This is a genomic window from Paenibacillus sp. OAE614 (assembly GCF_040546645.1).
GTDB classification, from domain to species: domain Bacteria; phylum Bacillota; class Bacilli; order Paenibacillales; family Paenibacillaceae; genus Paenibacillus_AQ; species Paenibacillus_AQ favisporus.
This window is the reverse complement of record NZ_JBEPOD010000001.1, coordinates 1-57,671: the sequence shown is the minus strand read 5'-3', so window position 1 is coordinate 57,671 and position 57,671 is coordinate 1. Positions and strand designations below refer to the sequence as shown.

General features: G+C 51.2%; 42 protein-coding genes, 11 tRNA genes and 2 rRNA genes (1 of these 55 running past the window's edge). 13 read left to right on the top strand and 42 right to left on the bottom strand.

What is annotated here, in order from left to right:
• Positions 1-602, bottom strand: the 5' portion of a protein-coding gene (locus ABIE48_RS00275; protein WP_192717499.1) for an SDR family NAD(P)-dependent oxidoreductase. The gene continues 139 nt to the left of window position 1, outside the view; 602 of the gene's 741 nt are visible here — the first part of the coding sequence; the start codon lies at positions 600-602; the stop codon falls past the left edge of the window.
• A gap of 67 nt (positions 603-669) precedes the next feature.
• Complete coding sequence (locus ABIE48_RS00270; RefSeq protein ID WP_145029788.1) at positions 670-1,053, bottom strand: tautomerase family protein; 384 nt, start codon at positions 1,051-1,053, stop codon at positions 670-672.
• A gap of 138 nt (positions 1,054-1,191) precedes the next feature.
• On the opposite strand from ABIE48_RS00270, the gene ABIE48_RS00265 reads away from it, so the two are divergent.
• Positions 1,192-2,115: a LysR family transcriptional regulator gene (locus ABIE48_RS00265; protein ID WP_192717498.1), complete on the top strand. Its 924-nt coding sequence runs from the start codon at positions 1,192-1,194 to the stop codon at positions 2,113-2,115.
• Positions 2,116-2,195: 80 nt separating this feature from the next.
• On the opposite strand, the gene ABIE48_RS00260 is transcribed toward ABIE48_RS00265, so the two are convergent.
• Both ABIE48_RS00260 and ABIE48_RS00255 read right to left on the bottom strand, forming a co-directional pair.
• Entirely contained in the window at positions 2,196-2,918 is a 723-nt protein-coding gene (locus tag ABIE48_RS00260) for an AAA family ATPase (RefSeq protein WP_145029784.1), read from the bottom strand.
• 28 nt (positions 2,919-2,946) lie between these two features.
• A complete protein-coding gene (locus ABIE48_RS00255; protein ID WP_192717497.1) occupies positions 2,947-4,287 on the bottom strand; it encodes an aminotransferase-like domain-containing protein in 1,341 nt (446 codons plus the stop codon).
• Positions 4,288-4,429: 142 nt separating this feature from the next.
• Here ABIE48_RS00255 and ABIE48_RS00250 point away from each other — a divergent pair, with 142 nt between their 5' ends.
• Positions 4,430-5,380, top strand: a complete 951-nt coding sequence (locus ABIE48_RS00250) for a DMT family transporter (protein ID WP_145029780.1) — start codon at positions 4,430-4,432, stop codon at positions 5,378-5,380.
• Positions 5,381-5,636: 256 nt separating this feature from the next.
• Here ABIE48_RS00250 and ABIE48_RS00245 read toward each other — a convergent pair whose 3' ends face one another.
• The 4 genes from ABIE48_RS00245 to ABIE48_RS00230 all read right to left on the bottom strand — a co-directional run bounded on the left by ABIE48_RS00245 (position 5,637) and on the right by ABIE48_RS00230 (position 12,308).
• Positions 5,637-8,882 carry a DEAD/DEAH box helicase gene (locus ABIE48_RS00245; protein WP_260869585.1) on the bottom strand — a complete coding sequence of 1,082 codons (3,246 nt, stop codon included), beginning with the start codon at positions 8,880-8,882 and terminating at the stop codon, positions 5,637-5,639.
• Positions 8,879-10,510 carry an SWIM zinc finger family protein gene (locus ABIE48_RS00240; RefSeq protein ID WP_192717496.1) on the bottom strand — a complete coding sequence of 544 codons (1,632 nt, stop codon included), beginning with the start codon at positions 10,508-10,510 and terminating at the stop codon, positions 8,879-8,881. Before ABIE48_RS00240 ends, ABIE48_RS00245 begins: the two co-directional genes overlap by 4 nt.
• Positions 10,511-10,572: 62 nt before the next feature.
• Positions 10,573-11,775 carry an MFS transporter gene (locus tag ABIE48_RS00235; RefSeq protein ID WP_192717528.1) on the bottom strand — a complete coding sequence of 401 codons (1,203 nt, stop codon included), beginning with the start codon at positions 11,773-11,775 and terminating at the stop codon, positions 10,573-10,575.
• A 104-nt stretch (positions 11,776-11,879) separates the two neighbouring features.
• A complete protein-coding gene (locus tag ABIE48_RS00230) occupies positions 11,880-12,308 on the bottom strand; it encodes a DnaJ family domain-containing protein (RefSeq protein WP_244879526.1) in 429 nt (142 codons plus the stop codon).
• 203 nt (positions 12,309-12,511) lie between these two features.
• Here ABIE48_RS00230 and ABIE48_RS00225 point away from each other — a divergent pair, with 203 nt between their 5' ends.
• Positions 12,512-13,369 carry a CPBP family intramembrane glutamic endopeptidase gene (locus ABIE48_RS00225; protein WP_192717495.1) on the top strand — a complete coding sequence of 286 codons (858 nt, stop codon included), beginning with the start codon at positions 12,512-12,514 and terminating at the stop codon, positions 13,367-13,369.
• A gap of 168 nt (positions 13,370-13,537) precedes the next feature.
• On the opposite strand, the gene ABIE48_RS00220 is transcribed toward ABIE48_RS00225, so the two are convergent.
• The gene (locus tag ABIE48_RS00220) at positions 13,538-14,998 is read right to left on the bottom strand and encodes an MFS transporter (RefSeq protein ID WP_192717494.1); all 1,461 of its coding nucleotides are present in this window, start codon (positions 14,996-14,998) and stop codon (positions 13,538-13,540) included.
• A gap of 174 nt (positions 14,999-15,172) precedes the next feature.
• Between ABIE48_RS00220 and ABIE48_RS00215 the strand changes: the two genes are divergently transcribed.
• Positions 15,173-15,601 (top strand): MarR family winged helix-turn-helix transcriptional regulator, encoded by a 429-nt coding sequence (locus ABIE48_RS00215; RefSeq protein WP_145029776.1) that lies wholly within the window; start codon positions 15,173-15,175, stop codon positions 15,599-15,601.
• Positions 15,602-15,723: 122 nt separating this feature from the next.
• Here the strand turns inward: ABIE48_RS00215 and ABIE48_RS00210 are convergent, their stop codons facing one another.
• The gene (locus tag ABIE48_RS00210) at positions 15,724-17,442 is read right to left on the bottom strand and encodes an ABC transporter ATP-binding protein (protein ID WP_192717493.1); all 1,719 of its coding nucleotides are present in this window, start codon (positions 17,440-17,442) and stop codon (positions 15,724-15,726) included.
• A 28-nt stretch (positions 17,443-17,470) separates the two neighbouring features.
• Positions 17,471-17,824 carry a VOC family protein gene (locus ABIE48_RS00205; RefSeq protein ID WP_145949884.1) on the bottom strand — a complete coding sequence of 118 codons (354 nt, stop codon included), beginning with the start codon at positions 17,822-17,824 and terminating at the stop codon, positions 17,471-17,473.
• Positions 17,825-18,098: 274 nt separating this feature from the next.
• Here ABIE48_RS00205 and ABIE48_RS00200 point away from each other — a divergent pair, with 274 nt between their 5' ends.
• From ABIE48_RS00200 to ABIE48_RS00190, 3 genes are all read left to right on the top strand, one after another.
• Positions 18,099-19,241 (top strand): tyrosine-protein phosphatase, encoded by a 1,143-nt coding sequence (locus tag ABIE48_RS00200; protein ID WP_354518082.1) that lies wholly within the window; start codon positions 18,099-18,101, stop codon positions 19,239-19,241.
• 226 nt (positions 19,242-19,467) lie between these two features.
• Positions 19,468-20,541, top strand: coding sequence for an SPFH domain-containing protein (locus ABIE48_RS00195; protein WP_192717491.1), 1,074 nt, complete (start codon positions 19,468-19,470; stop codon positions 20,539-20,541).
• Positions 20,542-20,553: 12 nt separating this feature from the next.
• On the top strand, positions 20,554-21,651 hold the full coding sequence (locus tag ABIE48_RS00190) for a TFIIB-type zinc ribbon-containing protein (RefSeq protein ID WP_192717490.1): 1,098 nt from the start codon (positions 20,554-20,556) through the stop codon (positions 21,649-21,651).
• Between the two features lie 106 nt (positions 21,652-21,757).
• On the opposite strand, the gene ABIE48_RS00185 is transcribed toward ABIE48_RS00190, so the two are convergent.
• A complete protein-coding gene (locus tag ABIE48_RS00185) occupies positions 21,758-22,111 on the bottom strand; it encodes a winged helix-turn-helix transcriptional regulator (protein WP_105445333.1) in 354 nt (117 codons plus the stop codon).
• Positions 22,112-22,307: 196 nt separating this feature from the next.
• Between ABIE48_RS00185 and ABIE48_RS00180 the strand changes: the two genes are divergently transcribed.
• A complete protein-coding gene (locus ABIE48_RS00180) occupies positions 22,308-23,723 on the top strand; it encodes an MFS transporter (RefSeq protein WP_192717489.1) in 1,416 nt (471 codons plus the stop codon).
• Positions 23,724-23,799: 76 nt separating this feature from the next.
• Here the strand turns inward: ABIE48_RS00180 and ABIE48_RS00175 are convergent, their stop codons facing one another.
• Positions 23,800-24,183, bottom strand: a complete 384-nt coding sequence (locus tag ABIE48_RS00175) for a cupredoxin domain-containing protein (protein WP_192717488.1) — start codon at positions 24,181-24,183, stop codon at positions 23,800-23,802.
• A gap of 260 nt (positions 24,184-24,443) precedes the next feature.
• Between ABIE48_RS00175 and katA the strand changes: the two genes are divergently transcribed.
• Positions 24,444-25,901: a catalase KatA gene (gene katA, locus ABIE48_RS00170; RefSeq protein ID WP_192717527.1), complete on the top strand. Its 1,458-nt coding sequence runs from the start codon at positions 24,444-24,446 to the stop codon at positions 25,899-25,901.
• Positions 25,902-25,957: 56 nt separating this feature from the next.
• On the opposite strand, the gene ABIE48_RS00165 is transcribed toward katA, so the two are convergent.
• Entirely contained in the window at positions 25,958-26,578 is a 621-nt protein-coding gene (locus ABIE48_RS00165) for an alpha/beta hydrolase (RefSeq protein WP_145029770.1), read from the bottom strand.
• Positions 26,575-27,525 (bottom strand): ring-cleaving dioxygenase, encoded by a 951-nt coding sequence (locus ABIE48_RS00160; RefSeq protein ID WP_186326190.1) that lies wholly within the window; start codon positions 27,523-27,525, stop codon positions 26,575-26,577. Before ABIE48_RS00160 ends, ABIE48_RS00165 begins: the two co-directional genes overlap by 4 nt.
• A 359-nt stretch (positions 27,526-27,884) precedes the next feature.
• Here ABIE48_RS00160 and ABIE48_RS00155 point away from each other — a divergent pair, with 359 nt between their 5' ends.
• Positions 27,885-28,313: a hypothetical protein gene (locus tag ABIE48_RS00155; RefSeq protein ID WP_192717487.1), complete on the top strand. Its 429-nt coding sequence runs from the start codon at positions 27,885-27,887 to the stop codon at positions 28,311-28,313.
• Positions 28,306-29,544 (top strand): MFS transporter, encoded by a 1,239-nt coding sequence (locus ABIE48_RS00150; protein WP_145029767.1) that lies wholly within the window; start codon positions 28,306-28,308, stop codon positions 29,542-29,544. Before ABIE48_RS00155 ends, ABIE48_RS00150 begins: the two co-directional genes overlap by 8 nt.
• A 127-nt stretch (positions 29,545-29,671) precedes the next feature.
• On the opposite strand, the gene ABIE48_RS00145 is transcribed toward ABIE48_RS00150, so the two are convergent.
• On the bottom strand, positions 29,672-31,504 hold the full coding sequence (locus ABIE48_RS00145; protein WP_163882947.1) for an amidohydrolase: 1,833 nt from the start codon (positions 31,502-31,504) through the stop codon (positions 29,672-29,674).
• A gap of 25 nt (positions 31,505-31,529) precedes the next feature.
• Positions 31,530-31,715, bottom strand: coding sequence for a XapX domain-containing protein (locus ABIE48_RS00140; protein WP_076176227.1), 186 nt, complete (start codon positions 31,713-31,715; stop codon positions 31,530-31,532).
• Positions 31,716-32,004: 289 nt separating this feature from the next.
• Between ABIE48_RS00140 and ABIE48_RS00135 the strand changes: the two genes are divergently transcribed.
• Together ABIE48_RS00135 and ABIE48_RS00130 are read left to right on the top strand one after the other, a co-directional pair.
• Positions 32,005-32,655 carry a hydrolase gene (locus ABIE48_RS00135; RefSeq protein ID WP_145029765.1) on the top strand — a complete coding sequence of 217 codons (651 nt, stop codon included), beginning with the start codon at positions 32,005-32,007 and terminating at the stop codon, positions 32,653-32,655.
• A 33-nt stretch (positions 32,656-32,688) separates the two neighbouring features.
• Positions 32,689-33,528: an alpha/beta fold hydrolase gene (locus ABIE48_RS00130; protein ID WP_089549811.1), complete on the top strand. Its 840-nt coding sequence runs from the start codon at positions 32,689-32,691 to the stop codon at positions 33,526-33,528.
• A gap of 90 nt (positions 33,529-33,618) precedes the next feature.
• Here the strand turns inward: ABIE48_RS00130 and ABIE48_RS00125 are convergent, their stop codons facing one another.
• The 25 genes from ABIE48_RS00125 to ABIE48_RS00005 form a co-directional block, all read right to left on the bottom strand.
• On the bottom strand, positions 33,619-35,178 hold the full coding sequence (locus ABIE48_RS00125) for a response regulator (RefSeq protein WP_192717486.1): 1,560 nt from the start codon (positions 35,176-35,178) through the stop codon (positions 33,619-33,621).
• Positions 35,179-35,185: 7 nt separating this feature from the next.
• Positions 35,186-37,072 carry a sensor histidine kinase gene (locus ABIE48_RS00120; protein WP_192717485.1) on the bottom strand — a complete coding sequence of 629 codons (1,887 nt, stop codon included), beginning with the start codon at positions 37,070-37,072 and terminating at the stop codon, positions 35,186-35,188.
• Between the two features lie 35 nt (positions 37,073-37,107).
• The gene (locus ABIE48_RS00115) at positions 37,108-38,805 is read right to left on the bottom strand and encodes a type 2 periplasmic-binding domain-containing protein (RefSeq protein ID WP_260869579.1); all 1,698 of its coding nucleotides are present in this window, start codon (positions 38,803-38,805) and stop codon (positions 37,108-37,110) included.
• Positions 38,806-39,060: 255 nt separating this feature from the next.
• Positions 39,061-39,924 carry a LysR family transcriptional regulator gene (locus ABIE48_RS00110; protein ID WP_192717484.1) on the bottom strand — a complete coding sequence of 288 codons (864 nt, stop codon included), beginning with the start codon at positions 39,922-39,924 and terminating at the stop codon, positions 39,061-39,063.
• Complete coding sequence (locus ABIE48_RS00105) at positions 39,909-40,808, bottom strand: LysR family transcriptional regulator (protein ID WP_145029755.1); 900 nt, start codon at positions 40,806-40,808, stop codon at positions 39,909-39,911. Before ABIE48_RS00105 ends, ABIE48_RS00110 begins: the two co-directional genes overlap by 16 nt.
• Positions 40,809-41,612: 804 nt before the next feature.
• Positions 41,613-43,445: a glutamine--fructose-6-phosphate transaminase (isomerizing) gene (gene glmS, locus ABIE48_RS00100; RefSeq protein ID WP_192717483.1), complete on the bottom strand. Its 1,833-nt coding sequence runs from the start codon at positions 43,443-43,445 to the stop codon at positions 41,613-41,615.
• Positions 43,446-44,047: 602 nt separating this feature from the next.
• Positions 44,048-45,388 (bottom strand): phosphoglucosamine mutase, encoded by a 1,341-nt coding sequence (gene glmM, locus ABIE48_RS00095; RefSeq protein ID WP_192717482.1) that lies wholly within the window; start codon positions 45,386-45,388, stop codon positions 44,048-44,050.
• Positions 45,389-45,440: 52 nt separating this feature from the next.
• On the bottom strand, positions 45,441-46,874 hold the full coding sequence (locus ABIE48_RS00090; protein ID WP_192717481.1) for a CdaR family protein: 1,434 nt from the start codon (positions 46,872-46,874) through the stop codon (positions 45,441-45,443).
• Positions 46,867-47,697: a diadenylate cyclase CdaA gene (cdaA, locus tag ABIE48_RS00085; RefSeq protein WP_076176252.1), complete on the bottom strand. Its 831-nt coding sequence runs from the start codon at positions 47,695-47,697 to the stop codon at positions 46,867-46,869. Before cdaA ends, ABIE48_RS00090 begins: the two co-directional genes overlap by 8 nt.
• 199 nt (positions 47,698-47,896) lie before the next feature.
• Positions 47,897-48,511 (bottom strand): zf-HC2 domain-containing protein, encoded by a 615-nt coding sequence (locus ABIE48_RS00080; protein WP_076176254.1) that lies wholly within the window; start codon positions 48,509-48,511, stop codon positions 47,897-47,899.
• A 119-nt stretch (positions 48,512-48,630) separates the two neighbouring features.
• Positions 48,631-49,197, bottom strand: coding sequence for an RNA polymerase sigma factor SigW (gene sigW, locus ABIE48_RS00075; protein WP_076176256.1), 567 nt, complete (start codon positions 49,195-49,197; stop codon positions 48,631-48,633).
• 188 nt (positions 49,198-49,385) lie between these two features.
• On the bottom strand, positions 49,386-52,181 hold the full coding sequence (ppc, locus tag ABIE48_RS00070; protein WP_192717480.1) for a phosphoenolpyruvate carboxylase: 2,796 nt from the start codon (positions 52,179-52,181) through the stop codon (positions 49,386-49,388).
• A gap of 1,008 nt (positions 52,182-53,189) precedes the next feature.
• Positions 53,190-53,263, bottom strand: a tRNA-Gly gene (locus ABIE48_RS00065).
• A gap of 56 nt (positions 53,264-53,319) precedes the next feature.
• A tRNA-Pro gene (locus ABIE48_RS00060) sits at positions 53,320-53,393 on the bottom strand.
• Positions 53,394-53,416: 23 nt separating this feature from the next.
• A tRNA-Arg gene (locus ABIE48_RS00055) sits at positions 53,417-53,493 on the bottom strand.
• A gap of 3 nt (positions 53,494-53,496) precedes the next feature.
• Positions 53,497-53,571, bottom strand: a tRNA-Gly gene (locus tag ABIE48_RS00050).
• Positions 53,572-53,582: 11 nt separating this feature from the next.
• Positions 53,583-53,666: transfer RNA gene (locus tag ABIE48_RS00045), tRNA-Leu, on the bottom strand.
• An 18-nt stretch (positions 53,667-53,684) separates the two neighbouring features.
• A tRNA-Lys gene (locus tag ABIE48_RS00040) sits at positions 53,685-53,760 on the bottom strand.
• A 4-nt stretch (positions 53,761-53,764) separates the two neighbouring features.
• A tRNA-Gln gene (locus ABIE48_RS00035) sits at positions 53,765-53,839 on the bottom strand.
• A 51-nt stretch (positions 53,840-53,890) separates the two neighbouring features.
• Positions 53,891-53,966, bottom strand: a tRNA-Val gene (locus ABIE48_RS00030).
• 139 nt (positions 53,967-54,105) lie between these two features.
• Positions 54,106-54,180 (bottom strand) — tRNA-Glu (locus tag ABIE48_RS00025).
• A gap of 7 nt (positions 54,181-54,187) precedes the next feature.
• Positions 54,188-54,263: transfer RNA gene (locus tag ABIE48_RS00020), tRNA-Thr, on the bottom strand.
• Between the two features lie 3 nt (positions 54,264-54,266).
• Positions 54,267-54,342 (bottom strand) — tRNA-Asn (locus tag ABIE48_RS00015).
• A gap of 7 nt (positions 54,343-54,349) precedes the next feature.
• Positions 54,350-54,466: ribosomal RNA gene (rrf, locus tag ABIE48_RS00010) — 5S ribosomal RNA — on the bottom strand.
• 98 nt (positions 54,467-54,564) lie between these two features.
• Positions 54,565-57,492, bottom strand: a 23S ribosomal RNA gene (locus ABIE48_RS00005).
• Positions 57,493-57,671: the final 179 nt, after the last annotated feature.

Sequence of the window (57,671 nt, the reverse complement as noted above, 5' to 3'; positions counted from 1 at the left end):
TGCTGCTCGCGCCCAGCCCACCATCGGGTGGCCACCGCACCCGGCGCGACGCTGCTCACGCGAATCTCCGGGGCCAGCGCCCGGGCGAGCGAGCGGGTCAGACCATGCACCGCGGCCTTGGACACGGCATACGGCAGCGAAGAGCCGCTGCCCGTAATGCCCGCGATGCTTCCCAGGTTGACGATAACGCCTCGCTTTTGCTTTTTCATCTCGGCAGCTGCCGCCCTGGCGCAGTAGAACATCCCTTTCACGTTGACCTGGTAGAGCTCATCCCACGCCTCATCGTTCACGGATTCCAGGTCATTCATGGCAATATACCGGGTAATGCTGGCGTTATTAATCAAAATATCGACCGAACCGAACTCCCTGGCGGCTCTGCCTACCATCGCCTGAACCTCTGCCTCTTTAGCTACATTTGCTTGGACCGCAACGGCTGTGCCGCCGCCCTCTTGAATGGTCCGCACCGTTTCCTCCGCGTCTTCCCGCGACCGGGAGTAATTGACGACCACGCGGGCTCCCCGCTTCGCCAGCTCGATTGACACCGCTTTTCCGATCCCTGTTCCTCCGCCTGTGACGATCGCTGTTTTATGCTGAATGTTCATGTGATCAGCTCTCCTTTCAAATTCCTAAATTGGGCCAGAAGTTTATTGATGTCTTTCCGAAATCCAATCACGGGACCATCTGTGCGATGCCGTTGCCGAACGACCAGTCTTCTGCCGTATTTTCCGTTAAAATGATCATGACGTCCTGCGGCCGGATGCCCGCCGATTGCTGCAGCCTTTCTGCGATGGCGGCATACAGCGCCTTTTTCTTTGCGAGCGTCCGCCCCTGCTTCAGCGTAATCTGTATAAATATCTGTCCGTCGGACCGTTCTACATTTAAATAACTGCGGTCATACAGCAGCTCCCCTGCCCTATGCCGGGTAATAACCTGAAAATAGTCGTCTTCCGGAACGTCGATCGTATCCACCATCGCCTGATGAATGGAGCGGCTGATAACAGCCAGTTCTTCTTCCGAGGGCCCCTGCCCTATGTCAATCCGTACAAATGGCATGTTCCATAACCTCCTGTAGCTTCCGTTTTCTTTCTGCCGGCAATGATATTGTAATCCCGGGGATCATATTTGTATAATTGAATTAAATAAACGACTAATTCAAAAATATTGAACCATACAGCAGGAGGCAAAAATATCATGGACCTGAAAGCTGTCAAAACCTTTCACCGGATCGTCGCCCTTGGCGGCTTTAACCGGGCGGCCGAAGAACTGAATTACGCCCAGTCCACCGTCACGATGCAAATCCAGAAGCTCGAGTCGGAGCTCGGCGTCCGGTTGATCGAACGGGGCAAAACCTTTCAGCTCACCGAAGCAGGCCGCCTTTTTCACGAGCAGAGCGCACATATCGTCAAGGATGTGGAGCAGCTTCAAGGCACCATGAAGGAGCTGCTGTCGGGGGAAGCAGGCCATCTCCGTCTTGGCGTCGTAGAGCCCATTGCCAGCTACCGGTTGCCGGAGATCCTCGCTTCTTTTCTGCGCGATTACCCCAATATATGGGTATCCGTGACGATTGCCAGCTCGCCCCAGCTGAACGAACAGGTGCTGCGGGGAGATCTGGACATGGCGATTTGTTCTCCTCCCCAGCTCGGTGCCGGGCTTTATTATGAACCGCTGCTGACCGAACATTTTGTCGTCCTCATGCCGGAGGATCATCCGCTGGCTTCAAGGGAGCTCGTCACACCCGCTGATCTTAGAGGGCATCGCCTGCTGATTACGCAAGCCGACTGCCCTTACCGCCGGAAGCTTGAAATGATCATGCAGGAGCCCGGAGGCCCGCCTATGGATGCGATGGAAATCGGCAGCATGGCTGCGCTGAAATTTTACGTGCAGAGTGGATTGGGCGCTGCCCTAGTGCCGCTGACCGTCCTGCAGCCTGCACCTGCCGGAACAGTAATTCGTCCTTTTAAAGGCAATGCCGTCAACATCACCTGCGGTTATGTGTGCCGGTCGGCTGAATACCCGCCGCGCCTGGCCGCCTCCAGGCTATATGAGGCTCTGCAGCGGGGGCTGCCGCAGGCAGGGGCGGAGGAACCCTCCGAGGCATTCCGGCGGAATGCGTAGGTTTGATCCATGACAACATCAAGCCCACACAAAAAGGCCCATTTCCTCGAAATGGGCTTTTTAACATGGAATCATCCGCTTTAGTCCCCGTCCTCCTCCTCAAACAGCTCGCTCAGCACTCGCTTCCGGTTTTCAAGAAAACGGCGGGTGATAATATAGTGCATCGTATCTTCATATTGAACCTCTTGGGGAGGATGGACGTCAAAATTGATTATATCCGCATCGGGATAGCCCAGCAGGATCGGTGAATGGGTCGCGATGATAAACTGGGCCTCTTTCTCCAAATCCTTGATCACCTTCAGCAGCGCCAGCTGCCGCGCTGGAGATAAGGCCGCTTCGGGCTCGTCCAGCAGGTAGATAGCCTTTTTACCGAACCGGTGCTTGAACAGCGACAGAAAGGCCTCCCCATGCGACTGCTCATGCAGAGATCGTCCCCCGTAATAACGTAAGCTGGCAGGCATGGTGTCCAGATGGCTGGCAAAATGGTAAAACGTCTCCGCACGCAGGAAAAACCCGTTCGTTACTTTGGGCATCCAGGACAGCCGGATATGGTCGCCAAGCGCTGATTGGGAAGCATCCACCTCATACGCATTGTTTCTGCTCCCGCCTGCCGTGTTGAATCCGCACTGGTCGGCGATTCCTTCCATCAGCGTGGATTTGCCCGACCCGTTTTCCCCGACAAAAAAGGTAACGTTTCCCCGAAACGACAGGGACTCCAAATTCCGCAGCGCCGGAATGGAAAAGGGATACTCGTTCCCCTTGGTATGTTTATTGCGCAGAATGGTCAAGCTTCGTAAAAACATCGGTCTCCTCCCTTCAACATCGATCGTCCTACCCGATCTCCTGAATCACCTGCTCAATGCCGGACCTTATATCCGGCTCCTTGACGCTGGACACATTCAGCTTGAGAAGCGGCTCTTTCACAAACGAATCAAGATAACCCGCGTCTGCGGTTTCGACCCGAATGAACTTTCTCTGCAGCCGCTGGATCACCTGACGGGCACGGGCAGCATCCTCCAGCTTCAGATACGTATGGACACCCAGCTGCCGGGCCGGCTGGTAAGTATAACGAGACGATTGCGTACTCCCCGCATGCATCATGATCGTTTCATGCAGCAGGGCGGATCTTCGCCCATAACAGCTGCGCATTTTTTTGCGATGGCGCTCGAACATGCCGCTCTTGAGGTACAGCTCCAAGGCCGCCTGGGAGAGCATCGAGCTGTCGATATCCGCCAGTTTTTTAAATTGGTTGAAATCGTTCCGCAGCGCCTCCGGGAGCACGGCAACACCGATCCGCAGGCCCGGAAATATGATCTTGGAATAACTCTTTAAATAGACAACATGCGCGGAGTCGTCGTACGCATAGATCGGGTCCTCTTTGGCGTCCTGCTCCAGATCGGCCATGTAATCGTCCTCGATAATGTAGACGTCGTACTGGGCCGCCAGACGGGCGATAGCTTTCTTTTGCGACCGGTTATAAGATCCTCCCAGCGGATTGTGGAAGCGTGGCACCGTATAGAACCACTTGAACTCCCTGGTCTTAAACATCCGTTCCAGCTCATCCAGATCGATCCCGTCGCCCGACCGTCGGATCCCTTCTGCTTCCATGCCGTACGTCCTCAGGTACTCCATCAGCAGCGGATAACACGGCTGTTCCACCAGTACCCGGCGCCTGCCGTTCGGAAACGGAATACGCGCCAGCAGCCCCAGCGACTGCTGTACCCCGGACGTAATGAAGATACCGCGCTGATCGGTGAACACCTGGTAAGAGGCCAATTGGCGCTGCATCTCGCGGATCAAGGACGGCAGCCCCTGAGGCGTGCCGTAAATGAACAAGTCGTTGCGGTACATATCGATCGCTTTATTGATACAGTGCTGAAAATCCAGATACGGAAAAATATCCGGATCCGGCGCGGCTGCCGTAAAATCGATCCACCGGTTTCCCGGATTCTGCTTTTTTCCGGACCGCTTCATCACGTAATAACCGCTCTTGGGGGCGGCATAAATCAAATGCTTGTCCTGCAGCTCCTCCAGCGCGCGGATCACCGTGCTTTTGCTGCAATCATAGCGCTTTGACAGCTCCCGGATGGACGGCAGCCTGTCCCCTTCCCTATAGCCGTCACCCGAGATTTGCAGTTCCAAATCGTTGATCAGCTCGGCGTATTTATACATCGTAACGCCTCCTCCCCCGCTCTTTTGTACCGGTACAGATGATGATTATTGATATTGTAGCACAGCCGCGCCCCCCGTAAAATGGAACCATCAACAGGACCGGTCCATAAAGCGCGCGCAGTGATTAGGGAGGTCTGACTTTATGAATGCTTCTTCGAATAAAAAAGCGGTCGCGGCCGCGCTCATCAACGCTTTGATCATCGGATTGTCTTTTATTTTCGTCAAAATCGCGCTCAGCGTATCGGATCCGCTCGACACGCTTGCCCATCGCTTCACGCTGTCCTTTCTGGCGGCATCGCTGTTCGCCTTTCCCGGACGGGCCCGAATGAAGGAAGTCATGCCCCGGACAGCCGCGCTGCTTCCGCTGGCCCTTCTTTATCCTTCGCTGTTTTTTGCCTTACAGGCATTTGGACTGCTCTACGCCTCGTCTTCGGTGGCCGGGATCGTTCAGGCGGTCGTGCCGGTATTTACGATGATTCTGGCTGCGATCTTCCTTAAGGAGCACACGACGTTTGCCCAAAAAATGTTCACCCTGGTTTCGGTGGCCGGTGTCATTCTGATCTTCGCCGTGCCCGGGATCAGCATCTCCTCCGCCAGCCTTGGCGGTGTTCTGCTGATTCTCCTGTCCGCCCTGTCCATGGCGGGATATAATACAGGCGCCCGGAGGATGACCAAAACCTGGCGCCCAAAGGATATGACCTACATCATCACCTTCTTCGGCTTTGTGTTTTTCAACGCCATATCGGTGATTAAGCATGTATCTCAAGGGACGCTCAGCCAGTATTTCACGCCGTTCATGGAGCCTAAATTTCTTCTGGCCGTGCTGTACCTTGGCGTGTTGTCCTCCCTGGTCACTTCGTTTCTGACCAACTATGCCCTGTCCCGCATGGAGGCTTCCCGCGTCAGCGTCTTCGGCAGCCTCTCCACCGTCGTGACGATCGCCGGCGGCGTGCTGCTGCTGAACGAGCGTCTGGACTGGTACCACTGGGTGGGAGCTGTCCTGATTATCGGCGGCGTAATGGGTGTGAACCTGAAGCGGCGCCAGGGCGTACAGACGGACCAAAGCAAGCAGCTCGGAAGCTCCAAAGGATGACGTGTGTTGGGCTTTAACCTTAGTCGGCCACTTGGGCATGAAGGCAGTCCAAAACAAAACAGGCAGCACAGGAATCAAGGATCATGCGTGTCAGTCACTCTAACAGCAAAAAAACAGCTGCAATTTCCTGCAGCTGTTTTTCAGTATGGTTATTTCATCATTTTTACACTGATGATTTCATTTTTCTGAACGATGATTGCGCTGTTCTCGCGCCCCAACTAATGATACATGCCTTCAGCTTCTCCCTCAGCTATCCCTACCAGTCACGCCGCAGCGTAAACAGGTCCTTCAGCGCTTCGGTCGACAGCTCGGTAATCCAGCTTTCCGTACTGGAAATGACATTATCGCTGAGCTGCTGCTTGCTCTCCAGCATCTCGTCGATCCGCTCCTCAAGCGTGCCGAGCGAAATGAACTTATGCACCTGCACGTCCTTGGTCTGGCCCATCCGGTAGGCCCGGTCCGTTGCCTGGTTCTCCACCGCCGGGTTCCACCAGCGGTCGAAGTGGAAGACGTGGTTGGCCGCAGTCAGGTTCAGACCGACGCCCCCCGCCTTGATCGACAGGATGAACACACCCGGCTGCTCGGCTGCCGGCAGCGACTGGGACTGGAACTGTTCGATCATCCGATCCCGTGCGGTTTTGGACGTGCTGCCGTTCAGATACAGCACCGGCTCCTGCAGCTCCTGACCCAGGACCCGCTGAAGGATCTGGCCCATGCCGATATACTGCGTAAAAATCAGGCAGCGGTCGCCCTCTTCCCGCAGCTCCTTGACCATGGCCAGCAGGCGTTCCAGCTTGGCCGAGCGGCTGATAAGCCGTTCTGTGTCGAGCTGACCTCCTGAGGATTCAGCTGCTGTCCGTGCAGCAGCCTCATGCTCCGGCGCCTTTGCTTCGGCTGAAGTTTCCGCAGCCAAGCCAACGGCATCAACTGTGCCAGCCGAAGCCCGTCGATCACTTATAGCCGCTTCGCTGCCCTCAGCCTCATGCTTTCCGGCAGTCTCCAGATTACCCGAAACTCCTGGAGCGTTTGAATCACTCAGGATACCTGAGTCAGCCGCACCGTCCGTGCCTGCCGCTGCGCCCACCGTACCAGAAACCGCGGCAATATCCGCGGGATCCACAAAGTTGTCGACCGATTCCCCGGTCAGGAGCACCGGATGGTCGCAGACCTGCTTGAGCTGTGTCAGGGCCGACAGAATGGCCCCCTTCCGCTGAATACCCTCCAGCTTCTGCACCCGGTTCATCAGGTCGTTGACCGTCTGATCGTAGAGGGCGCTCTGCTCGGCGGTCAGGTGGATATAGGTTTTCATCTCGTTTTTTTCCGGCAGCTCCAGCTGGATATGCGGATCCTTCTTCTTCCGCCGCAGCATAAACGGCTTTACCAGCTTCTGCAGCTGCGCCGTCCGCTGCTCGTCCTGATCCCGCTCGATCGGCTGAATAAAGCGGACCTGGAAACTGCGCAGGCTGCCCAGATATCCCGGGTTCATAAAATCGTACAGCGACCACAGCTCGGAAAGCCGGTTTTCGATCGGCGTTCCGGTCAGTGCGATCCGGTGTCGGGCAGGAAAGCTGCGCACGGCGGCCGACTGCTTCGTCTGGGCATTCTTGATGTTCTGCGCCTCGTCCAGGCACAGCGATTCCCAGGCGAACTCCTTCAGCAGGTCCTGGTCCAGCGTCGCGGTCGCGTACGAGGTCAGGACTACATCGGCCTCGCGTAGTTCTTCGCGGAGCGCCGCCTCTCCCGACCGGCGGCTGCCGTAATGCAGCAGCACCTTCAGCGAAGGCGCAAAGCGGCTGATCTCCTTCTGCCAGTTGCCCAGCACCGAGGTCGGGCAGATCAGCAGCGAAGGCAGGCGCCGTTCTCCGGATGCGTCCGCCGTCTCCTTTAGATGCAGCAAATACGTGATAAACTGGATGGTTTTCCCCAAGCCCATATCGTCAGCAAGACAGGCACCCAGCCCAAACCGGCGCAGAAACGCCAGCCAGGAAAACCCGTCGTACTGGTAAGAACGCAGCTCGGCCTGCAGCCCAGATGGAACGTCCAGCTTCGGCCAGGCCGACTTCTGGCTGAGCTGGTTCATCAGCGTCAGAAGATGCTCGTTCAGCTCCACCTCAAGCTCGATCCGAGCCGCTTCATCCGGATCTTCGTCCTCCTCTTCTTCCTCGCCGTCCTCCCGCTTCCGGGCACCAGCGTCCTCGTCCTTCCGCTGGAGATGCAGATGGAGAACGTCCTGAAGGGACAAGCCCTGCGAGCTGTCGACTCCTTCCATCATCTGGCCGATCTGCTTGATCAGGCTGGGGTCGAGCGTAATCCATTCGCCGCGGAAGCGAACCAGCCGCTCGTTGCGGGCGACCAGCTCCTTGAATTCGTCCTCCGTAATCTGAAGGTCGCCGATCGACACCCGCCAGTCAAACTGAATGATCGAGTCCAGGCCGAACAGTGAACTGCCCTGCCCTTTGGCTGCGGCCTCCTCGCCCTCACCGGCCTTGACCTTGGCCCGCAGCTTCGGCTTCCGCCGGCTGGCGGCCTCCCACCACGCGGGCAGCAGCACCTGCCAGCCCGCATCCAGCAGACGGCGGCTGTCCGCCGTCAAAAACTGCCACGCCGCCGCGTCAGACAGCGGCTGGCCCAGCACGTCGCTGCGCTCCGCAGCCCGCACGCTCGCCGGCAGGCTGGCGCGCAGATGCTCCGCCCACCCGGCGGAGCGCTCGCGGATGTGGGCCGTCCATACGTCCGGCCACACGCCGGAAGCCTGTCCGTCCGCGTCTAGACGGACGGGCACCAGCACCGACGGGTCCAGCTTGTCCTGCAGCACAAGCTGGAGGCGCCAGACGGGCTCGGCTTCGTCCGGCTCCAGCAGCTGCAGCACGGGCCGAAACGGCGCCGCGTCCGCTTTCCAGCCGATCGAGATGAGCCAAGCCTGCTCGGTCAAGCCGGCGACGGCCCCCTCTCTCGCGAAGAGCATCGGGTACTCGCGGCGCAGGTCGGAAGCCGTCGCTTCCGTTCCATAACATTCGCTGAATACCAGCGAAGAGAATGCGGCGCGCAGCCCCTCGGCGAACTCCGGTCCCAGGTCCCTGATCTCTTCCCGCGCTTCGGCATCCAGGCGGGATTCATCCCAGTTCCACTGAAGCTTGCCGGACTGAAACGCGGGCAGGCTCGGATTGTACCGCTTCTCACGAACGCAGGACATCAGCGCAGGAGCGAGCCGGATTAAGGTCTCGGTCCCTTCGTCTCCCGCCCACTGGATATGGGCAAGCAGGTCCAGCTGGGCGAAGAACGCGATGACGTACTCGGCCGGCAGGATGACCAGCTCGATGTCCTGCACCTGCTGAACGTCCAGCTGCGTCCCGTACAAAGTCTCTTCATGCCAGGCGAACAGCCTATGCTTCAGGTCGATGCCGGGCACAGTCCGGCGCGTTGGCGTCGAGCCGTAGATGAGCGCGTCGCCGTACCCGCTGAGCCGGGTATGGATCGTGATGGTGTCGGTGTATGGAATCATGGGATCAACTTTCCTTTCCGAAGCTCTTCCTGAAGTGCGCGCAGCCGGCTGTGGCGGCTGGAAAACACGATGATGAATTCTTCCCAGCGCTCCTCCCGCTTCAATTTTTTGTACAGCTTGGCCAGACGCTTGAGCAGCTTGACCGCGGCTTTGTAGCCGGAGCGGTTCTTCAGGAGGACATGCCGCTCCACGCCTTGATGGTAGAAGGGCAGCAGCAGCTCAGGCGCCTGCTTCTCGATCGGCGCAAGCACGCTGACCCGGAACTCCAGCGGGTCCTTGCCGGAGCTGAGCTGCACGTCCATCCACAAGCGCCATTTTTCGTGAGCCAGCAGGTTATCTTCATAAACTTCCTTGGAATAGGGCAGCATCCCGGCGAGGGTATGCCACATCGTCTCCTCCGCTTCGGGCACATGCCGGACAAAGGTATTCCAATAGGCGGCATATTCGTGCAGAGGCTCTTTCCGGTGATTGCTGAACAGAGGAGCCAGCCGCACCAGCCATTCCTGCAGGCGGGCCCAATCCTCCGAAGCGGACAGCTCGTCCAGAAAGGAGGTCAGGAATCCGTGCGGGATGATGGAAGCCTTGTCCGCTGCCTGCAGCCAGGACCAGGCCTGCCGGTCTTCCCCCATCAGGAACGCAATACGGGCCTGGGCGAGCATCCACGGCAGCCGGGAGAGCGTATCGCCCAGCTCCTCTTCGACGCTTTGCAGTTTCCGCATCTCTTCCTCATGCATCCGGGTGTCTTTAACGTTCGGATGGATCCATTTCAGCCAGAACCGGTCATAAATATCGAACAGATAACCTTGCTGCCCCGTTTCCGTCAGCATCTGCCGGTGCAGGTAGTTCAGCGTCTTGATCACGCGCGGCCACAGATCAGGCTCGGCGGCCAGATCGATCCCTTCGCCCAGCAGCTGCAGCATGCCTCCCCGCAGTTCATCCGCGGCCACCTGCACGTGGTACCCCAAAAATGCCGGGGACCGTCCACCCGGCGCAATTGGCTTGATCAGCTTGATCAGCATATACAGCCTGGCATGGAGCTGATACAGCTGCTCCAAGGCCGGAGTCAGGTCCGGCTTGACGGCGTTGATCGCATGTATGGCGTTTCGGGCATAGTGCGAGTTCTGGCTCGTAAATTCCAGCGGAGTGATGCACAGCTTGAAGAAGGCGTGCCATTCGGAGAGGCTCATCTCCGCCAAATGGGCCGCCTTCTCCCTTAAAGCATCCGCCGCACTTCCCCGCTGCACAGGCCCAAGGTCTTCTTCAGCTTCCGTCTCCGGCAGATGATGCTGGAGCCTGACGGTCGTGTGCGCATTGACAATCGCATGCACGGACCGGCCCTGCCGGCTGACATACTCGAGGAGGGCGGCGATGGAATGCTTGCATCGTTCCCCAACCGGGCAGCTGCAGCGGCTGTCCTGAACCGACTCGGGATTCAGGTGGACACGGTAAGCCTCCCCGCCCTTCACCACGGCCTCAATTTCGCCATCCCCGCCAATCGACAGCTCCGCCACCCGGCCCTGTTTATAATATTGAAATCCGCGTTTAATCGTCAGGTCGTTATAATACTCCGCAACGCTGCGGATCAGCTCTTGCCACTGTATATCGTTTATAGTTTGGTTCACACTCATGATTGTTCATCGTCTCCTGAGAGAGCGTTAGGAAAAAGCGTGAGGAACCCCCCACGCTTTCCCTACAGCAGTTCGTTTCTTTTTTTCAAATACCGGTACAGCACGAAGCTGACCGCCGAGCAGATCAGGGCGCATAAGCCGATAAACGAATATCCGGCCTGCAGTCCCCGGACCAGCCCTTCAGGGGTGCCGGCACCAAAGATATGCTTTACGCCGCTCGTAATGGCGCCGATCAGATAATTGCCGATCACGCTGCCGACCCCCATTAGGGTGACGGTGAAGGTGATGGCCGTATCGCTTCCTTTCACGTAACGCTTGGCGATGACCGCCATGACCGTCGGATAAATCGGAGCAATACCGATGCCTGCGGCCGCAAACAGGAACGCGCCCCCTTCCCCGCTGACAATGGCGGCGAACGTGCACAGCCCCGAGAAGCCGGAGAGGATCATCAGCGACAGAATAAAACCGATCCGGTCCGTTACCGGGCCCAGGAAAAGGCGTGCCAGTGAGAAACACAGGAAAAAGATCGAGAGCATGCCCGAAGCTGCGGTCTGGTCCCAGTGATAGCTTTTCTCCAGAAAATTCACCAGCCAGCTGCCTACGGCCATTTCCGAAATGACCCCAAAGGTCAGCAGCAGCACGATCATCCACAAAGCCCGGTCCTTGGTCAGCATCCACAGCGAGATCCGGTCCTCCTGGACGGTATCGTCGCCCGGAAACCGGCCGAGCAGCGCCGGGATCATCGGAATCACCGCCAGCGCAAGCATCACCATATACATCTCACGCCAGCCGAGCGTCACGCCCATGATCGAAACGGACATTAACCCTGAGGCGATCATCGGCGCCACGATCGAACTGAGCCCGTAGAAAAAGTGCGACAAGTTCATCATCGTCCCGGTATTGCGCACGAAAATCCGCGCTCCCAGAATCGCCAGGCCGATTTCCAGCATGCCGTTGCCGATGTACATGAAAAAATAGGACGCCGAAAATAGAGGGTATGTTCGCGACAATAAGATGAAGACGCCCGAGAGAACCATCGAGCCGAACGAGATCATGCTGACCCATTTGATCCCGATCTTGCGGGTAATATACCCTGTGAAGGAACATGCCAGCAGATACCCGAGCGAATTGAGCGAGAGCAGGGTTCCAAGCTGCTGCTCGTCGAGTCCGAAATCCGCCTGGATGCGGGGAATCGCCGGACCCTTGATATTTTCCGAAAACCCAAAAATGATGAACCCGATAAAAACGGTCGCCAGCTGCAGCATATAGTTGCGGCCAGCCGGCTTGGCCGTTTTCACGTCGTTCAGTTCCGCCTGTGTCTGCAATGATAAATCTCCTTAATCATAAAGTGGATGAACGTTTTATAGCATTAAACCCATTTGGGGTAGGCATTCTCCAAATTCGCTCTGGACACCAGCCCCTTCTGCAGCATCGGGTGCGGCACGATCCGGTTATACGTTCTGATTTTGTCGTTAACCGCTTCGAGCTCGGCCCGAAGCTCGTGATCCGAGCGGGGATTGTCAGCCAGACGCTTCAAATCCGCAGCGATTTCCTTCCGCAGCTCGGCCCAAGGAGGCTGATAATTGTTTTTCTTCAAAATGCTGCTGAACACATCTTCGTCGTCGATCTTATGCGGCTTGCCTTTGCCTGGCAAATCGTCAAACCCGCCCCGCTTCGCAAAATCGTCAATAGCCGATTCCACCAGCCCGTACCGTGTGGACATGTTCTGGTAGCGGTCTTCCGCTTCGGCCTTTTCGTCTTGATCTTTCGCTTCTTTGTTCTGATCTTCCCGTTCCACCCCAGTCACCTCTCCTTATGCCAGGATCGCCGATCCGTTATTTGGAGCCTATCGCATATCGTATAACCCCATTGTAGCATACCCCGGTCTTCCCTCTGCATGTCGTATTTCGAAAAGGCCGCAAATTATCTCCAGAGCTTTATAAATTCTTGATAATTGCCCCTTACCATAACATTAACAACCAACAAGAGAGGAAGTTATTCATGAAAATAACATCTGTTCGCTCCGCGGCGGCATTCAGTGTGACTGTGCTGCTGCTTACCCTGCTGGCCAATCTGTCCGGAAGCATGAATCTCGTCGCCATCAGCCAGCTTGCTCCAATGATCACCGTGCTGCTGATGCTGATCTTTATATCCGGAAGAAAAGATTCTCTCCGTTCATCGGGGCTCGGTACGTTTGGCGGTCTCCGCTGGTATTTTGCCGCCATCTTGTCCATCGTCCCGATTGGAATCGGGTTTCTTGCCGCGTGGGCTTTCGGGATCGTCCAACTTCCGTCAGCCGAATTCCTGAGCCAAGGCACCGCCCGCTTCACCGTTTCCGAATATGCCTGGTATATCACCAAAAGCTCCTGGGCTCCTCAGATGCTGATCAGCATGCTGATCTTTTCCTTCGGAGAGGAAATTGGCTGGCGCGGCTATCTTCAGCCCAAGCTGACCAAGGCTTACGGTATTCGAAAGTCCATTCTGATCACCGCCGCCGTGTGGGCCTGCTTCCACTATCCTTTTTATCTGAACCAATACAATACGGACGGGAATGTGTGGATCAACCTGATGCTGTTCACCGTCATGATCTTTCCGTTATCCGTATTTATGGGCTGGGTCCGCTGGCGCAGCCGCAGTATCTGGCCGGTCGTACTCATTCATATGGTCATCAATTTGTCGCGGAGCTGGCTGGAGCAGCTGTTCTTCGATAAAGCTTCGGGCTGGTCTTACGTGGCCGGGGAGAGCGGGATCATCACCATTGCAGTATGGGCGGCCTGCGCGGCTGTAATCTGGATCAAGCTTGGAAAAAGCACCCGGGCTAAAAAAGCATCCGGTGAGCTGTCCGGGAGTACCGCGTGATAATGCGGAGGTTAACGCAGAGTGAAGCGGGACCATTTTGCTGAAGTTTTTGTTGCGCTATAAGGAACTTGAGTCTCCGAAGCTAATACTTTCTTATACCTTAAAAAAACAACCGTCCTTTTTCGGACGGTTGTTTTCAGTATTAAACTGGCTTTTTCATCTTAAAAATCAAGCCTTTACCTCCCGGCGCTTCCCCGCCTTTGCCCGATACATGCGCCAGCCCGTTAAGGCGGCGGCCACCAGGCAGATGCAGGCTGACGTGCTGAACACTGCGTGCATGCCGCTTAAGAAAATGTCGGGATGACCCGGCACCAGCCCGGTCACCCGCCGGCCGGCGCGGAGGCTCATGACATGGAACAAAATCGTCGTTGCGACAGTAATGCCGACGACCATGCCCACGTTCCGCACCAAGGAGTTGACGCTCCCGGCTGAGCCGAGCTGCGTGCGCGGCACTTGGGACATGACGAGCGAGTTGTTCGGCGACTGGAACAGGCCGGTGCCGATGCCGAGCATGGCAATCCACAGCCCGACGAGCACTAGACGGCTTCCTTCATGCAGCCAGGCCAAGCCGAATTGGGCGATCACCATCACGACCAAGCCGGCAAAGGTGAGAAGCTCCGAGCCGATTTTGTCCGACAAAGCGCCGCTCACCGGCGCCACGATGACCATGCAGATCGGGAAGAGCATGAGCAGGAAGCCAGCGTCAAACGGTGATAAATTCAGCATGTTCTGGGCGTAAAACGGCGCGATGATGTTGAAGCAGAAATTGGCCGTAAAGACGAGAAAGCCGCACAGAATGCTGATAGAGAAGAGCGGATTTTTAAACAGCGACAGATCCAGCAGCGCGTCCTTGCGAACCGCTTCGGTGCGAAGGAAGATGACCAACGCCACCAGCGCGACGGCTAGGGAGAGCAGAATCCAGACGTTGCTGTATCCGGCCTGCTGGCCGAGCAGCAGTCCTGCGAACAAGGTGATGATAAATACCGCGAACAGCGAGCTTCCCGGCACGTCGATCTTGGCCTTGACCCGGATCAAATCCGCCGGCAGCACCTTCCACCCCATGATGATCGCGATCAAACCGATCGGTACGTTAACCCAGAAAATGTACTCCCACCCAAGCGATGAAATGATGATGCCGCCTAAGGATGGCCCGGCAATGCTCCCGAGAGAAACGAACGTGCCGATCAGCCCCAGCGCTCTCCCCCGCTCCTTCGCCGGAAAAATATCGGTCAGAATCCCCTGGCTGTTCGCCATCGTCATCGACGCTCCAAGCGCCTGAATGACCCGGGAGACGATGAGGAACGGCAGCGTTGTGCTGAACCCGCACAGCAGCGATCCGATAATGAAGATGATCGTGCCGATTTTAAAAATACGGATCTTGCCTGCGATATCCCCCAATTTTCCGAAGAAAAGAATGACCGCGCAGATCGCCATCAGGTACCCCGTCGTCACCCATTCGATCTGGGCGATCGGCAGTCCCATCTGTTTGGACAGCACCGGCAGGGCGATGTTGACGATGCTTCCGTCCAGTGTGGACATAAATGTAAATAAATTCAGAACAATGAGGATGATCCAGCGCTTCTTCTGGATATTCGCATCCTCTTGGTACGTCCGCTGTATTGAACTCATGTGGTACCTCCTGCTCCTGTTCATCATCATTAGTTGCACGCGCAACTAATTGGCAGTAACAGTGTACCTTATATTAGTTGCGCTTGCAACCATTTTGAGATAAAATATTTGCTGAGCTTGAGTTTATCGTTCCCGTTGTCCCTCCACTTCATGATGAAAGAAGGTGCCGATGTAATGCCGGACAAAGAACCGATTGGCAAGCTGATCTCGTACATCCATCGCCAGAACCAGAAAAGGCTCGCCAAGGAACTGGCTCCTTACGGCATCGGCGGCGGCGGACAGCACAGCTTCCTGAAGGCCATCCTGCATCAACCGGGAATTACGCAGGAACAGCTGACCCAGCAGTTGAAATTCGACAAGGCCACCACGGCCCGTTCCATTAAACAGCTGGAGGCGTCTGGTTATATCGAGCGCAAGACGGACCCGGATGACCGGCGTTCCCAGCTGCTGTATCCCACCTCCAAAGCCAAGGAAGTACAGCCTCAGCTGCATTCGATCCTGGATGAATCCAACCGGACTCTAGCCCGGTATCTGACCCCGGAAGAGCATGATCAGCTCATCTCGCTGCTACACAAAGTCAGCTTGGCCCAAAAAGATGAATAAAGTAAAGGAGCCCCACGGGAATCGTGGAGCTCCTTTTTGATGATAAGAGAAGGAATCAGCTTCGAGAACTGGCTTCCTTATATCGCAAGCAATGCCTCGGCTAATTGCGGTTCAATCCGATATTACGAATGCTGCGACTGGGCCAGGTGCAGCCGGCTGTATATGCCGCCGGCTGCAATCAGCTCCTGATGCATGCCTTCCTCGGCAATACCCTGTTCATTCACGACCATAATGCGGTCCGCATTGCGGATCGTCGTCAGCCGGTGAGCGATGACCAGCGTCGTGCGCCCCTGCGACAGCTCGGTCAGCGCCTGCTGAATGGCGGCTTCCGTCTCGGTGTCGAGCGCCGACGTTGCCTCGTCCAGGATAAGGATCGGCGGGTTCTTCAGGAACATCCGGGCGATCGATAAGCGCTGCTTTTGTCCGCCCGACAGCTTCACCCCCCGCTCGCCGATGACCGTATCCATGCCCTCCGGCATGGAGCGGATCACTTCGGCCAGCGATGCGCGCTCCGCCGCCTTCCAAATTTCCTCGTCGGTGGCATTCAAATTGCCGTATGCGATATTTTCCTTCACCGTGCCGGAAAACAGGAACACGTCCTGCTGCACGATGCCGATGTGCCGCCGCAGCGAATCCAGCTTGATGTCACGGATATCGATGCCGTCGATCGTAATCCGTCCCCCATCCAGCTCATAGAAGCGCGGCAGCAGGCTGCAGATCGTCGTTTTCCCCGCTCCGGAAGGACCGACGAACGCGACGGTCTCCCCCGCCCGGATCGACAGATCGATGTTGTTCAGGATCGGTTTGGCCGGATCATAACCGAAGGTGACGCCTTCGTAACGGATATTGCCTACAACCCGATCCAGTTCCACTGCATCCGGAGCGTCCGCAATGTCCGGCTCGGTATCCATGATTTCCAAATACCGCCGAAAGCCCGCGATGCCTTTCGGGTAGCTTTCGATGACCGCATTGATCTTTTCGATCGGGCGGAAAAAGACGTTGGACAGCAGCAGGAACGCCATAAACTCGCCCAGCTCGATCCGTCCGCTGAGGAAAAACCAGGCGCCGCACAGCATGACGAATACGGTGACGAGCCGCATCATCATGTAGGTGACCGACATGCTTTTCGCCATCGTCTTATAAGCCATCAGCTTGGTCTGGCGGAAGTTCTGGTTGTCGACGTCAAACAGCTTCTTCTCGTGCTCCTCATTGGCAAAGGACTGCACGACGCGGATTCCGCCGACGTTGTCCTCGATCCGTGCGTTGAAATTCCCCACGTTCCCGAACAGCCGCCGGTACGTCGTGGTCATTCGGCCCCCGAAGTGAATGATCACCCAGGCCATAACCGGGATAATGATAAAGGTCAGCAGCGCCAGCTCCATGTTAATGGAAGCCATCAGCGCAAAGGAGCCAATCAGCGTCATGACTGCAATAAAGACATCCTCCGGCCCGTGGTGGGCCACCTCGCCGACGTCGTTCAGATCATTGGTGATCCGCCCGACCAAATGCCCGGTTTTATGATTGTCGAAGAAACGGAACGAGAGCTTCTGTATATGGTCGAACAGCTTTTTACGCATATCCGTTTCAATGTTGATGCCCAGCATATGCCCCCAATAAGTTACGATATACTGCAGCACCATATTGAGCCCGTAAATGGCCAGCAGCGCCAGACAGGCGACGACGATGATCGCCCAGTCCTTGCTGGGCAGCAGGTTATCGATAAAATGGCTGACGGCCAGCGGAAAGGCCAGCTCCAGCAGCCCGGCGAACACCGCGCACACGAAATCAAGGATAAACAGCCCCTTGTACGGCTTGTAGTACGCGAAAAACCTTCGAATCATAGATGTATCACACTTCCTTGTTGATATTTTACGGCTGATGGGCCAGGATATTGATCAGTTTCCCAAAAGGATCCCGTACATAGAAACGACGCACGCCCCACGGCTCATCCGCCGGACCGTATTCGATCTGAAAGCCCGCCTGCTTCATACGGTTCAGAGCCTCTTCGACGTCATCCACTTCGATGGACAGGTCCGGCACCGGGGTGCCTGAGCCCCCTTCCGATGCGACGCTGACCTGAACATCCATACGGGCATCGGTCCCATAGGTGGCGATCCATCCATGGTCCATCCACTTCTCCAAACCGAGCACGTCCTCGTAAAAAGTACGGGCGGCCGCCAGATCCTCCGTATGAATGTTCGTGACAATCCGTTTTACTTTCATCTCCATCCCCCCTGTTCCTTTTCCTTCCAAGTAACTATTCGACACTGGTCGGGAACCCCCTCCCTGTATGCCGAATTTCCTCTGTTCTGACCCACATCCGTCAGCATTCTATCTCATGGTTCGTTTAAATCTGACACCTTTATCGAGATTTATGTAAATACTGACACAATTTTACCTTCCGCTGATGCTCGGATAACCTGATGCCAACACTTCTCCCCCATCATAAAGAGGACAACATGCATTTTTCCAAGACCAGAGGGGGAGAACAACGACAATGATGAAAAAAACGATTCTGCTGGGCACGGCCCTGCTGCTTTCAGCTGCGCCGCTGTCGGCAGTCATGGCCAGCGCAGCTGCACCTGCGGGCAAAGCGCCCGCCTCCGGCATTCAAGCCAACGCCAAGCAGGGCAGCTTTACCGGGGCTGCCGTGGATCGGGCCAAAGACGGTACGCTGACGCTGCACTGGCAGACCACCGCCAATCTGGGACCGGTTAAAGTTTACTGGAGCCAGAGTCCGGACAGCGGCTGGAAGGAGCTCGCCCGCACCTACGCCTCGTTTGGTGGACTGCGAACAAAGGACCCGAATCCGGGCAGCCGCGTTTACTTTAAAGTGAAGGCGGCGAGCGGCGCCGTCATCACAACCGCCGAGCGCCTGCTGCCGCTCCAAGGCGCCACCAACTTCCGCGATCTCGGCGGCTACAAAACGGCGGACGGCAAAACGGTCAAATGGGGCAAGCTGTTCCGCGCGGATGAACTCGCCGGCCTGACGGCAAGCGACATCGCCTATTTGCAGAAGAGCGGCCTGAAGACGATCGTGGACTATCGCACGGACGATGAAGTGAAATCCAAGCCCGATCCGGTGGTTCCCGGCGCTGCCTATGTCCGCAACCCGGTCTTCGGCCAATCCGGCAGCGGCACCGACATCATGAGCTTCATGGCGAGCGGCGAATTCGACAAAATGGGCAAGCCCGGCGACGTGCTGACCGCCGCCAACCGCGACATGGTCGACTCCCCTTCGGCTTACGTGAAATTGTTCGATATGATGCTGGATCCGGCATCCGCAGCGCTCGTACAGCACTGCACCGCGGGCAAAGACCGCACCGGCCTCGGATCGGCATTGATGCTGCTTGCGCTCGGCGTTCCGAAGGAAACCGTAGTGCAGGATTTCCTGCTCAGCAACAAGTACCGCGAAGCGTACAACAAGGCGGCTGTGGACGCCATGGTGAAGCAGTTTAATCTGACGGACGAGAATGCGATCGAAGTCATCACAGCGTTAATGGACGTCCGCCCGGAATATATCAACGCTGCTTTCGACGAAATGGCCAAGAAATACGGCTCGATCCAGGGCTTCCTGGAAAAAAGCTTGGGGCTAAGCAAAGACGAGCAGGCGAAGCTGAAGCGGATGTATCTCGAATAGTCGCCTATCCCGGTTCTCCGGATACGAACATAAAGACGACCTGTATGGATGAAGCCATACAGGTGGTTCTTTTTATAGAGATAAGAATGTATAAGCTTCCCCTATCATCCCCGACATATTTTGTCCAATGGTGGCGTATGGTGCTGAACCTTCGTCGATTCGTTGAGACGGACAAACCGGAATCACGTATAATGGAGATAACTGGAATAAAGATGGAGGTTGAACGATGGGTTTGTTTTCTTTTATTAAAGGCCAATTTATCGAGGTTATTGAATGGACGGACAACACCAATGAAATCGTGCACCAGTTTCCGGTCTACGACAAAGCGATCAAAATGGGTGCGAGGCTGACGGTGCGGGAATCGCAGGCCGCGATTTTTCTGAACGAGGGCCAGATCGCCGATGTATTCGGCCCAGGCACTTATACCTTAAGCACGCAGAACATGCCGGTTCTGACGGCGTTAAAGTCATGGAAATATGCATTCAATTCGCCGTTTAAGGCGGATGTGTATTTTGTAAACACGCGTAACTTCACGGACCAAAAATGGGGAACGACCAACCCCATCATGATGCGGGATCCTGAATTCGGAGCCATCCGGATGCGGGGATTCGGCAGCTACGCGTTCCGCGTGCAAGACCCGGCATTGTTTCTTAAGGAAATCTTCGGGACCCAGTCCTCGTTCGGTTCGGATCAAATCGGCGGTTATCTCAAGTCGGTGATCGTGTCCGGTGTGAGCGACCTGATTGGCGAGGCCAAAATTCCGATCATGGATATTGCGGTGCAGTACGACGAGCTGAGCTCCGCCCTCCGGACCAAGCTGGAGCCGATTTTCAACGCTATGGGTCTGTCCCTGTCGGGATTTTTTATCGAAAACATCTCCTTACCGGAAGAAGTCGAAAAAATGATCGACCGGAAATCATCCATGAACATTGCCGGCAATCTCGATCAGTACATGAAGTTTCAGGCCGCCGAATCGCTTCGCGATGCAGCCAACAATCCCGACAGCGGGCTTGCAGGCGCCGGGGCAAACCTCGGGGCGGGCATGGCCATGGGGCAGATGTTCAATCAAGCGATGAAGCCCTCAGCGGATGCGGTGGAGCCCCAGCCTGCCGCACCTGCCCATCCGGCGTCCCCCGTTGATACCGAGCCCTGCGCCCAATGCGGACACGAGCTCAAAGCCTCCGAGAAATTTTGCCCGGAATGCGGTACGCCGCGGCCGGAGAAAAAATTTTGCACAGAGTGTGGGGGCAGCTTGAGCAGCACGATGAAGTTCTGTCCGAGCTGCGGCAATAAAGTGTAGAGGAGAGCGCTTATGTCCGTCGAAGCACCGATCCGCTTCCCCTGCTCGGGCTGCGGGGCGCAAATGATTTTTGATACCGAAACCCAGCAGATGAAATGCACTTATTGCGGAAGCCTGGCTCCCATTGAACAGCCCCGTTATCCGTCCGAGCCCACCGAATATGAGCTGGATTTTGCGGATGAACAAGATCAGGCCTTGAAAGACTGGGGGACCGAGCAGCAGGCGGTCCAATGCGAGAACTGCGGGGCCCAGATGCTCCTGCCTGCCGCGCAGACGGCGGCTCTATGCGCATTTTGCGGCTCCCCCAAGGTCCTGCCCCAAGGGGATCCGGACAGCATACGGCCCGAATCCATCATCCCTTTTCACATCTCGAAGGATGAGGCGAACGCCCTGTTCCTGAAGTGGAAGAAGAAAAAATGGTTCGTACCGGGCGCCTTCAAAAAGCAGCAGACCCGCTCGACGGTTTCCGGCATTTATGTCCCCTTCTGGACCTTTGATGCCCAGACCGACTCCGACTATTCGGCAGAGGTTGGTACCTATCATTACCGCACTGAGACGCGTACCCGGACTGTTGACGGGAAAACAGAGACGTACGAGGAGCAGGTTCGATACACCGTGTGGCATTGGACATCCGGCTCTTACGAGCGATTTTTCAACGATGTGCTTGTCCCTGCTTCCAAACAACACGACACCCGCCTGATGGAGCAGTTTGACGATTTCAGCCTGGAGGACCTTCGACCATACAAGCCTGAATATTTAAGCGGTTTTGTGGCGGAAAGGTATACCGTGCCCCTGCGTGAGGGTTGGAGCGACGCGGTATCCCTGATGGACGACAGCCTGGAAGATTCGATACGCCGGCAAATCGGCGGGGACGAACTGCGCAACCTCAGCATCGATACCCAATACTCCGAGCAGACCTACAAGCATATCCTGCTGCCGCTTTGGAATGCCTCTTACACGTATAAAGAGAAGGTTTATCGGTATATGGTCAACGGAGAGACGGGCAGCATCAGCGGCAAAGTCCCGCGCAGCGGATGGAAAATTACGTTTTTCACCCTTTTCTGCGTGCTTGTGGTCGCCGCCATTATTTTGTATTTTTATCAATCCTAAATGTGCCTGTTGGTCGGATTCATAACATTTGCAAATCATAAAATAGAATAAAAAAAGAGTTCAGCCTGGTTGCTGAGCTCTTTTTTTAGTTTCTTCGCGGCTTACATCACATGTTCGAGCTTGCCTGGTTCTCGGTTGATCCTTGGATGTACCGCTCTCCCCACTCGCACATCACATCGATGACCGGCCGGAGTGATTGGCCCAGCTCGCTCAATTCGTAAACGACTTTCGGCGGGACCTGGTTGTATACCGTCCGGATGATGACCCCATCCTCCTCCAACTCTCTAAGCTGCTGAGTCAGCATTTTTTGCGTGATGCCCGGGGTCAATTTTTTCAGCTCGCTCGTTCGTTTCGCTCCATAGGTTAAATGGCATAAAATGAGCGTTTTCCATTTCCCCCCGATGACTTCCAGGGTCGCTTCTATAGGTATATTAAAAGCTTGCGGCATACTCGTTTTCATGGCACTTTTTCCCCCGATCAAAATAGGTACTTTTTGGTTCCTATATTACCTTTTGGTGAAAATGACACAAAAAAGTGCGTACTTCTGTTCCTCGATTATATGATACATAATCTCCTTGTGCCAATAAGGAAATCGGCAGACCCGATCGAGCCGGTTCCGGAATGGATGATTATTCATAATGAGGAGGACATATCGAATGAAGGCAAACGGTCAAACGTCTCAAAGTTCCGGCAAGCTTTCCTGGGGCTTGTTGTTCGTTTTGTGCGGCGCAATTTTTCTGGAAGGGATCGACGTGTCGATGATGGGCGTGGCTCTGCCCTCAATCCGTGCTGAACTGGGCATGTCGACCGGTTCGCTGCAATGGGTAGTCAGCGCCTATGTACTGGGGTATGGCGGCTTCATGCTGCTGGGAGGCCGGGCAGCCGACCTGTTCGGGCGCCGAAAAATGTTTCTCGTATGGCTCACGGTTTTCTTTGCTTTTTCCGGGCTAGGCGGATTATCGACCGAAGGCTGGATGCTGATCACCGCCCGGTTTGTTACAGGCATTAGCGCAGCGTTCATGACTCCGGCCGGCTTATCCATCATCACGACAAGCTTTGCGGAGGGAACTGCACGTAACAAGGCCTTGCTCGTTTATGCCGGGACAGCGGCCGCCGGGTTTTCTCTTGGTCTTGTGGTCGGCGGCATCTTAAGTGAGATCAGCTGGCGGTGGGTTTTCTTTGGTCCGGTTCTATTGGCGTTCGTGATTCTTCTAGCCTCGATTCGCCTCATACCGGCCTCTGGTCGGCCGGAGGCCTCCTCCAAAGGCTTCGATCTGGCCGGAGCAGTCAGCGTCACGGCGGCCATGCTGCTTCTGGTTTACGGTGTCGTGGAATCCTCCAACCTGGGCTGGAGCTGGACCGCCGGAATCCTGGCCTGCAGTGCCCTGCTTTTCGGTCTCTTCGCAACGATTGAACGACGCTCGGCTTCCCCCCTGGTACGCCTTGGCATATTTTCTGCCAGCTCACTCGTACGGGCAAACCTGGGTGCCATGTTGTTTGCCGGCTCTTTTTTCGGGTTCCAGTTCGTGACGGTGCTCTACCTCCAAGAACTGCGCGGCTGGTCATCCCTTGAAACGGGTCTTGCCTTGCTCGCCGTCGGTGTCGATTCCATACTCGCACCTACCCTGACCCCCAAGCTGGTAAACCGTTTCGGCAATATTCCGGTGATTTTCGGCGGGTTCTGCCTCGCTGCATTAGCCTACGCCCTTTTTCTTCCCATCGGTTTGGATTGGACCTATGCAGCGATGTTCCCTACGATGATCCTGACGGGCCTCGCCTTTTCGCTGACTTACGGACCTTTAACCATCGCCGCCACGGACGGAATAGCGGAAGAAGAGCAGGGGCTCGCCAGCGGTTTATTGAATACCTCCTTCCAGTTTGGCGCTGCACTCGGTTTGGCGGTTGTGACCGCCGTGCAGATTGGCTCTACAGGTTTGGACAACTCACCGCAAGCGATGCTCGATGGCTACCGTACAGCGATGATGGTTCCGATTGCCGCTTCCCTTCTCGGGATTGGCATTACTGCCCTCGGCCTTCGTAAACGCTCAGCAGAAAAATATGTAAACAGCTAAAATAACGGTCCGCCCTGCATCGCAGGACGGACCTCTCATTTGTCTACTTATCTATGTGTCGTGATCGCCAAAGTTTTTATTCAACTATAAGTTTAGCTTTCATATTGGCGTGGCCTGAGCCGCACATTGTGTTACAGAAGAGTTCATACGTCCCAGCCTCATTTATTGCCACAACCTCGGAATCACCGGAGCGCAGTTCTTTAATTCCAAGGCCTTTAAATGCAATACTATGGACGCCGGATTCCGGATCTAAGGTTAGCTTAACGGCTTCTCCTTTTTTAATTCGATACTCCGCTTTATCAAACTTCCAGTTCGTTGCCTTGATCTCGACTTCATTCGCTACTGTTTTTGACTCTTCACTAGGCGCTGATTGAACCATTTCATTTTTACTAGCTCCACATGCGGTAAGCAATATGACATACGCAACAATAATAACGGAAACCCAGGTTATACGAAACATGCTATCCCCTCCTTGTGATAGTAACAGCTTAAATCCTCCCACTCATACCTATCAATAAGCCTTTGTCAATATCTGTCATGGGGATTTCTTATATCTGCGGGGAATTCAGCTCCTTCACATCTTCTTACATTGACTTCTAAAAAGATATAAACGATAACTATGTCAAATATAGATAGACCGGTATTGATCAAAATACAAAATGGATAATAAGATGTTTCTAATGTACTCATTTCACCTATTGGGGGTATTTAAATTTGGAAATCAAACATGGCCAATTAACGACAAGTTGGGGAGCTCCGGTTGGGGATAACCAGAATTCTATGACTGCCGGCTCTCGGGGTCCAACACTCATTCAAGATGTCCATCTTCTTGAAAAGCTGGCCCATTTCAATCGTGAACGTGTCCCTGAGCGAGTTGTTCATGCCAAAGGTGCCGGAGCACACGGATATTTTGAGGTAACCCACGATGTGTCCTCGTATACCAAAGCCGATTTTTTGTCCGAGATTGGTAAACGCACGCCCTTGTTTATACGCTTCTCCACTGTTGCGGGCGAACTTGGCTCTGCAGATACCGTGCGCGACCCCCGTGGCTTTGCCGTAAAGTTTTACACCGCAGAAGGGAACTATGATTTGGTAGGAAATAACACACCGGTCTTCTTCATACGAGATGCCATTAAATTTCCGGATTTCATCCATACTCAGAAGCGTCACCCTCAAACCCACCTTAAAAACCCAAACGCGGTATGGGATTTCTGGTCATTGTCTCCCGAGTCCTTGCATCAAGTGGCCATCTTGATGTCCGATCGCGGTATTCCTGCTACTTTACGTCATATGCATGGTTATGGAAGCCATACGTTTAAGTGGGTCAATGCAGATGGACAAGGAGTTTGGGTAAAATACCATTTCAAAACGGAGCAGGGTGTTAAAAATCTTGATGTCGAACTAGCTGCTAAACTGGCCGGCGAAAATCCGGATTATCACATTGAGGATTTGTTTCAAGCTATAGAAAAGGGAGACTTCCCCGCATGGAAGTTGTATGTTCAAATCATGCCGCTTGAAGATGCAAATACTTATCGATTCGATCCATTCGATGTAACCAAAGTGTGGTCGCAAAAAGACTACCCTCTTATCGAGGTTGGACGTATGGTCCTCGATCGTAATCCGCAGAATTATTTCGCTGAAGTCGAACAAGCAACTTTCTCTCCTGGAGCCTTCGTACCCGGTATTGAAGCTTCTCCGGATAAAATGCTTCAAGGCCGTTTATTCGCCTATGCCGATGCACACCGCTATCGGGTTGGAACAAATCATAACACGCTTCCTATTAATAAACCTGTTATCGAAGTGAATAATAACCAGCGTGACGGTCAAATGCGTTATGATCGCAACGGAGGAAGTTCAATGTATTATGAACCGAATAGTTACAACGGGGTGACTGAATCTGCAGCATACAAGACAGCTACGTTTGAGGTATCCGGTTCAGCCGACAGTGTCCCTTATGACCATCATGACCATTACACTCAACCTGGTGACTTGTATCGGTTACTTCGTGCAGAAGAACGCGGGCGCTTGGTAAATAATATTGTGAATGCCATGAAAACGGTTGAAAAGGATGAAATAAAACTTCGTCAAATCGCCCATTTTTATAAAGCCGATCCTGAATGGGGAAATGCGGTTGCTACGGGGCTTGGTTTAAGAGATATGGAGACTTTATCCTATTAAACAAAAAGCAGTTATCACAGCTAATCATAGCCTGTGTAACTGCTCTTTTTACGTTATCAAATGTTATGCGAAGGGAAATGCTCTTTGTACCAATTGGCTGCTTCGTCGATTTCGGTGGAAGTTAACTGATGACCTACATGTTCCCAGTGGACTTCGACGGAAGCACCTGCGCCTTTCAATCGCGCTAGCAATTCTTCGGTCTCAGACGCAGGGGAGATAAAATCATTCGTTCCAGCACCAATAAATATGGGGGTTTGCGATAAATCAGGCAGTAATACACCGCGACGGGGAACCATGGGATGGAATAATATCGCGCCTTTTAATGAGTTTTTGCAATGGAACAATAGGCTTCCTGCAATATTTGCTCCATTAGAATAACCGATCGCCACTACATTCTGGCGGTCGAACTCATATCGGTTCGCTGCTTGATCGATAAATCCATTCAGTTCTTCAGTTCGAAACAAAAGGTCCTCCTCATCAAAGACGCCCTCAGCAAATCTCCTGAAAAATCTGGGCTTTCCATTCTCCTGCACCTCTCCCCGAATACTAAGGACATTCGAGGCCGAAGAGATTCGACGAGCAACCGGCAATAAATCGTATTCCGTTCCACCCGTACCGTGCAATAAGAGAAATGTCACCGAACTTGATTTTGAACCTTTTCGATATAAGTGTTTCATTGCTTGATTGACTCCAATTTGCGCACTTGAATAGGTGGCAGGTTCTTTTCAATTTCAGCGCGGCTGTCTTCATACCATGAAGGAAGCATGATGGCCTCGCCTAGATGATCCTCAGGCTCATCATTTGCAAAACCTGGCGGATCTGTCGCAATTTCAAACAAAATGCCGCCTTGTTCACGAAAATAGATCGCATGAAAATACTGTCGGTCAATAATCGGTGTAGGATGTAAACCGCTGCTTTCCACATGGCTTCTCCAGGCATCATGGTCTTCAAAATCCTTGGCTCGCCACGCGATATGGTGAACGGTGCCGCTACCTGGGATCCCCCATTCCATGGGCTCCGCATTCACATCAATGAGGTTGCCGATGTCCCCTTCAGCCTTATAGCGAATAAAGTCGCCATCCTGCCCTACCCTTTCAAGACCTAAAACGTCCTCAAGTACCTGCATGGTCTTGGTGGATGCAACACTGTATAGCACGGCGCCCCCAAATCCTTTGATCGCCTTATCCGCCGGGATACCTCCGAATGACCATGTATTGAGCGCTCCGTCTTCCCGTTCAACAATTTCTAACTGCAGACCGTCAAGATCTAAAAATTCGATATAGTTTTCAGAAAAACGGGTGCTTTCCGTGAAGGAAATATCGAACGCCGTGAGGCGTGCTTTCCAAAAATCAATTGCGCCTATGGGTACTACGTACGTTGTTGTACCTACTTGTCCTCCTCCTATGCGACCCTTGCGGGAAAGTTCGTGCGGGAAGAACGTCATTATCGTTCCGGGGCTGCCTTTTTCATTGCCGAAGTACAAATGGTATACCTCGGGTGCGTCAAAGTTAATTGTTTTTTTCACAAGACGAAGACCTAGAACTCCAGCATAAAAATCCACATTTCTCTGCGCATCCTTCACAAAACAAGTAATATGATGGATGCCTGCCGTTTTCTTTATGATATTCCCCATCTTTCCCAGACTCCTTCTGTTAGGTTTTTTGGATCCTGCTAATAACTGAAAAGTACTCCTGATTCAAATCATAGAGAAAAGAGCAGCAGCGAACCATTCCATTATTTCTATACTTGCATAGCGAATTTACTATATCTTTTGTACGAAAAACCTATATTGCAAAAGGCGAGGATTTTCCCAGGCTGTTACGATAATTATAAGAAAAAGCTATATGAGACATAGAAATATCGATATTGATCGTGCGAACATCCGTTTATACGATTGTGTTACATATCTGGTTCTTGGAATTCAATATCTATAGAACTCCTTGACTGGAGAATGAATCTCGTAAAATACAAAGGAGAGTTTGGATGGGAGTACGTTTTTTAAAAATGGCTGTTATTTATATTGTTCTCGGTATTGGCATTGGAATCTACATGGGTGCAACATTGAATTTTGCACTGACTAGCGTTCATGCCCACACCAACCTTTTCGGATGGGCAACTTTAGCCCTTTGCGGATTTACTTATCTGCGTTTTCCCAAAGCCGCAGCGTCCCGTCTGGCTCATTGGCACTTCTGGTTGCAGGGCACAGGTTTGCCAATCATGCTGATCTCGCTGTGCTTTATTGCAAACGGCTATGATCAAGAATGGTTATCAACGATTAAACGTATAGGTGAATCCGTTGCCGGAAGCGGCATTCTTGTTTTTGCTGTCAACGTGTTTTTAAATGTGAAGGAAACCAATGTAGCTGTAACAAAAGAGACGCCTGCAGAAGAAAGGGGAATCACGATTGATTAATCCAGCAAAGCAAGCGGCACCACGTTATAACCTTACGACCCTGATTCTATTCTGGTGCTCATTAATTGTCGTCTCATCACTATATTTAACGATCCCCCTGTTTCCCTTATTTGAGGACGTATTCCAGATTTCATCTTCCAAAGCAGCTTGGGCAGGAAGCGCCTTTTCATTTGCTTTTGCCGGCGGAGGACTCCTGTTCGGGGGGCTTTCCGACCGCTACGGACGGAAAAGAATGATGATATCCGGATTATGCTTGCTCGCGGTATCAACCCCTTTTATTGGAACGGTCCATGAGTTTCAGTGGCTTATTGTGCTAAGGGTTATCCAAGGATTGGCAGCATCCATGTTTCCTCCTTCTGTGTTAGCCTACGCAATAGAGATGTTCCCAACGAAAAAAAGGGTAACGATCCTCGGATTTATAAGCACCGCCTTTTTGATGGCCAGTATCGTTGGACAGATCTATAGCAGCACCGTCATATTGGAACTAAGCTGGAGATATGTATTTTACATCCTTGGCATCGTGTATTTTATTTCGTTTTTTCTGATTACCTTATGCATACCCAAAGATATCATCCAGAAGCCGGAGGGCAATTTCTTTTCTCCGTTAAAGCGCATTGGCGGTATTTTCAAGAAAAAAAGCCTGCCCTTCTGTTACATCATTTCCTCAACTCTCTTTATTGCACTTGTCGGTTTTTTCTCTACGCTTGGAAGTTATCTAAGCAGCGCTCCCTTCAGTCTGAGCCACCAGGAAATCCTATGGGTTCGCGCCGCCGGTATCATCGGCATGCTCGTTTCCCCGTTTGATGGAAGGCTCGTTGCTAGGTTTGGCGTTAAAAATGTACTATGTTGCGGTCTGATCTTGGCCTGTATTGGCCTAGGTCTGGTAGGCGCCTGGGAGAACCTTGCGTTTTTAATCTTGGCGAGTATTGTTTTTGCAGCTGGCATAGCTATGGCTCTTCCCGCCTTGTTGTCTCTAATAGGCACTTTAGCTGGAGAGTTAAGGGCTAGCGCTCTTTCTTTCCATATGTTTATGCTATTCATCGGAGCCTCGCTTGGCCCCATCGTCTCGGTTTATCTGACCGGCATCAAAGGTCATGTGTTCACTTTCGAGGTGTTAGCCGGATTACTGCTGCTAAGTACGATTGTCCCATTCTTCATTCGCTTAGAGAAAAAGGAAACCACCACCCCAATCAATCCGCCCAATCAAACTAACGTTGAGCATTATCATTAGGAAGATGACTCCTGTTTTGATCGAATCCACTGATAAAATCTTCTAAATAAAAAGGAACAGTCCCCCCATTTTTAATGAGGGACTGTTCCTTTTGTCTGACCTAGGATTGCCTTAGGTTTATTTACTTTTAGAAGACAAAGCAATCCAAGTCGCAGAAACCGCTGCCATGATGATGGTTACACTTATGGTGAAGATGGACCTGTTTAGGTGTGTGGGCACCTGATCCACCACCTCCATATTCCGGCCCCTTGTAATAGCCGCCAAAGAAATTATGCGGAGACCAGTCTGGGCTGGCTTTGGGAGCTGGAGGCGACAAAGACTGAAATTCGCTGGTACCGTAGACAATCTTACCACCTACGACTGTAAAGACAGATTCAATTTTTTTAATTGCTTCTTCCGAGACATGAAAGAAATTATCGGAAAGGATCGTAAAATCAGCATATTGACCCGGTTTGATCTGCCCTTTCACATCTTCTTCCTTTGAAAACCATGCATTACCCGTCGTATACATCCGAAGCGCTTGGTGTCTCTCTACACGATTAGAAGCAGGATACAGGCTTAATCCTCCCAGTGTTTTGCCCGTCACTAGCCAATATAAGGCCACCCAAGGATTATAGCTTGCTACTCTGGTGGCATCCGTTCCCACACCAACGCGCAATCCGGACTTCATCATCTTGGTTATCGGAGGAGCATTCTCCGCTGCTTTTGCCCCATATCTTTCGACAAAATATTCCCCCTGGAAAGCCATTCGGCTTTGAACCGCGATCGAACCTCCTAATTCGACGACCCGCTCCAAATCCTTCTCATGAATCGTTTCGGCATGATCTAGAATCCAGCGTAAGTCCTTGAACGGCACCTCTTTGTTTACTCTTTCAAACACATCAAGAAAACGTGTTATGGATTCTCCATAAGTGGCATGAAGACGAAACGGCCAACGTTGTTGAACGAGATGTTGGGTAACTTCGAAGAGCTCATCTTCCAGTACAGCAGGAAGCTCCGGACGAGGCTCAACAAAATCCTCAAAGTCTGCTGCGCTGTAAACAAGCATTTCACCTGCACCGTTATGACGATAATAAGAACTGCCCGTGTACGGCTGCGATGAAGCGGTCCATGCTTTAAAATCGTTTAATTCATTCTTGGGATGCTGAGTGAATAAATTATACGCAGTGCGAACCGTAATTTCTCCACGTCTATCCAGTTCCTCAAACACCTGATAGTCATCGGGATAGTTCTGAAAGCCCCCTCCAGCGTCGATAACGCTTGTCACTCCAAATCGATTCAATTCCCTCATAAAGAGTCGGGTTGAATTCATTTGGTCCTCATATGAAAGCTTTGGCCCTTTAGCTAAGGTAGCGTACAAAATCGTTGCATTAGGCCTGGCGATGAGCATTCCTGTTGGATTACCCCGGCTGTCCCTTTGGATTTCTCCGCCTGGCGGATTAGGCGTATCCTTCGTATACCCTATTACTCGTAAGGCAGCTTTGTTCAAAAAAGCTTGACGATAAAGATTAAGGATAAAAACGGGGGTTTCCGGAGCAATTCGATTGATTTCATCCAGAGTTGGCATCCGGCGTTCGATGAATTGGAACTCCGTCCATCCGCCTACAACACGGACCCAATGAGGTGCTGGCGTACGATCAACCTGCTTTTTCAGCATCCGCAATGCATCCGCTACCGATGGCACCCCATCCCAGCGAAGTTCGAGGTTATAGTTGAGACCGCCTCGAATGAGATGAATATGCGAATCGTTCAAGCCCGGTATCAACATTCGTTTGTTGGCGTTGACAACCTGCGTGGAGGATCCGACATATTTCATGATTTCGGCATCATCACCCACAGCCAGGAACTGGCCGTCCTTAACGGCAACTGCTGATGCGGTAGGATTTACATCGTCCATCGTTACGATGCTGGCATTGTGAATGACTAGACTGGCCTCAACATCTTTCGTTTTTCTAGACATGATTCCGCTCTCCTTTTAGATTGCATTATTTGTGGTTTAGCCATTGCTGGATCCAGGGGATCAACCGCTGGCCTACAAACATACCGGCGAGACCGAGCAGTCCTAAAAAAGGCGGTGCTGGCGACGGGATCTTAAGCGATTGAAAAACAACGCCAATGACAATACCTGCGGCAAGAGCTAAGGCCATAGAACCTATAGAACCTGTGCTCATAGTCAATACCTCCTTTAATACGAATTGTGATGTTCTTGCTAGACTGCCTTTATTCATAAGTCTAAAAGTCGACATTTTCACTAACAATATGGCTTTTTCTATAACAGCCATAGGAATTGCTTATGTATATTCCTTATAGAACTTTCGAAGTATATAGGATTTTCCTATGAAAAATATAGAAAACTGAAGATTGTTTGCACATTGGTATTTCCATAGACTGAATACATGCAACAGAAACTCCAATGGATCGGGCCCTGTTGCAACCAAAATCTAGGAGGTAGGATCCTCTATGTTTAATGACAAGACAGATTTACTGACGGCTGAAAACTCTGCAATTATTCTTATTGACCATCAGCCTCAAATGATCTTTGGTGTTCAAAGCGCGGATCGTCAAACCATCATTAACAACACGGTTGGGTTGGCCAAAACCGGGAAAGTCTTTAATGTGCCCACCATTCTTACAACGGTGGCTGCAGAATCATTCTCAGGCCCGATTCATCCGCAAATTCAAGAGGTATTTCCAGATCAGGTACCGATCGACCGTACAACAATGAACTCTTGGGAAGACGACAACCTGGTACAAGCCGTGAAGAAAACAGGCCGTAAAAAGCTGGTCATGGCAGCGCTCTGGACGGAGGTTTGCCTTGCCTTTCCTGTTATTGGAGCTATTAAAGACGGATACGAAGTGTACATTGTAACGGATGCTTCAGGCGGGACGACTGCGGAAGCGCATAACATGGCCGTTCAACGGATGATCCAAGCAGGGGCCATCCCGGTTACCTGGGTTTCTGTCATGCTTGAGTACCAACGCGATTGGGCTCGCCAGGAAACCTATGACGCCGTGATGTCGATCGCTAAGGAGCACACCGGTGCTTATGGCGCGGGCATTGTATATGCCCAAACGATGTTTGGCGGCCACGAGGGCGGGAGCCACAACTAATCATCATTATTAAAAAACAGAGGAGAATGAAACATGCCAAAATTATTAGTCGGAGAAGAAAATGGGCACCCTATTCAGTTGAATTTTGAGGATGTTGGCGCAGGCAAACCTGTCATTTTGATTCATGGTTGGCCACTGAGCGGACGCTCTTGGGAGAATCAAGTTCCAGCGCTCATCAATGCAGGTTACCGCGTGATTACCTATGACCGCCGTGGATTCGGACAATCCTCCCAACCGTGGAACGGATATGACTATGATACGTTTGCAGCGGATCTTCATAAGCTTATCGAACAGCTGGACCTTAAGGATGTAACGCTGGTCGGATTCTCGATGGGTGGCGGAGAGGTAGCCCGTTACATCGGTACATACGGAACAAGTCGTGTCAAAAAAGCCGTGCTGGCCGCTGCGGTTCCACCGTTCTTTTACAAATCTGCCGAGCATCCGGAAGGTGGTCTGGATGAAGCCACGATTCAAGGCTTCCTAGACGGTTTGAAAAAAGACCGTGTCGCCTTCCTTGACGACTTCACTCACAATTTCTTTAAAGCAGGGGATCGAACCGATCTGGTTAGCGAGTCTTTCCGCCATTACAACCTTGAAATTGCTTCTTCTGCTTCGCCAAAAGGGACGCTGGATTGTGTTGAGGCTTTCGGCCGGACGGATTTCCGTGGCGATTTGGCAAAATTTAATATCCCACTGCTTGTTATCCATGGGGATTCCGATGCAATTGTGTCGCTTGAAGTCAGCGGACAACTTTCCCACGAAGCGGTTCCAGGTAGTCAGCTCGTCGTTATCGAAGGTGGACCTCATGGTCTAAACGCGACTCACCCTGAAGAATTCAATACAGCTTTAATTAACTTTCTGAATGCTGAATGATTGAAAGGTGTGAGCTGTGACCCATGAGAGGATGCTTTTTTCACAAAAAAAGACCCTCTTATGGGTCATTTGTGTTTTAGTCTTTTCTCATCACTCGGTTTCAAACCGTCTCCGCTGGCTTCGAAATTCCAGCGCTGTGATGCCTTCGGTATCCTTGAATATTCTCGTAAAATGCTTCACATTTTCGAATCCAACCTGATCGCTGATTTCGTACACCTTCAAATCGGAGTGCACCAGAAGTTCCTTCGCCTTATCAAGCCTTAACCGGCGAACATAGTTCGAGAAGCTCTCACCGGTAAATTCTTGGAAGGCTTGGCTGAAATACGAGTAATTGAGTGAGAAATGGTTGGACACCACCGCCATGTTTAAATTGTCGGCATAATGCGTCTGCAGGTAGGTGAGTACTTTTTGCATCGTATTTTGTTCCGTTGGCACCTGCTCTTTCCGATCTTGGATGAACCGATCCAGACGATCGAGAAGCTGTTCGACGGATTTGTAATAATCCTCAAATCGATCGAAATTTCCGATGTGACCAACAGGAGCGTACTTCATTAATAGACCGAATACCTTAAGCCCGTAGATGCGGAACAACTTATCGAACAGCTCCTCGTTCAGCAGCTGACTAATACGTTCCAGATAGCCGATTTCACTGCTGCTAATGATGCGAACATCGAGGATTTGATCCAGAAGTTGTTTGATTTCATCCCCGCGGCCCATCCCAAGGAGATTCAATATCCGCCCAATCAACTCCATAGGGACGACATACCGCTCATTGCGATCACTTATGTCAGTGTAATCCAGCACATCGAGATCTGGAAGCAGAATCCCGTATTTCATAGTTTGCTTCGCCTGACTGTATGCCCACCTTATCTGCTCAATCCCTTGAACGGAATCACTAATCGCAATTCGCAGCTGTGTCTCATACTCACTTAACCCCCACTGTTCTGCCAACCGGTAGAACATATCGGGATCGCTTGCTATCATAATCGTTCCGCCTTTTCCATCACGCGTCAGCATCCAATTCATATGCCCTTGTAACAGCTCAGCGATTTGATTCCTGAAAGAAGCTGCATCCGTACTGCTTGCCTGTGAACTTCCACCACGTTGCGTAACCAAGCCCAGTGTATATCCTGCATCCAACCAGCTTAAGCCGGCCTGCTTCAGCTTGTTCGGTGTGATCACATCATCCACATCCTTCTGGGTTAAATGCAGGGTAACCAGCTCGGCAGCAAAAAGGCTGGCATCTTCGCCCGCCTGGTCTGCTCGCTCTTCTCTTTTCTTTATATCCAGCATTAATCGCTCCAGGACGGCAAACAGCTCCTCCCGAATCACAGGCTTTACGAGATAATCCTTCACAGCAAAGCGGATCCCTTTCTGCGCATATACGAAGTCATTATAGCCAGACAGCAATACAACCTCGGGTTTAACCGGATGGTCTTGCAGTTGGTCGAGCAGTTCGATCCCATCCATAATGGGCATTCGGATATCTGTAAACATAATATCCGCAGGCTCCTGGCGAAGCAGCTCCAGCGCCTCTTCTCCATTCTCGGCAAATCGATATTTAAACAGATCAGGGAACTGCCTCTCAATGACTGATTGCAAGCCCCTCCGAATGATCTTCTCGTCGTCGACGATCAGCAAGCTAATCATAGATGTCCTATCCCCCTCCCATGACCCGGTACGGCAAAGTCATGATTATGCGTGTATAGCTTCCTTCCTGACTTTCGATCCGAATCCCATATTCCACCCCATAGCTCATCACTAAACGTTGGTCCACATTCCGCAGACCGATTCCATTACCGTCCTCGTTCTCCTTACGAACGAATAATTGCCGGACCTCCTGATAAGCATGCTCTTCCATTCGCAACATTTGATTCAACAAGCCCAGCGTTTCATCCGGTATGCCGCGGCCGCTGTCCGTAATCTCTATGACACAAGCTTGATCACGCCGGACGGCAGAGATCGAAATGAGAAGATTTCCGTCCTTGGAATGCATGCGGCTCATCCCATGCTTGATTGCATTCTCGACTACGGGCTGCAGCGACATTTTAAGCGATTCCTGCTTGAGGCATTCCGGTTCAATAGACAATTGGAGATCAAGTCTGCCATCATAACGGATGTTCATGACGGATACATAATGCTGGACCTGCTGGATCTCATCGCTGAGCATCACGTGATCCTGCCTCCATTCCATCGAATACCGCATCATACCGCCTAACGAGGTCATGATGTCCGATATAAGATACTGCCCTTCAATCTCCGCCAGCATCTTGACGTTCTCCAGCGTATTGTAGAGGAAATGGGAATCGATCTGGTTCTTCAGCGCCCGAAGCTCAGCTTCTTTGCCTGCCGCCTGCCGAGCTGCCTGGTCTTGAATGAGCTCGTTAATTTTCAGAATGAGCTTGCGGTAATGAAAGCCCAGCTCTCCTACCTCATCGGTACCGGTAATCGGCGGCAGCTCGACGTTAAAATTACCGTTTCTCACCTGCTGCATCGATTCCCTTAATGCCTTAAGCCTGCGCAAAATGATCGCTTGCATCGAGTAAGACAGCAAAACGAGAAATGCCGCCAGTAATGAAACGAGCACGATATAACGAACCCTCGAATGGTTAATGCCTTCCATGGTTTCCTCAAGACTAGCCATATTGACCAGATGTACGTCAATCGATGGGATGTAGCTCTGTAAAGCCAAGTAGGAATGTCCATTAACCTTGAACCGCACCGTCTCGTAATCCGTATGGCTCGTCAGCTTTATGCTGCTTATCAATTCCTCCGCGCCGTTCTGCTTGAACACGGACGAATCCTTTAAGCTGAAAACTTGTCCGTTCCTTGCGACTACGATCAGCTGGGAGTTTTTATCCTGTACGCTGCTGAACGTTTGGGAGAAGAAATCGGATAACTGCATCGATATCTCTAGAATCCCGTTATGGGTAGCATTGTCCGGATACTTGAATTCCTGTAAGTACGTCATGAAGGGCTCGTTCGGCATTTGTTCGGAGGGCATACCGGTGAGGCCGACGTTTTCCTGTATCTCCCACCAGGGTAAGCCGCCTTGTTTCATCACGTCATCATGCCAAGGCTTGCTCTGAATACGCGACTCCTGCAGGATAACCGGCCAAATCTCATTCACATATCGGTTATCCGTGAATAGACGGACATTCGAGATTCGCGGATTGTTAAACAGAAAATATTGAAAGCTGTTGACCACGTCCTTCTTTATATGAAGAACTTGCGCCGTATCCTGAAATTGTTCGATCTGCAGATAATTATTCATTTCCCGATTGGATAACGCAAGCTGACCGGTCCATCGCATCAGCTCTACGTTATTCTCAATGTTGATCTTCTCTACTTCCAGCACATTCTTATTGTTCTCCAACAATTCCTTCATTGCCTTGGCGGACTCTTCATTAAGCGTATACCAAGAGAATAAAACAACCGGTATAAAAATAACGAATATAAAGGACAAAATCAGTTTGACTTGAAGCGAAAGGTTAAACGTAAATGCACGTATCTTCAATAACCAACGGATTGCCGCGAATCCCATTCCCTATTTCACATCCTGCTGCTTCCTCTATCGAACTATTGATTAAGCGACGACTTCAGCTTCTGTACATTTCGTTCATAAGCCGCCTGGCGGCTTGCTGCGATGGCTTCATACTCGGGATCCTCGGTAGTGGCTTTCATGAATTCGGCGAACAGTCGGTCGAATTCGGCATTCGATTTCGACATCAGCAGCTTCGGCAGCGTCTCCGCCCAGAGCCGTGTATTTTTGCCTACCGCAATACCTTCCTTCGTTGTCGGGTCCGGGTCCAGGTTTTCGAATTCGCTTGTGCTAACCGTCTTGCCCCTCGTCCAATCGGCAATTTGTTTGGAAGGCTCGGCATCCATCCCCGTCATCCATGCTAGATTCATGTTCGTATCCATTAGCATCCAGTACATATAAGAACCGCCATATTTGCTATCGAACGCTTGGCGATCGGTATTAAGCAACTGCATGACCTCCGGCAGGAACTGATCTTTGCCGTCAATCGTATCGTAGGTAACGCCCTTCTCTCCTAAGAACAGGTCCTTGTTTCCCTCTTCGCTGAGCAAATAGCTGAGGAAGGCGATGGCCCTCTTCTTGTCTTTGACGTTCTTCGAGATGAGCGTCACGGTCCAACCGGAGATGCCGTTTCCTGCAAGGGTTGGCGCATCATGCGCATCGTTCGCCGGACCGTCAATCGCGATATAGACCTTATTCGGGTCCTTCTGATACAGCGCCTGGTTAATCTCTGAAAAATCGGACCACTGATACAGCATGGCAAAATAACGCCCTTGCGATATTTTTTCGTCCTTTTCCACTCGTTTCTCATCAAGAAAAACATCTGTCGGCATCAGTCCGTCCTCATTCGCTTGGCGAAACATCTTCAGCCATTTCAAATAGGTCGGGTCGCTACGACGGTCGTACAATTTGCCGTTTTTCTGCTTCGGAATGGCTAGGAAGTTCTGAAGATAATCTTCCAGCGAATAGTTGCCGGTTTCCGTAAATTCATGAAGGCCAATCGGGATGAGCGGCTTGCCGTCTACTTCCGGAAACTTTTCCTTCGCAGCCTTCAGCGCGCCGAGAAACCCTTCCGGCGTGCTCATATCCGGCTCCCCGAGGGCTTCATACATATCTTTCCGAACAACGAAGGTCTGATTAGACGTAAAAAGCTTGCCGTATTTTTGATAATCCGCAGGCGATGAAGATGCATTCGGGTAGCTGTACACATTCCCGTCAGCCTGTGTGTACCAGTTAAGCTTCTCTGGGTCAGCAGCTTTAAAAAAATAAGGATCGTATTGTTCCGCCAGCTCATTTAATGGAAGCACCATATCTCCATTGATCATCTTCTGCACGGAATCCTCGTACGAGCCTAGCGTGATGAAGTCAGGGAGCGACCTTGCTGACATCATCGTGTTGAGCTTCTCCCCGGCGTCTCCGGCAGGCACGATAAAGTTTAAGCTGACGCCCGTCTTCTTCGTGATGTAATCGGAAACGACGTTTCCTCCCCACTTGCCTGTGAACCAATCGAAGTTGATATACCAGTCGAACGTAATCGGTGTCGTGTCCTGCTTCCAAGCAGGTTCATCCGGAGAAGGCTTCGTTTGAGAAGCATCTGCCTTTTTAAGATTGGCGTTGAAAATCGTATCATCAGCAGTACCATTGCTCGATGTGTCAGTGTTCCCAGAACAAGACGCCAAAGTCCAACACATCATCAGAGCCAGTAACAGCATTGCTGATTTACGCATTTTGTCCATTCAAAATTCCCCTTCGGCCGTTAATATCCCATTACTTAATATATTTCCACAAAAACAGACAATTGCCGTTCAGAATCCTTAATTTATTGCTAGTATAAAGGTTATAGCAGGCAAAGGAAAGAGTCTAACATTATACGCAGGGTTACTAAATTTGGGATATTTCCTATGCCGACTAACGCGAATAAGCGAGCAAGACAGGAAATATTCCTTCGTCTAGGCTCGCATTCGTTAGCTATGATGTTGTAGTTCCCTTATCTATGATTCCAGAAAAAAATCGATGCATTTCTGAACAGAAGGATTATGGTGATGATACTTTTTAAAAATAAGTTTAATCTCACGTACAGGCGTTGGATCTACGAAATGAATCATTTTCAGATGCTGCCCAGAAATTGTTTCAATTAATGAAGCAGGCAAAATAGCTACCCCCAACTTTTGCAGTACCATAGAAAGAAGAATAGCCGTCGAAGTGGACTCAAATTTCGATTGTAAAGATTTGGTGATTTTCTCGCTGAATGTACGAAGTTGCTCGATTAAATTTTTATCCCCAACAAATAAGGAAGATTCTAAATCTTCTAGCTCTTGAAAAGAAACAAAGGATCGATCTGCCCATGGATGATCCGCATAAACGACCAGTGCTTGTTCTTCTTTATACAGATGCATCGCATGAATTTCTTTATTTGGATCATAATTGTCGGCAATGCCAATATCGATACTACGATTCAATAATTGCTGTGATGTATTTTCTGTACTGGCAAATTTTAATGTAATGTCAGGATAATGTTCATGGAATTTCAAAAAACGGGGGATTAAACCATAAAAGTCCACTGGAGAAATGCCTATCGAAAGTTGATTTGCCCGAGCATAGCGTAACTCATGAGTTTCTTTCTTCGATTCTTCAATGAGCCTCATGACGGAAAGAGCTTTCTCGTAAAGTATTTCCCCGTCAGCTGTAATCTTTACGCCTCTGCCAACTCTCTGAAACAAAGGGGTTCCAACTTCTACCTCTAGAAAGCGGATTTGTTGGCTTAAAGTAGGTTGAGAAATCATTAACACTTCTGCAGCCTTAGTAAAGCTTCCTGCTTTGCAGATTTGAATGAAACATTCTAATTGCCTGAACATGGAAGATTCACCTCAACCTCTCTTACATATGAATCCATCTCTTGAATGAATAGATGTGCCATGGGCCTCATCGTAACGGAATTAAGGTATACAAGAGATATATCCCAACGAGGTATATGGCCTTCTAATTTGACAATACGCAAAGAATCATCCCTGAGGCTCTCAAGCAAAGATATGGGTATAATGGCTGCTCCAAGTCCATGACGAACCCAGTGAATCAATACTGAAGTGGAGGACGTTTCTATGCTCGACTTCAAGGCAAACCCACTAGAGAAACAATACATATCAAGTAATGATTTGTTTTGTTCTCGGAACATGATCGAGTTCATTTGCTTCAAAGATCGAAAAGGAATCGAAGATTTATTAGCCAAAGCATGTTCTGAGTGAATCAATAGCGCCATTTCTTGTCTATACAAATGAGTCGAAATGAGCGAAGTATCCGAAACTGGATATGCAGTGATCCCAATGTCCACCCTTTGCTCCAAGACCTTATTTTCGACATCCTCTGCATCGATAATTTTTAATAAAATATTCGGGTACTTTTGATGAAATCTCATGAAGTAAGGAGCAAGATATTCAAGTTCAGCAGGACAACATCCAATAGAAATGGTTTCTCTAGATTTGTTGATTCGGCCAACGATTTCATTTCGCGCTTCTTCAAGAAGATTCATAATGGCATTGCCCTTATTCAAGAGAATTTTTCCCGCTTCCGTTACCTTTACTCCTCTACTTACCCGATCGAACAATTGAATATTATACTCATCTTCCAAAACCCGAATTTGCTGACTTAGTGTAGGCTGAGTCACACCTAATTCTTCTTTAGCTTTGGTCAAACTTCCAGATTTGCAAACTTGAATAAAATATTCAAGCTGACGCAATTCCACAATGTATCCCCCCCTTTGTTAATTTGTTCTTCGGTTTCTTAACCTGGCGATTTTCCAGACATCATCCTTGCTGATCAGTACTCTTACTTATTGCTTACCGTATGAAGTGCTCATCCGCTGGTGGTAATGAGCGTCGTGGTAATTGCTGAACTTCTCTGTAATAACCATTATATGAAGGAAACTATCATGTAATATATCCGCTACATTTCAGGTGAAGGTTACTAGATTTTAGGGTTGCTGGTCGGGTAACCCCGAAAGGTATAATAAGATCTTAGGTTGGCCGTAAGCCCAGTTTAGGGCTCTTAAGAGGATCATTTGGTGTCAATGGCACACAATTTCCTTCGAAAGCGTTAAAAGCCCCTTGAGAGGTAACATAAGCCCTGAGATAGCCTCCGAAACACAGTGTTTTTAACTTTTATATCCTTGATTTCCTTGAAACAACAAAGGAGCCCAGTTTAATACTCCGGGCTCCTTTGTACTTAGTTAAGAAGTTACAACCAATATCATTCCGTTACTTTTAGTACTTTTGTTGGCCACAGCACAAAAGCTACACCAAATCGGCGCTCTTGGACCTTGAACTTAAATCAGCCTGTCTATGGCGAGTTGTCCCGCTCTCTAAAACAACTAATGGCTTCGCCCCCAACGAGGGACGAAGCCATTAACTTTGCTTTGTTCAGCTATGTCGAGACACCAACTCTATTGCAAAAATACTGGTGTAACGGCTCAACATTAATGTCTAGCACTAACTTTAATGTCACCAGACAGAAATTGTCGGTCGTCGTGCCGACAATCCTTTTACTCCCCTTACTCCACCGTTACGCTTTTCGCCAAATTCCGCGGCTTGTCGACGTCGTTGCCTCTGGAGAGCGATGCGTAGTAGGACAGCAGCTGCAGCGGCACAACCGACAGGGCCGGCGTCAGCAGCGGCAGCGTCTTCGGAATCGCAAACGCCTGGTCTACCGACTTCAGCAAACCTGCGACATTTTCTTCATGGGTAATCGCCATGATGTCCGCGCCGCGTGCGTTCACTTCCTTGATGTTGCTGACCGTTTTCTCCAAAACGGCTTCCTGGGTTGCCAGGGCAATGACCGGAATGCCTTCCTCGATCAGCGCCAGCGTACCGTGCTTCAGTTCACCCGCAGCGTACGCTTCAGAGTGAATATAAGAGATTTCTTTCAATTTCAGCGAACCTTCCTGCGCTACCGCGTAGTCCAGTCCGCGACCGATAAAGAATAAGTGCTCATGCTTGGAAATATGCTCTGCATAGGCTTTAATGGCATCCGGCTTGGCCAGCATGCTCTCCACCTGCTCCGGCAGAGCCTGCATAGCAGCTACGATCTGAGCCACCGCTTCCGGCGTCTGTGTGCCGCGAACCTCGGCAAGGTACAGCGCCAGCAGATAGAACGCGATCAGCTGCGACGTGTACGCCTTAGTGGATGCTACGGCAATTTCCGGACCGGCCAGCGTCACGATGACGTCATCGGCGTCACGGGCGATCGAGCTGCCCACCACGTTTGTGATAGCCAGTACGTGTGCGCCGTTTGCTTTGGCTTCACGCATCGCCGCAAGCGTATCCGCCGTTTCACCGGATTGGCTGACGACGATGACCAACGTTTCCGGCGTTACGATTGGAGAACGGTAACGGTATTCCGACGCTACGTCCGTCTCTACCGGAATGCGTACCAGCGATTCAATCGCACTGCGTCCCACGAGACCTGCATGGTATGCTGTACCGCAGGCAATGATTTGAATGTTGCGGATATTTTTGATCTGATCGGCCGTCAGCTTCAGCTCCGGCAGAACAACCTTTTTACCCGACTCGTCGATCCGTCCGCGCATCGTGTCGCGATAAGCTTTCGGCTGCTCGTGGATCTCTTTCAGCATGAAATGCTCAAAGCCGCCTTTTTCCGCTGTCACTGCATCCCAGTCGACATGAATCATTTCCCGAGAAATAAAATTCCCCTCAATGGTCATCAATTCGACAGAATCCTGCGTCAATACGGCCATCTCACCGTCATTCAAAATATATACTTTACGCGTATATTGAAGAATTGCCGGAATATCCGATCCGATGAAGTTCTCTCCTTCGCCAATCCCGATAATCAGCGGGCTTGCTTGACGCACAGCCACGAGTTTATCCGGTTCGTACTCGGTCAGTACACCGAGGGCAAAGGCGCCGCGCATATAACCGATGGCCTTCTGAACCGCTTTGACGATATCACCGTCGTATTCGCGGGCAATCAGGTGGGAAATCACCTCTGTATCGGTTTCCGACACGAAATGATGTCCCTGGCTGATCAGCTCATCCTTCAACTCCAGATAATTTTCGACAATGCCGTTATGCACGACCGAAAATTTATGGCTGTTGTCCGTATGCGGATGAGAGTTCACGTCCGATGGCTTGCCATGAGTAGCCCAGCGCGTATGCCCGATGCCGGCACTTCCCACCAGCGGTGTCCCTTCCAGCTTGGACTCCAGATTGGCCAAACGTCCTTGAGCCTTGGCAATTTGCAATCCCTGGTTGGTGAACACGGCAATACCCGCAGAATCGTACCCGCGGTACTCCAGCTTCTTCAGACCCTCGATCAATACCGCTTGCGTATCCTTTTTACCAATATATCCGACAATACCACACATAGTTAATATCCTCCGTTCACTTCTTCGAATTGGGTTTTAGAAGAGTACGGGAGCATAAAGGTGCAGCATGGTGCCAGAATGTACAGGAAAACGAACATTGTATTCAGTTATACAAGGTGCATTCACGAATGTACATCCTAGCATCGCCGCATCTCTTATGCGCTTGCCCGCACACTCATGAAAAATGATCACTATTTTCTAACACCCACTGGAAACGTTGTGTGAACGGTCGCCCGTTCATTTTCCGTTTCGAGTTTACGGCTGTGGTGTATCACCGGGAGGTCCCCGCCGAACATTTCGAACACCTCCACCTCGTCAACTTGATGCTGCCGTGAATCCGAAGCGTTGTGCTCCTTCAGATTCTTCCCCGCGCAAGCTCAAGTTCTGGCGCTATTGTTGCTAACCTCACGACCCTCGCTTTCTGTTTCGTAATGACATTTACTAATTATATTCATGTCATCTCCGTTTTGCAATCGGGCTGATAGCCCCAAATCGGAGTCCCCGTTATATACCCTGTAAAAAAGCCGATGAAACCGCAATTCTAGTCTCACCGGCCTATGGCATTTATGCTTTATTTTATAGAAAAAACCAACATTTACCTGCTATGCTAGTTCCCGTTTCACCACATCGACGATTTGGGAGACATACTGATCCAGGTCCTCCTTATTAGGACCTTCAGCCATGACGCGGATCAGCGATTCCGTGCCTGAAGGACGAACAAGTACCCGGCCGTTATCCCCAAGGATCCCCTCAACGGCTTGAATAGCATCCTTAATGGCCGCATTGCCTTCATACTTGCTCTTGTCCTCTACCCGTACGTTTACCAACACCTGAGGGTACTTGCGCATCATCGTTCTCAGCTCGCTCAGCTTCTTGCCCGAAGCCTGGATCGTATCCACCAGCTGGATCGCGGTCAGAATGCCGTCACCGGTCGTATTGTAGTCCAGGAAAATAACATGCCCGGACTGCTCTCCGCCCAAGTTATAGCCGCCTTTACGCATTTCCTCCATCACATAGCGGTCGCCGACAGCCGTCTTGGCCGTTTTTAGCGCCAGCTTCTCGGTCGCTTTATAAAAACCGATGTTGCTCATGACGGTCGATACGATCGTGCCGTTGTTCAGCTTACCCTGCTTGTTCATAGCGTCGCCGCAAATACAGAGGATGAAATCGCCGTCGACTTCCTCGCCCTGATCATCAATCGCGATCAGACGGTCCGCGTCTCCATCAAAGGCAAGACCCAGGTCGGCTTTGGCCTTGAGCACTTCTTCTCTCAGCTTTTCCGGGTGGGTGGATCCGCAGTGGTCATTGATGTTCAACCCGTTCGGCTCGGTGCCGATCGTAACCACCTCTGCGCCAAGTTCCTCAAACAGCTTAGGAGCCAGCTCATAAGCCGCGCCGTTGGCACAGTCGAGTACGATCTTCAGCCCGTCAAAGCTGTGGGAAATCGTCGTTTTCAAATACTCCAAATATTTATATTTCGATTCATTATCGACAATAACATTGCCCAGATCCTTGCCAATCGGACGCGGAAGCGTATCTTCGGCTGCGTCCATCAGCTCTTCGATTTTCAGTTCGGTCTCGTCGGACAGCTTGAAGCCGTCCCCGCCGAAGAACTTAATGCCGTTATCTTCGACCGGATTGTGGGAAGCCGAAATCATAACGCCGGCGTCCGCCTTTAACAACCGTGTAATATACGCCACCGCTGGCGTAGATACAACACCTACACGGATAACATGCGCCCCGATGGACAGCAGACCCGCAACCAGTGCCGATTCCAGCATAACTCCCGAAATCCGGGTATCCATTCCAATGACAACCGTAGGTTTCTCCACGTCCCCGGTCAACACATAACCGCCGCAGCGTCCAATGCTGTAAGCCATTTCGGCCGTCAGTTCTTTATTGGCAACACCGCGTACTCCATCAGTTCCAAAATATTTCCCCATAATTGATCTCCTTTTTGAGTGCATCTCTAGTTACTATATGTGTTCGTTCAGATCAGGGTGAGCCGGTATCTGTCTGTGGCTCCTGCCCTTCCGGCGGCGGGGTATCACCCGCCGTTCCATTGTTGTCTGTCTCATCCACGTTCGTCGAATCCGTCTCGGACCCTGAATTGCCGCCTGTTCCTTTATTGCCGTTGTCGGTCGTTCCCTTGCTGTTATCTTCAGGCTTCGAGTCCGGCTGGGTCGACGTTGCTGCAGCATTATCCTTGATCTCTATGGTCGCCGTTAGCGCATTTCCCTGATCCACCCGCGAAACATAGCGTGGGAGGACCACCTGCAGGTTCACCTGATGCGTACCGGGCTTCAGGTTACCAACGCTGGCGATGAGCTGAATGTCATCCTTTGTCAGGCTGTTCAGCAGGCCAGGAGCGCCGCTCAGCTTAAGCGACATGGTGCCGCTTGCCGGGCTCTTGATCGCGGCCTGCACGTCAGAGCCGGCCCCGCTGATCTTAATCGGAATGTCGTCAATCACCCGCTGGGAGTTGGACACCGTGGTGATTTCAACCTCCATAGAGCTCGGCTCGATTTTCTCAAAACCCTGCGGTGGCGTCAAGTCCACAGGAAGTACCATTGTTCCCGCTTCCTTGATCTGCCCCAAATCCACATCGACGTCATTATAGGACTTTATTCCCGCAAGCGCATCTTGAGAACCGTACAGCTTCACGGTAGTCACGCTTGGCTGAGCCTTTGAAATCACGATGCCGTCAGGCAGTTGGCCCGAATAGTGCAGTTCGATCGGCACCTCTTTGTATGGCGGCGTAATCGGTACGACCACGGAGATGGTTGACGGCTCAATTACCGCCCCCTCAATTTCCTTCCCCTGCTTGTCCAACGCGGTCAGCTTCACCCGCTTTTCCTTAATCGTTGCGTCTTCGCCATCAATGGATACCGATCCTTGAATCTTATCGACCCTTTTCAGGTCACTTTCAGGCAGCGTAACAGACACCGTAGCCGGTTCCATCGTAATGCTGCCCATCTGATAACCAGCTGCCGGCTCCCCGCTCGTCACGATCGATACCGGGAAAGACGATGTATCCCTCTTTTCAATATTGACAGTCACAGTTGACGGCTGAACGTTGACCACCTCAATTCCCGAAGGAACGTCTACGGTAAGCGGCAGCGTGCTGGTGCCTACTTTCGCTTTGCTCAGGTCCAGCCTTACTTTATAATCTTCCGAGTACATCGAGAGCAGGTCCGACTTTTTTCCTTTGACCTCGAGCTGAACCTGATCCGTGTCCATGGCGCTCAGGATATACTTCTTCTCATCCAGTCCAAAAGCCTGTACCTTCACATTATCAATGATCCGTGAATCAATTTTAGCGGTAGGCGTAGGCGTCACATCGTTCAAATGAACCATGCTCCATAGCAAAATACTTACGGCAAGCGCCAGCACTTTCGAAATATTGTTGTTATTGATCCACTTATTCATGATTATCATTCCCCTTCCGCTTCCAGAAAACAGGACGTTTTTCTTTCGCAGAGGAATTTGGACGGAGCTCTTCATACAGTTTCGATATTAAGGATTCTTCTTTAATATCACGAACGACCTGACCGTTAATGGCTAACGATATTTGTCCGGTTTCCTCCGATACGACGATGGACACCGCATCCCCTACTTCACTGATCCCGATGGCCGCCCGGTGCCGGGTGCCCAGCTCCTTGCTGATAAAAGGATTCTCGGACAGCGGCAAATAGCAGGCGGCAGCGGCGATCTGCTGGTTCTGAATGATCACGGCACCGTCATGGAGAGGTGTATTCGGTATAAAAATGTTAATGAGCAGCTGGGAGCTCACCATGGACTGCATAGGAATCCCGGACTCCGTATATTCATTGAGACCTGTCTCCCGTTCAAATACGATTAACGCTCCGATCTTTCTGCGAGCCAAATAGTTCACGGCCTTAATGACTTCGCCGATCAGCTTATTGAGCTGTTCATCCTCCGCCGATGAGCGGCCAAACAGCTTGCCCCGCCCCAACTGCTCCAGCGCCCGCCGAAGCTCCGGCTGGAAGATGATAAAGATCGCTAAAATGCCAAAGTTAAATATCTGATTCATAAGCCATTTAAGGGTGTACAGATCAAACCATGTACTGAGCGCCCAGATGATGACCAGGAACAAAATCCCTTTCAACAGCTGAACCGCCCGGGTCCCCCTGACAAGCAAAATGACCTGATAAATGATATATGTAACGATGGCGATGTCAATGATATCTTTAATGGACTCTTTCCACGTTAAGTCCGCAAAATAACTCATACTTAGGCCCCCATACTCCCCTTCATGATGATGGGTCTCTATGTCATTTAATTTCCCCTATATTACCTAGGTTATAACGTACACCTTCAGGTTGCAAGCGGCCGCGGTTTCAAATTGGAACCATTTATAAATATTTCCAACAAAAAAGACGCCCGCTTTGTCCCAAAGAGGCGCCAATATCCACAAATATCAAGATTTACTAACGATAGGCGACATCAGAGAACATGTTTGTGATTTTATACCATATCCAGTCCATCGCCTGATCAATGCTCTTCACCTGACCCGAAATATGGGCGGTTGAGGCTTGGTACAGCGATCCATCGATGACCGTCAAATTACCTTGGACGTCACCATAGATCTGAGTCTTTCCATTTTCTACCGTCAAATTGCCCGCAATACTTTTGCCTTCAGGCACGATGACCGTGTTCCCTTCAATGACAACTTGATCCAGATCACTGCCTTTAACCACCAGTTGGGTATCCTGATCCCAGAAGCTCACGGTACTAAACAGCATCACTAAGACAAATATAGCCGCGGCTGTAATGGCCGGATGTCTCTTGACCCATGTAAGCCATAGCTGCTGCTTCTTCTGCTTCGGGAGAGAATTCATGATCCGCTCAGTCAGCTCAAGAGATGCAGACGGCGTATGATGCGTCAGTGAGTACATCAGCATATCCGTCTGTTCCAGCTCTTTAAACTGCATCCGACAGTCAGGGCAGGACAGCATATGGGTCTTAAGCTCCAACTGCTGCTCCTTGGACAAGTCGTCATCTAAATAATCATGCATTAAAGAGACGGCTAATTTGCAATCCATTCTGAGCCAATCCTTTCATTAATATGAATGTATTCAATCTCCCCGGTTCAGGGGCATAGGTCAGTTTCATTTGTAATACGTACAGGTTCTGAAGAAGTTTCAAAACCGAAGCTCGTTTTCTATAATTTGGGCTCTAATTTTTTACGCAAAAACTCGCGACCCCGGTGCACCCTCGTTTTAATCGTTGTTACGGGCATTCCCAGCACATCGCTGATTTCCTGCAAGGACAAATCCTGCAAATACCGGAGGACCATGACCGACTTATACTTCGCCGGAAGGCTCTCGATCGCTTCGTAAATGATCTGCTGCGTCTCCGAGATCAGCGTCTCGCTCTCAGGCGTCCGGTTATCGCTTGGAATCATCGAATACCCGTCCATACCTTCCTGGTCGTTCATCTCAGCATCAAGGGAATAGGTCGGTTTCCTTTTCCTCAGCCGGTCGATGCATAAATTGGTTCCGATGCGGTAAATCCATGTGGAGAATTTCTGATTCTGGTCATACCTGTCCAAATTTTTATATACGCGTAAAAAAGTCTCCTGAACGACGTCCTCCGCTTCGTGACGGTTGTTCAGCATCCTGTAAGCCAGATGATAAATTTTGTCCTTGTACAGTTCCACAATTTCGGCAAACGCCCGCTGGTCCCCTTTCAGAGCCAGTTTCGTCAGCCGGTTTTCTATATTTTCCATCAAGATTCCCCCAGACTTGCTGATGGGTACGACAACAATTTATTTTTCCATTCAAATCGTAAATGAAGTCTCTCTAAAAAGCAAGACAAGCCGTATAACAGAACAATAGGAAAGCCGCAGCGCCTGGGGTTCAGGCACTGAGCTTTCCTATTCTGGCTTCAGGGATGCTTATTGAAGTAATCGTATCATCAGCCTGTGTTCCGGAGTCCCGAGGCAATGCCGTTGATCGTGAGCAGAACCTCACGCAGCAATTCTGCATTATCCTCATCCTGTTCGCGCAGTCCGCGGAGCTCGCTGAGCAGCTGTACCTGCAAATAGCTGAGCGGATCCACATAAGGATTGCGGAGGCGGATCGATTCCTGAATGACAGGCACATTATCCAGAATTTCTTTTTGTCCTGTAATTTTCAAAATCAGCTCTGACGTCAGCTTGAACTCTTCCTCAATCAGTCCGAAGATACGGCGGCGTGCCTCATCGTTGCGGGCCATGCCGGCGTATTCCTTGGCAATGACCATATCCGCCTTGGCGATCGCCATTTGAAGGGAATCGATCAACGAAGTGAAGAAGGAGAACTTCTCGTACATCTCCTGCATCACCTTCAGATTCTCTTCCTTGTTCTGATAAAAGCTCTGAAGGCCTGTACCCGCGGCGTACCATGCAGGAAGCAGGTAGCGGCTTTGGGTCCATGAGAACACCCACGGAATGGCGCGCAGATCTTCAAAACGGTCGGTATTCTTCCGCTTGGAAGGACGCGAACCGATGTTCAGCTCTCCGACTTCAGGAAGCGGCGTGGATTCCTTGAAGAATGCCAAGAAATCCGGATCACGGAAGATCAGATCCTGGTACTTATTCCGGGAAACCTCGGACATCTCGCGCACGATCTCATCCCATTGGGCTTCGTTTACGTCATCCTCTTCCGGCGAACGTGCGTTGATTGCTGCCGTCACCAGAGCCGATGTTGCCTGTTCCAAGCTGCGGTAAGCAATGCCCTTCAGCGAATAGCGCGAGGAAATGACCTCACCCTGCTCGGTGATCTTGATGCCTCCGCCGATGGTAGAAGCCGGCTGCGCCAGAATGCTGCGGTTCAGCGGCATGCCGCCGCGACCCAACGATCCGCCGCGTCCGTGGAAAAATTTAAGCTTGATGCCGAACTCGCTGGCGACAGCCGTCAGCTCTTTCAGAGCAACCCGCAGTTCCCAGTTGGCTGTAACCGCGCCGCCGTCCTTGTTGCTGTCGGAATAACCCAGCATAATTTCCTGAAGGTCGTTCCGGGCCGTAATGCTCTGACGATAAATCGGCAGTTTGAAAAGCCGTCTCATAATTTCCGGAGCGGCGTGCAGGTCCTCTATGGTCTCGAACAACGGAACCGCCTGCAATGTACATTCTACGGTACCGTCCGGAACTTGCCGGAACAGCCCGACTTCTTTGGCGAAGACCATGACTTCCATAATGTCACTGGCTCCTTCAGCCATACTGATCAGGTAGCTGGTAATGCAATCTTTACCGTAATCCTGCTGTGCTTCCTTGACTACCCGGAATACATCCAGGCACTCTTTAGTACTTGGGCTGTAGTCCTGATATACCGACGAGATCGGTCTCGGTTCGCTCAGCAGCTTCGTGAGCAGCTCAATCTTCTCCTCTTCGGAAAGCGCTGCATAGTCCGGCGTAATGTTGCTCTTCTCCAGGACCTCTTTCATCGCATTCTCATGTTCCTGGCTGTGCTGACGGATATCCAGCGCCGCCGTATGGAACCCAAACAGCTCCACCTGACGAATCAGCTTCTTGATATAAGTATCTGCTACATAGTCCGCAAAATGGAAGCGAAGACTGCGGTCAATAATGCTCAGGTCTTCGATAAACTCCGCGGGCGAAGCGTAGGACTCGGCTGTTCCTTTTTTACTGTCGTCCAGAACGTTCGCGATTTTCTCCATCATGTAAACCAGTTTAATACGGTATGGTTCCTTCTCATTGTTCCAAATATCCCTTTTTGTAACGGTTACATTTGCACGGTCCCGTTCAATGGAATCCTGAAGTTCCTTCGAAACTTCTACTATGGAAGTGCTGAAGCTCAAATACTGCATATATTCAACTAAAATGCGCTGATATTCCCGAATAGCCAGCTTGCGCTGCATACGAAGCGTCTGCGAAGTGATTTCGGCCGTCACAGATGGGTTACCGTCACGGTCGCCGCCGATCCATGAACCGAATCTCAGATACGTAGGCGCGTGCCAGAGGTGTCCCGGATAATACTTGGTCAAGCAGCGTTCCAATTCCTGATAGACGTCAGGCAGAACGTGGAACAGCGTCTCATGGAAGTAATACATTCCGTTCCGGACCTCATCCAGTACCGTAGGCTTACGGGCTCTAAGCTCATCCGTCTGCCACAGCGTAATGACTTCGTTCAGCAGCTTCTCCCGAAGCTGTTCGCGCTCGCGGAACGTAAGAGTCGGATTGTCCAGCAGCATGACATCTTCGGAAATCCGTTTATGAATATCCAGAATCGCTCTGCGCATGGCTTCCGTCGGATGGGCGGTCATTACCAATTCCAGGGACAGGCTCTCAATAATGTCCTGAACTTCTTCGACCGTAAAATTCCGCTCTTTCAGTTCCTTGATGGCCATCTCGATCGAATCGGGCTGAGCACTTTCTCCAGCTGAGCGCTCATAGTCCCGTTTTCTGCGGATCCGATGATTTTGCTCGGCGATATTCACAAGTTGGAAGTAAATCGCAAAAGCGCGAATCACCTGATGGCGAATATCCGGCTCAAGGGTTTCAACCATCTTTTTGAATTCTTCATACAATTCAGGCAAAAAAACAGAACGTAAAGATTTGCTTGTTTCACGGATCTTCTCAACGATATCTAAGAGTTCATTGCCCCCTTGATGAACAAGCACTTCCCCGAGTATGTTCCCCAAGAATCGCACGTCACGCCGCAGCAAGTTGTTTGAATTGCTTTTGTTCGCGGTTACCGTAAGTTCAGTCATGCTACTCCTCCCGTCTCTATCCCGTCTGTATTGCTTTCTCTTTGTTCATACTTTCTTAACATCATACAATAAATCACATCGAAAATCTGCACTTTTATTAAATAAAGCGCAGATTTTCGCGTAAAAACACGATGTAAAATATGTATTTTCATTCAGTCATGCCTAATTCCTGACATATGATTTACCAGATGTTATGAATAATACGGCGGTTTTCATTCTAAATAAAATACCGTATTGAGTTTATTTATGCATAGCTCAGATGCTTCATCCACTATTTACCACGTAAGTTAACTCATTAAACAAATCATCCCGTTAATATTTAACATGAGGTTAGTTTAACGAAAAATGTCTTTGAAACTTTTCATTACAGCAGCTGATTTAACTGTGCTCTCTTGTTCATATAGATGTTAGTTCATTGATCAACATAGAACACATATTAAGGAATCATGGGTATACCCAATATTAGATTGTGTTAGCTGCTTAGCTAGGCATAATAAAGATTTTTAAGAATGTAATTGTGTGGTTATTAACCCTCCATTTAAAAGGGCTAGAGGGGCAAATAAAGGGGGTTATAGAGGCAATCAGGTAAAACCTCAGAGAGATACCTTGTAATCGTGCATAACAGCCCTTTGAAGGCATCTAAAATTTAAAAGCGGACCTTCGGCCCGCCGCAGAGGTAGATGTTGACGCGCGTCCTGATTGGGTTCCTTCAGTGTAGCCGGCACGGACGGTCGTACCCACGCTGCATGGGTTCTCTCCCACACTACCGTTCTAAACAAAAAAACGCCTTTCGGCGTTATGTTTTATGTATGGAGCGGGTGATGGGAATACTCAACATCTCGATTAAAAAAGCGGGCCTTCGGCCGCCGCAGAGGTAGATGTTGACGCGCGTCCTGATTGGGTTCCTTCAGAGTAGCCAGCACGGACGGTCGTACCCACGCTGCATGGGTTCTCTCCCACACTACCGCTCTAAACAAAAAAACGCCTTTCGGCGTTATGTTTTATGTATGGAGCGGGTGATGGGAATCGAACCCACGCTATCAGCTTGGAAGGCTGAAGTTCTACCATTGAACTACACCCGCAGATCTTCGTGCAAGCCTTGAAACAATCATGACTTGCACGAAGCTGTGCATGCGTATCGGGATGACACGATTCGAACATGCGACCCCCTGGTCCCAAACCAGGTGCTCTACCAAGCTGAGCTACATCCCGATATCTATTGTAAAACAGTTAAATGGCGCGCCCTAAGAGATTCGAACTCCTGACCTTTTGATTCGTAGTCAAACGCTCTATCCAGCTGAGCTAAGGGCGCATATGGAGCGGACGACGGGAATCGAACCCGCGACCCTCGCCTTGGCAAGGCGATGCTCTACCGCTGAGCCACGTCCGCATCAAACAAAGTGGTGCGCGTGGAGGGACTTGAACCCCCACGTCAAAGACGCTAGATCCTAAGTCTAGTGCGTCTGCCAATTCCGCCACACGCGCAAAACTTGTAATTAAAACTGGTGAGCCATGAAGGACTCGAACCTTCGACACCCTGATTAAAAGTCAGGTGCTCTACCAACTGAGCTAATGGCTCTCACTGGCTGGGGATATAGGATTCGAACCTATGCATGACGGAGTCAAAGTCCGTTGCCTTACCGCTTGGCTAATCCCCAAAGTTACGAATAACTATAGTCTGCCCAATTTTAACTATTTCATATCATAAATGGTGGAGGCTGAGGGGATCGAACCCCCGACCCTCTGCTTGTAAGGCAGATGCTCTCCCAGCTGAGCTAAGCCTCCATGCAAACTATGTATCCATTAAAACACACGATGACCCGTCCGGATCTTTCCTTCGTTTAAAGGCAGCAAAGCTTGTCCCAACGAAAGTACATCCGACGAACCCTTTTTGGATTCTCATCCCTGATGCTAATAATGAAAGTGGTGACCCGTATGGGATTCGAACCCATGTTACCTCCGTGAAAGGGAGGTGTCTTAACCCCTTGACCAACGGGCCACAAATATGGAGCTCTCAACCGGGATCGAACCGGTGACCTCATCCTTACCATGGATGCACTCTACCTACTGAGCTATGAGAGCAAATGGCTCCCCGAACAGGACTCGAACCTGTGACAACTCGATTAACAGTCGAGTGCTCTACCAACTGAGCTATCAGGGAATATACCGCTTGGCAACGTCCTACTCTCCCAGGACCCTTCGGTCCAAGTACCATCGGCGCTGGAGGGCTTAACGGTCGTGTTCGGGATGGGTACGCGTGGAACCCCTCCGCTATCGCCACCAAACGTTCAAGTGTTTGATCACTTGAAAACTAGATACGAAACGAATCTGCGAATTAATCTAAGCATATGCTTCCGTAGCAAGCTTTCTTTCAGAAAGCTTTTAGGATAAGCCCTCGACCGATTAGTATTGGTCAGCTCCATGCATTGCTGCACTTCCACCTCCAACCTATCTACCTCGTCGTCTACAAGGGGTCTTACATACTGGGAAATCTCATCTTGAGGGGGGCTTCACGCTTAGATGCTTTCAGCGCTTATCCCGTCCGTACGTAGCTACCCAGCCATGCTCCTGGCGGAACAACTGGTGCACCAGCGGTACGTCCATCCCGGTCCTCTCGTACTAAGGACAGCTCCTCTCAAATTTCCTACGCCCACGACAGATAGGGACCGAACTGTCTCACGACGTTCTGAACCCAGCTCGCGTACCGCTTTAATGGGCGAACAGCCCAACCCTTGGGACCTACTTCAGCCCCAGGATGCGATGAGCCGACATCGAGGTGCCAAACCTCCCCGTCGATGTGGACTCTTGGGGGAGATAAGCCTGTTATCCCCAGGGTAGCTTTTATCCGTTGAGCGATGGCCCTTCCATGCGGTACCACCGGATCACTAAGCCCGACTTTCGTCCCTGCTCGACTTGTAGGTCTCGCAGTCAAGCTCCCTTCTGCCTTTGCACTCTTCGAATGATTTCCAACCATTCTGAGGGAACCTTGGGGCGCCTCCGTTACTCTTTAGGAGGCGACCGCCCCAGTCAAACTGCCCACCTGACACTGTCCCCATACCGGATTACGGTACCAGGTTAGAACCTAGATACGATCAGGGTGGTATCCCAACGGCGCCTCCACCTAAGCTGGCGCTCAGGTTTCAAAGGCTCCCACCTATCCTGTACAGATCGTACCCAAATCCAATATCAAGCTGCAGTAAAGCTCCATGGGGTCTTTCCGTCTTGTCGCGGGTAACCTGCATCTTCACAGGTATTAAAATTTCACCGGATCTCTCGTTGAGACAGCGCCCAAGTCGTTACGCCATTCGTGCGGGTCAGAATTTACCTGACAAGGAATTTCGCTACCTTAGGACCGTTATAGTTACGGCCGCCGTTTACTGGGGCTTCGGTTCACAGCTTCGGGATTGCTCCCTAACCGCTCCCCTTAACCTTCCAGCACCGGGCAGGCGTCAGCCCGTATACTTCGCCTTGCGGCTTCGCACAGACCTGTGTTTTTGCTAAACAGTCGCTTGGGCCTTTTCACTGCGGCCCCCTCGTGCTATTCACACTACCGGGGCACCCCTTCTCCCGAAGTTACGGGGTCATTTTGCCGAGTTCCTTAACGAGAGTTCTTCCGCGCGCCTTAGAATTCTCTTCTCGCCTACCTGTGTCGGTTTGCGGTACGGGCACCTTCACCTGGTTAGAGGCTTTTCTTGGCAGTGTGAGATCATGACCTTCGGTACTATAATTTTCCCTCCCCATCACAGCCCAGCCTTAAAGTGTGCGGATTTGCCTACACACCAGCCTCACTGCTTGGACGAGCATCCATCAGCTCGCGTCACTACCCTCCTGCGTCACCCCATCACTCATAACGGTTTACGGTGGTACAGGAATTTCAACCTGTTGTCCTTCGATTACGCCTGTCGGCCTCACCTTAGGTCCCGACTTACCCTGAGCGGACGAGCCTTCCTCAGGAAACCTTGGGCTTTCGGCGGATCAGATTCTCACTGATCTTTTCGTTACTCATACCGGCATTCTCACTTGTATACGCTCCAGCACTCCTTACGGTATACCTTCAATGCTGTATACAACGCTCCCCTACCCCTGATGCAAGCATCAAGCCATAGCTTCGGTGGTGTGTTTAGCCCCGTTACATTTTCGGCGCAGAGTCACTCGACCAGTGAGCTATTACGCACTCTTTCAATGGTGGCTGCTTCTAAGCCAACATCCTGGTTGTCTGTGCAACTCCACATCCTTTCCCACTTAACACACACTTGGGGACCTTAGCTGATGGTCTGGGCTGTTTCCCTTTTGACAATGGATCTTAGCACTCACTGTCTGACTCCCGGTCGATCAGTCGATGGCATTCGGAGTTTGACTGAGCTTGGTAACCCTTGCGGGCCCCGCACCCAATCAGTGCTCTACCTCCACGACTGCAAAACCGAGGCTAGCCCTAAAGCTATTTCGGGGAGAACCAGCTATCTCCGAGTTCGATTGGAATTTCTCCGCTACCCCCACCTCATCCCCGAATTTTTCAACATTCGTGGGTTCGGGCCTCCAGTGCGTGTTACCGCACCTTCACCCTGGACAGGGGTAGATCACACGGTTTCGGGTCTACGTCCACGTACTCATTCGCCCTATTCAGACTCGCTTTCGCTGCGGCTCCGGCTTCTCACCTTAACCTTGCACGGGAACGTAACTCGCCGGTTCATTCTACAAAAGGCACGCCATCACCCATAAACAGGGCTCTGACTTCTTGTAAGCACACGGTTTCAGGTTCTATTTCACTCCCCTTCCGGGGTGCTTTTCACCTTTCCCTCACGGTACTGTTTCACTATCGGTCGCTAGGAAGTATTTAGCCTTAGCAGATGGTCCTGCCAGATTCATACGGGGTTTCACGTGCCCCGCACTACTCGGGATCCGTCTCGGAGGGAACTGACTTTCGGCTACAGGGCTTTTACCTTCTATGCCGGGCCTTTCCAGACCTCTTCGCCTAACCAATTCCTTTGTAACTCCATGTGAGACGTCCCACAACCCCGGCCAGCAAGCTGACCGGTTTAGGCTGTTCCGCGTTCGCTCGCCGCTACTGACGGAATCACTCTTGTTTTCTCTTCCTCAGGGTACTTAGATGTTTCAGTTCCCCTGGTATGCCTCACCATAACCTATGTATTCAGTTATGAGTGACTGACTATTACATCAGCCGGGTTTCCCCATTCGGACATCCCCGGATCAAAGCTTGCTTACAGCTCCCCGAGGCAGTATCGTTGTTCGCCACGTCCTTCATCGGCTCCTAGCGCCTAGGCATCCTCCGTGTGCTCTTAGTAGCTTAACCATTTGACTCCTGTTTTGCCCGATTCGTTTTCTTGTTTTGCGCAAGCGCAAAGCCAAAGGCTCTCATCGTTCAAAACACTCGTCTGCTACTTTTAAAACTTAACTTGTTGTGACACAAGTTCAGCTAAAAGGATATTTCTAAAACGCAGATTCGTTTCGTTATCTAGTTTTCAAGGATCA

Coding starts and splice junctions, on each gene's coding strand:
- ABIE48_RS00270 (WP_145029788.1), bottom strand. CDS start 1,053: ATGCCATTTGTACGGATTGACATAGGGCAGGGGCCCTCGGAAGAAGAA.
- ABIE48_RS00265 (WP_192717498.1), top strand. CDS start 1,192: ATGGACCTGAAAGCTGTCAAAACCTTTCACCGGATCGTCGCCCTTGGC.
- ABIE48_RS00260 (WP_145029784.1), bottom strand. CDS start 2,918: ATGTTTTTACGAAGCTTGACCATTCTGCGCAATAAACATACCAAGGGG.
- ABIE48_RS00255 (WP_192717497.1), bottom strand. CDS start 4,287: ATGTATAAATACGCCGAGCTGATCAACGATTTGGAACTGCAAATCTCG.
- ABIE48_RS00250 (WP_145029780.1), top strand. CDS start 4,430: ATGAATGCTTCTTCGAATAAAAAAGCGGTCGCGGCCGCGCTCATCAAC.
- ABIE48_RS00245 (WP_260869585.1), bottom strand. CDS start 8,882: ATGATTCCATACACCGACACCATCACGATCCATACCCGGCTCAGCGGG.
- ABIE48_RS00240 (WP_192717496.1), bottom strand. CDS start 10,510: ATGAGTGTGAACCAAACTATAAACGATATACAGTGGCAAGAGCTGATC.
- ABIE48_RS00235 (WP_192717528.1), bottom strand. CDS start 11,775: ATGCTGCAGCTGGCGACCGTTTTTATCGGGTTCATCATTTTTGGGTTT.
- ABIE48_RS00225 (WP_192717495.1), top strand. CDS start 12,512: ATGAAAATAACATCTGTTCGCTCCGCGGCGGCATTCAGTGTGACTGTG.
- ABIE48_RS00220 (WP_192717494.1), bottom strand. CDS start 14,998: ATGAGTTCAATACAGCGGACGTACCAAGAGGATGCGAATATCCAGAAG.
- ABIE48_RS00215 (WP_145029776.1), top strand. CDS start 15,173: ATGCCGGACAAAGAACCGATTGGCAAGCTGATCTCGTACATCCATCGC.
- ABIE48_RS00210 (WP_192717493.1), bottom strand. CDS start 17,442: ATGATTCGAAGGTTTTTCGCGTACTACAAGCCGTACAAGGGGCTGTTT.
- ABIE48_RS00205 (WP_145949884.1), bottom strand. CDS start 17,824: ATGAAAGTAAAACGGATTGTCACGAACATTCATACGGAGGATCTGGCG.
- ABIE48_RS00200 (WP_354518082.1), top strand. CDS start 18,099: ATGATGAAAAAAACGATTCTGCTGGGCACGGCCCTGCTGCTTTCAGCT.
- ABIE48_RS00195 (WP_192717491.1), top strand. CDS start 19,468: ATGGGTTTGTTTTCTTTTATTAAAGGCCAATTTATCGAGGTTATTGAA.
- ABIE48_RS00190 (WP_192717490.1), top strand. CDS start 20,554: ATGTCCGTCGAAGCACCGATCCGCTTCCCCTGCTCGGGCTGCGGGGCG.
- ABIE48_RS00185 (WP_105445333.1), bottom strand. CDS start 22,111: ATGAAAACGAGTATGCCGCAAGCTTTTAATATACCTATAGAAGCGACC.
- ABIE48_RS00180 (WP_192717489.1), top strand. CDS start 22,308: ATGAAGGCAAACGGTCAAACGTCTCAAAGTTCCGGCAAGCTTTCCTGG.
- ABIE48_RS00175 (WP_192717488.1), bottom strand. CDS start 24,183: ATGTTTCGTATAACCTGGGTTTCCGTTATTATTGTTGCGTATGTCATA.
- ABIE48_RS00165 (WP_145029770.1), bottom strand. CDS start 26,578: ATGAAACACTTATATCGAAAAGGTTCAAAATCAAGTTCGGTGACATTT.
- ABIE48_RS00155 (WP_192717487.1), top strand. CDS start 27,885: ATGGGAGTACGTTTTTTAAAAATGGCTGTTATTTATATTGTTCTCGGT.
- ABIE48_RS00145 (WP_163882947.1), bottom strand. CDS start 31,504: ATGTCTAGAAAAACGAAAGATGTTGAGGCCAGTCTAGTCATTCACAAT.
- ABIE48_RS00140 (WP_076176227.1), bottom strand. CDS start 31,715: ATGAGCACAGGTTCTATAGGTTCTATGGCCTTAGCTCTTGCCGCAGGT.
- ABIE48_RS00135 (WP_145029765.1), top strand. CDS start 32,005: ATGTTTAATGACAAGACAGATTTACTGACGGCTGAAAACTCTGCAATT.
- ABIE48_RS00130 (WP_089549811.1), top strand. CDS start 32,689: ATGCCAAAATTATTAGTCGGAGAAGAAAATGGGCACCCTATTCAGTTG.
- ABIE48_RS00125 (WP_192717486.1), bottom strand. CDS start 35,178: ATGATTAGCTTGCTGATCGTCGACGACGAGAAGATCATTCGGAGGGGC.
- ABIE48_RS00120 (WP_192717485.1), bottom strand. CDS start 37,072: ATGGGATTCGCGGCAATCCGTTGGTTATTGAAGATACGTGCATTTACG.
- ABIE48_RS00115 (WP_260869579.1), bottom strand. CDS start 38,805: ATGGACAAAATGCGTAAATCAGCAATGCTGTTACTGGCTCTGATGATG.
- ABIE48_RS00110 (WP_192717484.1), bottom strand. CDS start 39,924: ATGTTCAGGCAATTAGAATGTTTCATTCAAATCTGCAAAGCAGGAAGC.
- glmS (WP_192717483.1), bottom strand. CDS start 43,445: ATGTGTGGTATTGTCGGATATATTGGTAAAAAGGATACGCAAGCGGTA.
- glmM (WP_192717482.1), bottom strand. CDS start 45,388: ATGGGGAAATATTTTGGAACTGATGGAGTACGCGGTGTTGCCAATAAA.
- ABIE48_RS00090 (WP_192717481.1), bottom strand. CDS start 46,874: ATGAATAAGTGGATCAATAACAACAATATTTCGAAAGTGCTGGCGCTT.
- cdaA (WP_076176252.1), bottom strand. CDS start 47,697: ATGAGTTATTTTGCGGACTTAACGTGGAAAGAGTCCATTAAAGATATC.
- ABIE48_RS00080 (WP_076176254.1), bottom strand. CDS start 48,511: ATGGATTGCAAATTAGCCGTCTCTTTAATGCATGATTATTTAGATGAC.
- sigW (WP_076176256.1), bottom strand. CDS start 49,197: ATGGAAAATATAGAAAACCGGCTGACGAAACTGGCTCTGAAAGGGGAC.
- ppc (WP_192717480.1), bottom strand. CDS start 52,181: ATGACTGAACTTACGGTAACCGCGAACAAAAGCAATTCAAACAACTTG.